At 41.6% G+C, this 50174-nt stretch carries 36 protein-coding genes, 3 tRNA genes and 3 pseudogenes; 31 read left to right on the top strand and 11 right to left on the bottom strand.

What is annotated here, in order from left to right; genetic code table 11:
- Positions 1 to 647 precede the first annotated feature (647 nt).
- Both KPX09_RS00205 and iscX read left to right on the top strand, forming a co-directional pair.
- Positions 648 to 2021, top strand: a complete 1374-nt coding sequence (locus KPX09_RS00205; protein WP_249548397.1) for a P44/Msp2 family outer membrane protein — start codon at positions 648 to 650, stop codon at positions 2019 to 2021.
- A gap of 311 nt (positions 2022 to 2332) precedes the next feature.
- The gene (gene iscX / locus KPX09_RS00200) at positions 2333 to 2530 is read left to right on the top strand and encodes a Fe-S cluster assembly protein IscX (protein ID WP_249548396.1); all 198 of its coding nucleotides are present in this window, start codon (positions 2333 to 2335) and stop codon (positions 2528 to 2530) included.
- 62 nt (positions 2531 to 2592) lie between these two features.
- Here the strand turns inward: iscX and KPX09_RS00195 are convergent, their stop codons facing one another.
- The 4 genes from KPX09_RS00195 to KPX09_RS00180 all read right to left on the bottom strand — a co-directional run bounded on the left by KPX09_RS00195 (position 2593) and on the right by KPX09_RS00180 (position 5383).
- Entirely contained in the window at positions 2593 to 3765 is a 1173-nt protein-coding gene (locus KPX09_RS00195; RefSeq protein ID WP_249548395.1) for a hypothetical protein, read from the bottom strand.
- A 52-nt stretch (positions 3766 to 3817) separates the two neighbouring features.
- Complete coding sequence (locus tag KPX09_RS00190; protein ID WP_249548394.1) at positions 3818 to 4531, bottom strand: GNAT family N-acetyltransferase; 714 nt, start codon at positions 4529 to 4531, stop codon at positions 3818 to 3820.
- A 94-nt stretch (positions 4532 to 4625) separates the two neighbouring features.
- Positions 4626 to 5234: a phosphatidylglycerophosphatase A gene (locus tag KPX09_RS00185; protein WP_249548393.1), complete on the bottom strand. Its 609-nt coding sequence runs from the start codon at positions 5232 to 5234 to the stop codon at positions 4626 to 4628.
- On the bottom strand, positions 5219 to 5383 hold the full coding sequence (locus KPX09_RS00180; RefSeq protein ID WP_249548392.1) for a hypothetical protein: 165 nt from the start codon (positions 5381 to 5383) through the stop codon (positions 5219 to 5221). The genes KPX09_RS00185 and KPX09_RS00180 overlap by 16 nt, the downstream gene beginning before the upstream one ends.
- Before the next feature lie 279 nt (positions 5384 to 5662).
- On the opposite strand from KPX09_RS00180, the gene KPX09_RS00175 reads away from it, so the two are divergent.
- From KPX09_RS00175 to thiE, 12 genes are all read left to right on the top strand, one after another.
- A tRNA-Lys gene (locus KPX09_RS00175) sits at positions 5663 to 5734 on the top strand.
- Positions 5735 to 5879: 145 nt separating this feature from the next.
- Positions 5880 to 5962 (top strand) — tRNA-Leu (locus KPX09_RS00170).
- A 35-nt stretch (positions 5963 to 5997) separates the two neighbouring features.
- Positions 5998 to 7317: a trigger factor gene (gene tig / locus KPX09_RS00165; protein WP_249548391.1), complete on the top strand. Its 1320-nt coding sequence runs from the start codon at positions 5998 to 6000 to the stop codon at positions 7315 to 7317.
- Positions 7318 to 7371: 54 nt separating this feature from the next.
- Entirely contained in the window at positions 7372 to 7965 is a 594-nt protein-coding gene (gene clpP, locus KPX09_RS00160) for an ATP-dependent Clp endopeptidase proteolytic subunit ClpP (RefSeq protein ID WP_249548390.1), read from the top strand.
- An 11-nt stretch (positions 7966 to 7976) separates the two neighbouring features.
- Complete coding sequence (gene clpX / locus KPX09_RS00155; RefSeq protein WP_249548389.1) at positions 7977 to 9224, top strand: ATP-dependent Clp protease ATP-binding subunit ClpX; 1248 nt, start codon at positions 7977 to 7979, stop codon at positions 9222 to 9224.
- Positions 9211 to 11619, top strand: a complete 2409-nt coding sequence (gene lon, locus KPX09_RS00150; RefSeq protein ID WP_249548388.1) for an endopeptidase La — start codon at positions 9211 to 9213, stop codon at positions 11617 to 11619. The genes clpX and lon overlap by 14 nt, the downstream gene beginning before the upstream one ends.
- Before the next feature lie 355 nt (positions 11620 to 11974).
- Positions 11975 to 12047: transfer RNA gene (locus tag KPX09_RS00145), tRNA-Ile, on the top strand.
- A 110-nt stretch (positions 12048 to 12157) separates the two neighbouring features.
- The gene (gene fmt / locus KPX09_RS00140) at positions 12158 to 13063 is read left to right on the top strand and encodes a methionyl-tRNA formyltransferase (protein WP_249548387.1); all 906 of its coding nucleotides are present in this window, start codon (positions 12158 to 12160) and stop codon (positions 13061 to 13063) included.
- Between the two features lie 157 nt (positions 13064 to 13220).
- Positions 13221 to 13349, top strand: a complete 129-nt coding sequence (locus KPX09_RS05525; protein ID WP_275973539.1) for a hypothetical protein — start codon at positions 13221 to 13223, stop codon at positions 13347 to 13349.
- 212 nt (positions 13350 to 13561) lie between these two features.
- Complete coding sequence (locus KPX09_RS00135) at positions 13562 to 14389, top strand: rhodanese-related sulfurtransferase (RefSeq protein WP_249548398.1); 828 nt, start codon at positions 13562 to 13564, stop codon at positions 14387 to 14389.
- Positions 14390 to 14537: 148 nt separating this feature from the next.
- Positions 14538 to 15380 carry a pyruvate, water dikinase regulatory protein gene (locus tag KPX09_RS00130; RefSeq protein ID WP_249548386.1) on the top strand — a complete coding sequence of 281 codons (843 nt, stop codon included), beginning with the start codon at positions 14538 to 14540 and terminating at the stop codon, positions 15378 to 15380.
- 184 nt (positions 15381 to 15564) lie between these two features.
- Positions 15565 to 16596 (top strand): thiamine phosphate synthase, encoded by a 1032-nt coding sequence (thiE, locus tag KPX09_RS00125; protein ID WP_249548385.1) that lies wholly within the window; start codon positions 15565 to 15567, stop codon positions 16594 to 16596.
- 1273 nt (positions 16597 to 17869) lie between these two features.
- Here thiE and KPX09_RS00120 read toward each other — a convergent pair.
- Positions 17870 to 19138 (bottom strand): HlyC/CorC family transporter, encoded by a 1269-nt coding sequence (locus tag KPX09_RS00120; RefSeq protein WP_249548384.1) that lies wholly within the window; start codon positions 19136 to 19138, stop codon positions 17870 to 17872.
- Positions 19139 to 19316: 178 nt separating this feature from the next.
- On the opposite strand from KPX09_RS00120, the gene KPX09_RS00115 reads away from it, so the two are divergent.
- Both KPX09_RS00115 and KPX09_RS00110 read left to right on the top strand, forming a co-directional pair.
- Positions 19317 to 19595, top strand: a complete 279-nt coding sequence (locus KPX09_RS00115; protein ID WP_248886680.1) for a YggT family protein — start codon at positions 19317 to 19319, stop codon at positions 19593 to 19595.
- Positions 19596 to 19648: 53 nt separating this feature from the next.
- Entirely contained in the window at positions 19649 to 22333 is a 2685-nt protein-coding gene (locus tag KPX09_RS00110; protein ID WP_249548383.1) for an FtsK/SpoIIIE family DNA translocase, read from the top strand.
- Positions 22334 to 22771: 438 nt separating this feature from the next.
- Here KPX09_RS00110 and KPX09_RS00105 read toward each other — a convergent pair whose 3' ends face one another.
- Entirely contained in the window at positions 22772 to 23182 is a 411-nt protein-coding gene (locus KPX09_RS00105; protein ID WP_249548382.1) for a hypothetical protein, read from the bottom strand.
- 296 nt (positions 23183 to 23478) lie between these two features.
- Between KPX09_RS00105 and dprA the strand changes: the two genes are divergently transcribed.
- The 4 genes from dprA to KPX09_RS00085 all read left to right on the top strand — a co-directional run bounded on the left by dprA (position 23479) and on the right by KPX09_RS00085 (position 26851).
- Positions 23479 to 24594: a DNA-processing protein DprA gene (gene dprA / locus KPX09_RS00100; RefSeq protein WP_346017213.1), complete on the top strand. Its 1116-nt coding sequence runs from the start codon at positions 23479 to 23481 to the stop codon at positions 24592 to 24594.
- Between the two features lie 395 nt (positions 24595 to 24989).
- Positions 24990 to 25154 carry a hypothetical protein gene (locus tag KPX09_RS00095; protein ID WP_249548380.1) on the top strand — a complete coding sequence of 55 codons (165 nt, stop codon included), beginning with the start codon at positions 24990 to 24992 and terminating at the stop codon, positions 25152 to 25154.
- 713 nt (positions 25155 to 25867) lie between these two features.
- Positions 25868 to 26200: a hypothetical protein gene (locus KPX09_RS00090; RefSeq protein ID WP_346017212.1), complete on the top strand. Its 333-nt coding sequence runs from the start codon at positions 25868 to 25870 to the stop codon at positions 26198 to 26200.
- A gap of 309 nt (positions 26201 to 26509) precedes the next feature.
- A complete protein-coding gene (locus KPX09_RS00085) occupies positions 26510 to 26851 on the top strand; it encodes a P44/Msp2 family outer membrane protein (RefSeq protein WP_410518460.1) in 342 nt (113 codons plus the stop codon).
- Between the two features lie 139 nt (positions 26852 to 26990).
- Here KPX09_RS00085 and mutL read toward each other — a convergent pair whose 3' ends face one another.
- Positions 26991 to 28985 (bottom strand): DNA mismatch repair endonuclease MutL, encoded by a 1995-nt coding sequence (gene mutL / locus KPX09_RS00080; protein ID WP_249548379.1) that lies wholly within the window; start codon positions 28983 to 28985, stop codon positions 26991 to 26993.
- A 189-nt stretch (positions 28986 to 29174) separates the two neighbouring features.
- Here mutL and KPX09_RS00075 point away from each other — a divergent pair, with 189 nt between their 5' ends.
- A complete protein-coding gene (locus KPX09_RS00075) occupies positions 29175 to 29879 on the top strand; it encodes a MotA/TolQ/ExbB proton channel family protein (protein WP_249548378.1) in 705 nt (234 codons plus the stop codon).
- A gap of 313 nt (positions 29880 to 30192) precedes the next feature.
- Positions 30193 to 31005, top strand: coding sequence for a cell envelope integrity protein TolA (locus tag KPX09_RS00070; protein ID WP_249548377.1), 813 nt, complete (start codon positions 30193 to 30195; stop codon positions 31003 to 31005).
- Positions 31006 to 31951: 946 nt separating this feature from the next.
- Here the strand turns inward: KPX09_RS00070 and KPX09_RS00065 are convergent.
- Positions 31952 to 33364, bottom strand: a complete 1413-nt coding sequence (locus tag KPX09_RS00065; RefSeq protein ID WP_249548376.1) for a sensor histidine kinase — start codon at positions 33362 to 33364, stop codon at positions 31952 to 31954.
- 170 nt (positions 33365 to 33534) lie between these two features.
- Here KPX09_RS00065 and KPX09_RS00060 point away from each other — a divergent pair, with 170 nt between their 5' ends.
- The 5 genes and pseudogenes from KPX09_RS00060 to KPX09_RS00040 all read left to right on the top strand — a co-directional run.
- Positions 33535 to 34695, top strand: coding sequence for an aspartate aminotransferase family protein (locus tag KPX09_RS00060; RefSeq protein WP_249548375.1), 1161 nt, complete (start codon positions 33535 to 33537; stop codon positions 34693 to 34695).
- 2139 nt (positions 34696 to 36834) lie between these two features.
- A complete protein-coding gene (locus KPX09_RS00055; protein ID WP_249548374.1) occupies positions 36835 to 37971 on the top strand; it encodes a hypothetical protein in 1137 nt (378 codons plus the stop codon).
- Between the two features lie 504 nt (positions 37972 to 38475).
- Positions 38476 to 38608 (top strand): annotated as a pseudogene (locus tag KPX09_RS00050) (P44/Msp2 family outer membrane protein); the annotation flags it as partial.
- A gap of 713 nt (positions 38609 to 39321) precedes the next feature.
- On the top strand, positions 39322 to 39732 hold the full coding sequence (locus tag KPX09_RS05670) for a hypothetical protein (RefSeq protein ID WP_346017211.1): 411 nt from the start codon (positions 39322 to 39324) through the stop codon (positions 39730 to 39732).
- A gap of 98 nt (positions 39733 to 39830) precedes the next feature.
- Positions 39831 to 39947, top strand: a pseudogene (locus KPX09_RS00040) (P44/Msp2 family outer membrane protein); the annotation flags it as partial.
- A gap of 1009 nt (positions 39948 to 40956) precedes the next feature.
- On the opposite strand, the gene fabF reads toward KPX09_RS00040, so the two are convergent.
- Both fabF and KPX09_RS00030 read right to left on the bottom strand, forming a co-directional pair.
- Positions 40957 to 42228 carry a beta-ketoacyl-ACP synthase II gene (fabF, locus tag KPX09_RS00035; RefSeq protein WP_249548373.1) on the bottom strand — a complete coding sequence of 424 codons (1272 nt, stop codon included), beginning with the start codon at positions 42226 to 42228 and terminating at the stop codon, positions 40957 to 40959.
- A 134-nt stretch (positions 42229 to 42362) separates the two neighbouring features.
- Positions 42363 to 42677, bottom strand: a complete 315-nt coding sequence (locus KPX09_RS00030; RefSeq protein WP_249548372.1) for an acyl carrier protein — start codon at positions 42675 to 42677, stop codon at positions 42363 to 42365.
- An 834-nt stretch (positions 42678 to 43511) separates the two neighbouring features.
- On the opposite strand from KPX09_RS00030, the gene KPX09_RS05665 reads away from it, so the two are divergent.
- Positions 43512 to 46172 carry an ankyrin repeat domain-containing protein gene (locus KPX09_RS05665; RefSeq protein WP_249548371.1) on the top strand — a complete coding sequence of 887 codons (2661 nt, stop codon included), beginning with the start codon at positions 43512 to 43514 and terminating at the stop codon, positions 46170 to 46172.
- A gap of 1659 nt (positions 46173 to 47831) precedes the next feature.
- Here the strand turns inward: KPX09_RS05665 and rpmG are convergent.
- The gene (gene rpmG, locus KPX09_RS00020) at positions 47832 to 48002 is read right to left on the bottom strand and encodes a 50S ribosomal protein L33 (RefSeq protein WP_011451011.1); all 171 of its coding nucleotides are present in this window, start codon (positions 48000 to 48002) and stop codon (positions 47832 to 47834) included.
- Between the two features lie 140 nt (positions 48003 to 48142).
- Here rpmG and KPX09_RS00015 point away from each other — a divergent pair, with 140 nt between their 5' ends.
- The 3 genes and pseudogenes from KPX09_RS00015 to KPX09_RS00005 form a co-directional block, all read left to right on the top strand.
- A complete protein-coding gene (locus KPX09_RS00015) occupies positions 48143 to 48871 on the top strand; it encodes a phosphatidylglycerophosphatase (protein WP_249548370.1) in 729 nt (242 codons plus the stop codon).
- Positions 48872 to 48988: 117 nt separating this feature from the next.
- Positions 48989 to 49510: a disulfide bond formation protein B gene (locus KPX09_RS00010; protein ID WP_249548369.1), complete on the top strand. Its 522-nt coding sequence runs from the start codon at positions 48989 to 48991 to the stop codon at positions 49508 to 49510.
- A gap of 66 nt (positions 49511 to 49576) precedes the next feature.
- Positions 49577 to 50174: pseudogene (locus tag KPX09_RS00005) on the top strand (hypothetical protein); the annotation flags it as partial.

The raw sequence follows: 50174 nt of genomic DNA, 5'->3' as shown, positions 1-50174 counted from the left end.
ATTAAATAGTACAGCGTAGCGCTGGCGGAAAATACTAAAGCTTACATTTAGAATATTACATGCCTTACTATCTATCACTGCTTAAGTTAGCAAAGTCGTAATCACGCGATGTGCAAAAATCATCTCCTATTCAAGATGCAGATCTGTGTACTATCTACACTTGTAACTCCAATCATACTCAAATGCGCCTCTGCGAATTTACACAATCCAATGGATTTCCTGAATTTACATGCTTCCTTTTCACCATTTCTGGTATGTATCACTAAAAAACAGCTTAGTACTTATCCCCCTACGTGTGCAAAAGCATTATGCACGTATCACACGTCGTTCTCACCCAAAGTACAGAACCCAGTAATTTGTAGCTGTGGTAATTTTACTCTCAAATATGCAAGTATGTGGTTTGTATCTCACGTATAAACCCGGCAGGGTAGATATATCGTATTAAGCAGTTATTAATGGCATCCATGCAACTTGTGATATAGGTATATATCTAAGTAGTAAAATGCTCATTTGTGTGTAACCTTTCAACTTATTAGGGATAGCTGCTTATGCGAGAACTTTGATCATGCATAGTTTTCTACTACTGGACTTTGAGCAAAGTATGCGTATTCCAAGGTAATAGCATACAGTAACTCTATGAGATCTTTGTGTATTTCATAAGTATTACCAAACTGGTGAAAGTAGCTATTGTTCTAGTTGATTTGAGTATGGTGTGTATTGCTGCAGTGTTTGCTTTGGGAAATGACATGAAGCACGTTGTTGGTAGAAACTGCGGGGAGTACGTGGAAAACACGATGTTACGCTGTGCTTATAAGCGAGTATTATGTATAGCCTTGGCGATACTATTGATGTTGATTATGGGTGAAGATGCACAGGCGGTGAGTGACAGAGCTGTTGAGCCCAAAAAGTTCTATGTAGCCTTGGATTATGCTCCAGCTTTTAGCAAAGTCAGAGATTTTTACATAAGTGGAGATGAAAGGTCTGCACTTGTAATGCCGTATCTAAAGATTAAGGGGCAGGATGTCAAGGCACAGGGAGGAGGAGTTGACTGGAGTGCACCGAATCCGAGTGTAGAGTTTGAAAGTAATGCTCTTACGTCTTGGGAGGGAAGTCTCGGATATAAGATTAAAGGCGGTAGGATAGAAATTGAAGTTGGGCATGAGAAATTCAGAGCGAGAGTTAGTCATGATTCAGGTAGTGAGATACACGATGCAGCAGTATATGTATTTATGCCACCCAAAGTGTTGCCGTATTTTGTGCTAAGGGATCCTGATGGGAAGTTAAAATCAGAATTATCCAATGTCAGGGAAGAGGAGATATTAGCTTTTGCCAAGGGGCTTGCTACTCAGCGTCCTGATATTAATAAGAAGATTTGTTATAAGGCGAGAATAGGAGGAGAAGCTGCGCATGGAAGCCAGGTAAAAGCTGCGTGTCAGGATAGTGATAAAGGACGAGATATGGGCGGTCTTTATGCCTTTCTAAAAGGGGCTATAAGAGAATTCTCCATTTGGACGTTAGAAGGAACGGGGGGAAGAGTTGCTAACGTTGTAGATATGGTGAATCATATAAGGGGACGACTGACTCCAGAGGAGAAAGAAGCACTTTCAGGAATTCTAGCAATGGCTACAGGATATGGCAGAACTATAGAAACAAACTCCATAACAGTAACCTCTGTAATGGTTAATGCCTGCTATGACCATAATGTTAAGAGGATGCAGGGCATATCAGCGTATGCGTGTATGGGTTTTGGTAGTAATTTAGTAGAGGTGGTAGATAAACATATCACGCATAAATTTGCGTATAGATTAAAGGTGGGGTTTAGCTACCAGATTTTGTCGGGAGTCTCAGCTTTTCTTGGTGGTTTTTACCATCATGTTATAGGAGATGGTGTTTATGATGATCTTCCATTGCGGCATTTAGCTGATGATACTAGTCTAGTGGAACATGCTAAGGACACTGCTATAGCTAGCTTTGATATGGGGTATGTTGGCGGTGAATTAGGCATGAGATTAGCTTTTTGAAATAAGCACAAATACCAGGTGAAAATTCTATAGATCTTTCTCGGAGTTATAATATCCGTCTTTTCTTTTAAGGTGCATCACGTGGCGTATACTGGTAGGGTTTATTATATATTTCCCGAATAGAAGTTTAGACGTGTGAGAGTGCAGCTACTATAGCACCCTCCAGTTTCCTGCCTCTGTAAGCACAACGCACGCTTTCAATGCATTACACAGTCTGTGTTTAAGATCTACCAGCTAAAAAGTAAGGTTTATGTTTTATAGCATAGATAATTATTATATATTCGAGTTGTTTCTGTAAGTGTGTTATGGCTGTGAAGTGGAATGATACTGAAGATATCGTGTGCTTATTAAAAGAGCTATATCCTGAGCAAGATATCTTTGCCCTGAGGTTTACTGAGCTTAGGGATATGGTTATTGCGTTGCCTGGGTTTTCTGATGATGGTGGTTGCAACGAGGGTGTTTTGGAGGCTATACAGATGTGTTGGGCATCTGAAAGGGAGGAAGAGTAGCAACACCGTTCTTTTTTAGTGTAGATGGTTGCTTGCCATGCATTGAGAAAAATTACTCAGGATTAATTCTTAGACTGTTTTAGCTGATTGTGACTGTACAGAAAAAGAAGCTCTTGTCTGTGGTTAGGGACAACTGAAATCTCCAGTACTCCGCTTTTTAGAGTCAGGGTGTCGTGATATGGTTCTGAGAGCTTACCGAAGAGTTCGTACTGCTGCTTTTTAAGTAACTCAAATGCTGTATCGTCTATGAACTTACGACTTTCGTATATTTTTCGTATTATGTCGGAATAAGTGGCACCCTTGTCAGTGCGTAAGTGCTCAAGTTGCCAAAACTTACTGAAGTGGCCATTAAAGAACAGCAATCTACCATCACTTCCGTATATCGCCGCAGCGCAAGGCAAACTGCGTAGGATGTTCTTCTGCATTTGAGTATATCCCTTTATTTCTTCCATCAGCTGCCAGCTCTGAGTTATATCTTGCCCGTATCCAATAAAATCCCCTGTTTCTGTTGATATTTCGGTCAACGAATATAAACGTCTTTCGTTGTCTACTATCATGAAGATCTTCTCCTTAAGAGCAGTATTTTCAGAATCCTTGTGTGTAGCAGGTGCATGTTGTCTGGTAAAGATATCACCGTTCTTATTGTCTTTCATTAATTTGACATAAAATGGATTGTGTATCTCCATATCAGAGCTAGGATTTCTCTTCCAAATGGGATAAGGTAGCGCATTTACCATGTCGCTATAATCGGCTAAACTTCGTGACAGTCTCGCGTTTTCCTTCTTCAAATTCGATATTAGAGACCTTCCACCTGTAACGTTCTGAATCCACAATAAAACCCCCACAATTCTGTCTTGGTCGTCGACGATACTTTGTCCATGACAAAAACAATAGATTTCTGAATCTCTTCCCTTGAGATCTATCGCGAAAGACTTGTTTATTCTCCGTGCTTCGGAGAAGTTTTTTCTTAGTTGATCAGATTCTTCGAAAAAGTTTGCAAGCTCGTTGAAAGAGCAAAAAACGCTATTCAGAAGTATATGTAGGTTAGGAGAAAAACGCTCAACTCTCTTCTTTTCATCCCAGAGATAAAATCCATCACCTAATGACAGTATTAAACTTGCAAGTAGGTTATTGTTATGTTTTAAGTCATTCATGCTTAAACTAGCATAAAAAGAGAAAATAGCAAAAACCGCTAGGAGAAAAACTAAAATATAAGGGGCTATATACGTAAACATTCCCTAACTTTCCTTCACAATCTCTCCATATTCACTTTTACAAGTTCACCTCCTATGCCGCAGGGGAAGGATAAAGGTACAGGTTACCAGTAGCTCTAAAGCCCAGTCTTTCATATAAACTTACTGATTGTGCTACGCACTGAGCTACAGCATGCTCGCACCCAAAGAGTTCTACCGCCATTTGCATTCTGCACTGTACCATCTCGCTTGCAATTCCCATATTTCTATACTCAGGCAATACGCCGTCGCTATACATTCCAACAACATTCTCGTGGACATACATGCCACATAGCCCAACTACTTTGTTAAACAACTTGACTATGAAGAATCTCAGGCGTGACGGTTCTTTTTTTATCATTCCCCTCAACAGTATTATCAGATCATCCGCCTTGCAACAGAAAATTTTTGCTGCCAGATGATCCAACTCTACTAAGGCCTCCTGTGTATCGACGAGATCTAATACGAGATTAGGGTGTTTTCTAACAAAGCTATAGACTTTTGGAATCTTTTTGTAAACCTTCCGGGTGGAAGTAGGATTGAAAAGCCCTAATTTATCCGTAAGACCTCTCCAAGTCTTCATGTATGAATCCATCACCCAGGTTGCGTCGATTCCATCTCTATGCAGATAGTGCAATACTTCTTTTGCTGAACGTTCTGACTCTTCTAAGCTTCCATCCCGACAGAAAACATAATTAAATAAAGAATCGGCACGTCCATTTATCGCCAGCACCAAGTTGCCTACCTCCATTGACGACCATTCAGACATTTTGACCGCATACAACATGTATTCTTTCAGATTCTCTGATGCTAAAGAAGAAAGGTGCATTTAATTATTCCCCCTACTTAACTATACGTGAGTGCTACATCACAACCACGCTCATTACGGCAAGAGTAACCACAGCAGCGGGCATTGCAGCAGCCGTATCATCTAACATTACTCCTAACGCCCCCTTTATGTTCTTGTCAACAAAACAGATAGGCCATGGTTTTACAATATCGAAAACGCGAAATGTGACAAATCCCGTTAATAACATAAACCACAATGACCCGTCAGTAGATCTCAAGCATATAGAGCCACTCTGTACTAAAGCGGCAATGATTACAAAGACCAAGAGCTGCCCACATACCTCATCCACCACGACTTCTTTAGGGTCACTAACCTCTGGATGGCATTTAAGATACTGCGTTACAGCAAATATTCCCAGCACCATAAGAACAGAAAAAAGCACAAAACCCACCGTGAAGCTTGTAATGGCAAAAGGAAAAAACAATAGCGCAGCAGCGCTGCCTACAGTACCAGGAGCTACAGGTGATCTTCCACACCCAAACCACGTGGCTACAATCTCACAACATGCCCGCAAGAGAAACTCCAAATTACATATCAAAAAAGTGCGAGCTGCACCCCAGCCTACACTGCCTATGAAAATTCCTAGGCAGCACAAACTATGGAATACTATCTGAGCAACCACTTATTTACTGGATGACGTTCGCATTCATGCCCACTTCCTGCTCTAACACAAGGACTCCTTATTCTGCGTTCTTCTTTCGAGAACAATCCCCCGCATCCCTGCAGCACAAGTACTACCAGAAACAAAAACAAAACTTTATAGAATCTCATGACGACCACTCCTAAAAAAGCAAAAGCTATAGGCAGAACTCAATGGCTAGTTGAAACAAAGCCAGACGCCAAGACAACCGAGACAAAGCGGTCCGCATTATAAACAAATCAGTTTCATAGTCAAGAAATAAGCCTGATGGTCAAACTTGAGGTACTAGCAATCTCAAGTTTAGGTGCTAGCGATCTTATTATTGACATATCAAATGTATAGTAGTATCAACAGGGGTTGAAACGGCGCGATGCTCAAGTTGTCTAACGGTGATTCGCGTCTGAGGTGGTGGTTCCGTAGCTCAGTGGTAGAGCGCCTGACTCTTAATCAGTGTGTCGCGTGTTCGAATCACGCCGGAACCACTCAGTGCTTTTACTGAGTGTGCTTAGTGGCGGAGGTTGCCTTAAGCGCGGCTGTTTTTTCATAGATTCTGCAGGGTTTTGTTTATTTCGGAACGGAGCCATACTATCTATGTTTTGTGTTTGGCTGTGTGCCTTGGTTGCTTGTGCGGATATGGCGGAATTGGTAGACGTGCTAGGTTTAGGTCCTAGTGAGTTATGCTCGTGGGGGTTCAAGTCCCTCTATCCGCACTCCTGTGTGCTTGGAGTGTAAGAGGAGTGTTTTTATGCAGCAGTTCTATTGTGTCAGAGAGGTTCTCAAGGAGCGGCTAAAGCGTGGGTATGAGTTTGCTGTCAAAAACGAGTACGTAGAAGAAAGGGTAACTGAGAAACTTCAGGGGATTGCGGCTACAGCGCGTATGGATGGTTTTAGGAAGGGTAAAGTTTCTCCGGAATTTGTGCGCAGAATGTATGGGGATAGTATTGCGGGTGAAGTAGTAGCGCAGGTTATTGATGATATTTCTTCTCAGTTTCTGAAGGAGGGTGACTTCGGGGGTATAGTGACTTCCGATGTGGAAATCAAGGCTTATCCTAAGGTTTGTTCGAATAGCGAAAACGATGGGGATTTGGTCTATGAGCTGAGGTTTGAGATAATGCCGGAGGTTCCAGCTATTGATGTTGATAGTATTACTCTGAAGGAGGTTGAGGTAAATATTTCGCAAGAGGATGTTGATGAGTTTTTGGAGGATCTCAAGGCAAACTATCCGAGCTTTGTTGATGTCGATGATGGATCTCGTGGGGCTTCAGACGGTGATCGGGTGACAATAAGTTATCGTAGCACGTTTAAGGGAAAGGCGCTGAGGGGAGGAAGCGCACAGGGATTCACTTTTGTTTTAGGGAAGGGACAATTGCTAGAGCAGTTTGAGAAGCAAATTGTTGGAATGAAGAAGGGTGAATCTAAGGAATTTAACTTGGAGTTTCCCGTCGATTATATGGCTAAGCACTTTGCGGGGAAGGAAGTAGACATGTATGTGACGGTAGAGAAGATTAGTGTAAGGGATAAGATAAGCGACAGGGAGACATTGGCGAGCAAGTGCGGCTTTGGGAATGTAGAAGATATGGTGAAGTTTGCTACGGATGGTCTCAATCGTCGTTTTGCGGATATGGGTAGTGTGGTAGCTCAGAAAGAGCTGCTTGAGTATTTAGATGCGTCATACAGTGTGGATGTTCCTGAATATATCGTTGCTCAGGAGCTTGGTAGGATGCGTCGTGAGCTAAGGGAAGGGGATCTGAATGATACTGAGGCTTTGACTGGGGAAGCCGAGCGGCGTGTAAAGCTTGGTATGTTGCTTATGAAGGTGGCTAATGATGCTGGGGTTGCTGTCGAGGCTAGTGATATTTTGTCTTTTATTAGGGTAAACTACTCTGCTTATGGAAGAAGTATGGAAGATGTGCTGAAGCTTTTTAAGAATAGAGAGGATTTTAGGGAGTACGTGAAGGGAAAAGTCCTTGAAGATAAGGTGGTCAGGTATATAATTTCCAGGGCTAAGAAGGATAAGCAAAGTATGTCTGCGGGGGAGCTTAAATCGCTTTTTGAGGGTATGTAGGTAATAGTTTGAAGCTTGTCTTTAGGTTTGTGTATGGGATTTGAGGGGTAGTCTATGAACTTGGTTCCGATGGTAGTTGAGCAGACTGGTAGGGGCGAGCGGGCGTATGATATCTATTCTAGATTGCTGAAAGAGAGGATTATATTCGTTACGGGGCCTATCGAAGATGAGATGGCAAGTCTCATAGTTGCGCAGTTAGTATTTCTGGAAGCTGAAGATCCTGAGAAGGATATATCAATGTATATAAATTCGCCAGGTGGGGTGGTTACTGCTGGGCTATCTATATATGATACTATGCAGTATATAAAGCCGAATGTTGCTACGCTTTGTTTGGGGCAAGCGGCATCTATGGGGTCTCTTTTGTTGTGTGCGGGGGCGCCAGGGATGCGTTGTGCGCTTCCGAATTCTAGAGTTATGATTCATCAGCCATCTGGTGGTTTTCGTGGACAAGCTACTGATATAGAGATACACGCTAGAGAGATATTGGAGATAAAACGTAGGCTAAATGAAATTTTCGTTCGGCATACTGGTAAATCTTTGGAAGAGATAGAGAGTAGTATGGAGAGGGATAATTTCATGGTAGCCGAAAGGGCGCGGGATTTCGGTATTATAGATAAGGTGATAGAAAAGCGTATTGAGGAAAAGTAGTAGGAAGGTAAATGTCTGAAACGAAGAAAGGCGCTTATAGTTGTTCGTTTTGCGGTAAGTTGCATAGTGAAGTAAAGAAGCTAATAGCCGGTCCTGAGGCGTACATTTGTAATGAGTGTGTTGAATTATGTGGTGGTATATTGCAGGAGGAGAGTCTTCCTGCTAAGCAAGGTAGATTCGATCTAAAGCCACGGGAGATTAAAGAGGTCTTGGACGAGTATGTGATAGGTCAGGAGCATTCGAAGAAGGTTTTGTCTGTTGCTGTATATAATCACTACAAACGTTTGAGGAACTCTGGGGTTATTAGTGAAGTTGAGATATCAAAGTCGAACGTTTTGCTTATAGGTCCTACTGGGTCAGGGAAGACTTTACTTGCGCGGACTTTGGCGAGGGTATTGCAGGTACCGTTCGCTATGGCTGATGCTACTACACTGACGGAAGCTGGATATGTTGGTGAAGATGTGGAGAACATCTTGCTTAAGTTATTGCAGGCGGCAAATTTTAATGTTGAAGCTGCGCAGCGTGGTATAATCTATATAGATGAAGTTGATAAGATATCTAGGAAGTCCGAGAATGCATCGATTACCAGAGATGTATCGGGGGAAGGGGTGCAGCAAGCTCTATTAAAGGTAATAGAGGGAACGGTATCGTCTGTTCCTCCGCAGGGTGGTAGGAAGCATCCTCATCAGGAGTTTATACAAATAAGTACTGATAACATCTTGTTTATTTTTGGTGGTGCGTTTGATGGGCTTGAGAAAATCATAGAGGCTCGTAATCGTGGGAGCTCAATGGGGTTTGAGGCGAACGTGCAAAGTATGGTGAGTCCGACGAAGGATGTTTTATCCTATGCAGAGCCTGAGGATTTGGTTAAATTTGGACTTATTCCGGAGTTTATAGGTAGGATTCCCGTTATTACTTCATTAGGTAAGTTGGACGAGAATACGCTTTTTCGAGTATTAGTGGAGCCGAAGAATTCTTTGGTGAAGCAGTACGCTAAATTATTTGAGATGGATAATTTGGAGTTGAAGTTTGATGAAGATGCGTTGATGGCTATCGCTAGGAAGGCCGTTGATCGTAATACTGGGGCTCGTGGTCTCAGGGCTATAATGGAGTCGTTATTGCTTGACTTTATGTTTGATCCGCAGGGATGTGCGCATGGGGGGGAAGTCTCGGTAAATAAGGAGATGGTGGAGAACTTGGTTCTAGGCAAGAACTGTTTTGAAGATGCTAGGAAGGGGAATCTTTATGGAAGAAAGTAAGGTTGTGTTACTTCCCGTCTTGATGCTGAGGGACACGGTTGTATTCCCTCGGGTTATTGTGCCTCTCTCGGTTGGGCGCGGAAAGTCTGTTAGTGCGCTCGAGTATACTGCGAAGACGGATGGATGTAAGATTCTGCTATTGACGCAGATTGATGGTTCTGTTGACAATCCGGGTAGTGATGATTTGTATACTGTGGGCGTAGTAGCTGATGTAGTACAGTTGTTACGGTTGCCTGATGGTGTATTGAAAGTTTTAATAAAGGGTGAAAGTAGGGCTAAGGTTTTAAATCTAGTAGATGAGGGAGATTTTTTAAGCGCAAGCGTTGAAATTATTGAGGATGATGAAGACGTTGAGATAGATAGTAGGGTCGAGGCGCTAAGAAGGTCGGTTCTGCGTGAGTTTGATGTATGGAACAAGCTTAGTAAGAAGATGCAGTCGGAAGTTGTTGCCTCTACGTATGAGATCAAGAAATTGGGGCATTTGTCTGATGTTGTGGCTTCTCATCTTGCGGTTAGTATAGAAGATAAGCAGAAGGTTATTGAGGAGTTTTGTGTAGTCAAGCGTCTTGACTTGGTCTTCGGCATGATAAAGCTGGAGATAGGGGTTTTGAATGCTCAGAAAAAGATAGATGATAGGGTGCGGTCTCAGGTAGAGGCTACTCATAAAGTGTATTATTTGAATGAGCAATTGAAGGCTATTCAGCGTGAATTGGAGGAGAGTGATGGTTCATGCTGTGATAGTGATTCTGCTAGTGAATTTGAAAAAAGGATAAATGCCACTCCGCTGTCAGAGGAGGCTAGGGAGCGTGCTTTGAGTGATCTGAAGCGCTACAGGAAAATGAATTTAATGTCTCCCGAGGCTAATATTATTTCTGGTTATATGCAATGGTTGCTTGATTTGCCTTGGGGGAGGTTTAAGAGCGGCAAAATAGATATGACCAGCTCTGCGAAGATCCTTGATAACAACCACTTTGGCATGGATAAGGTTAAGGAGAGGGTGCTGGAGTTTTTAGCTGTTTTGAAGAGGGTGAAGAAGCCTAAGGGTTCAGTTTTGTGTTTTGTGGGGCCTCCTGGTGTGGGGAAAACTTCACTGGCTAAGTCTATAGCGGAAGCGACGGGGCGCGAGTTTGTGCGCGTGTCATTAGGTGGTGTTCATGATGAGTCAGAGATACGAGGACACAGGCGTACTTATGTAGGTGCTATGCCTGGGAAGATAATAAAGCAGATGAAGCGTGCTAAGACTTGTAATCCGTTATTCTTGTTAGATGAAATAGATAAAGTGGGGTCGGATTATAGGGGTGATCCGGTTGCGGCTCTATTGGAAGTGTTGGATCCTGAGCACAACAAGCATTTCGTCGATAATTATCTAGAGGTGGAGTTTGACCTTTCGAATGTTATGTTTGTTGCGACTGCAAACAATCTCAATTTTCAGAAGCCTTTGCTGGATAGGATGGAGATAATCCAGCTTTCAGGATATACTGAGGAGGAGAAGCTTCAGATTGCCAAGGTTCATCTTATTCCTGGTTTGCGTAAGGAGCATGGTTTACGAGAGAAGGAGTGGGATATTTCTGCTGAAGCGATTTGTGATTTAATTAGGTTTTACACTAGGGAGAGTGGTGTTAGAGGCTTAAGGAGAGAATTGTCTTCATTGATGCGGGGAGCTGTGAAGGAAATTCTCACTAATAAGGATGTGAAAAGCGTGTTTGTGACGCCTGAGAATGTGGATAAGTATGTAGGTGTGCGCAAGTACGACTATGGCATTAAAGAGAAAAGCAGTATGGTGGGGGTTGTTACAGGGCTTGCATATACGGAGACAGGTGGGGATCTCTTAACCATAGAATCGGTGATGATGCCCGGTAGGGGTGGTATAAAATGCACTGGTAAGCTTGGGGAGGTTATGCAAGAGTCAGTAAAGGCTGCGTATAGCTATGTGCGTTCTCGGTGTTTTGAGTTCGGGATTAAATCTAAGGATTTTCAGAGCAAGGATATACATGTGCATGTTCCTGAGGGAGCGATACCGAAAGATGGTCCATCTGCGGGTATAGCTATGTGCATTTCTATTGTGTCGCTCATGACTGGTATTCCTGTGAAGAACTCGGTGGCAATGACTGGAGAGGTGACTCTTCGGGGTAGGGTGCTGCCTATAGGTGGATTGAAGGAGAAATTGTTGGCTGCAATGCGTGGGGGTGTGACAACTGTTATTCTTCCTATTAAGAATGAAAAGGATTTTGCGGAGCTTCCCGAGAGTGTTAAGCAATCCCTGGAGCTTGTGCTTGTTTCTAGTGTGGGTGAAGTTATAGCCTGCGCGCTAGAGTCACCGGTTGTACCTTTGAGTGAGGATGAGGTATTTGTTAGTCAGATGTCAGGTATTGGTGACTGTTCATTTCTGAATTAAGTTAAGTATCTGCTTAGATTCTGATTGTGTTTCCCTTTTCGTTTCTGGGTGAGGGGTTAGTTAGGATGTGGTACTTTTTCCCGCTGGGTATGGTAGGTGTTTTTGTTAGTTGGAGAATTGGCAGTATGGGTTGGGACTTTAAGAGCTGTTGATAGTGTATTGGTGATAGGTTTTCCTAAATTTTTGTAATATTGCTCAAGGGTATGCGGTAGGTTGCTTGGATTGGCGTGTTCCGCTTGGGGATTCTTGAATTTCAGTGTGGGTACTGCTGTATGCGTTCAAGTTGCTGTTCTGTGTATACTTGTGAGTAAAACTCGTTGTAAATTATTCGTCTGTGTAATACAATGAGGTCTGAGGGGCTGTAGCTCAGTGGTTAGAGCGACTCGCTCATAACGAGTGGGCCGTAGGTTCAAATCCTACCAGCCCCACGCTTTGTCTGGCGTGTTTGTCATGTAGACAGGTTCTTGAATGTGTGGGGGAAGATATCCTTATTAGTCGTTTGGCTGAGTGAGTGGTAGAACGTTTTGTTGGGGGTGCCATGAAGGTGGTGTTTATGGGGTCTTCGGAGTTCTCGCTTCCAGCTTTTGAGGCTCTAGTCGCTGCTGATTCCTATGATGTTGTTGCAGTATATACAAAAGCTCCTAAGCCCGCGGGGCGTGGGTACGCGTTAACGAAGACTCCTGTTCATATTTGTGCTGAAGGGAAGGGTATTCCCGTGAGAAGTCCTGTGTCACTTAGGGCTGAAGGAGAAGAAAGCGTAATGGCTGAGTATGCGCCCGACGTTATAGTGGTGGTTTCGTACGGGCTTATGTTACCTAAGTGGACATTGACTGCGTCTCGAATGGGGTGTGTAAATATACATCCTTCATTACTACCTAGATGGCGTGGAGCTGCGCCTATGCAGTATGCTATTTTATCAGGGGATACGGTCACTGGGGTGACTATTATGCAGATTAATGAATTTATGGATGCGGGAGATGTATATCTTCAGGAAGTTACAGAAATAGGTGAGAAGGAGAATATATTAGATCTTAGTAGAAGGCTTTCTGTAATGGGGAGTAGGATGCTCCTGAAAGTATTGGATAGTATAGAGAGTATTCAACCTATTAAGCAGGATGAATCAGGGGTTACAATTGCTAATAAGTTAGAAGAATTTCGAATAGATTTTGGGGAAGCGGCTGATGTGATATGCCGCAGGATTCGGGCTTTATATCCTAAAATGTATTTTATGCTTGAGGGTTCCAGGGTTAGGGTTTTGGAGGCTGAGAGCTATGAATTTGCAGAGATGAATATAGGGGATGTAATAAATAACGAGCTACACATAAGGTGCGGGGGGAATACAGTATTGGTTCCTCTGGTTGTACAACCAGAGTCGAAAAAGCCATGTGATACTAAGAGCTTTTTGTGTAGGTTTAGAGGTAAGTCTATGCCTATTGTATCGTAAGTTGATGATTATCTTTCAATTCGATAATTTTTCTTGAATCTGTTGTGGGGAGGGGGTGTGTGACTTCTGGTCTCTCTGGTCGTTTAAAGATATTTTAAGCTGTAGAGATCATATGGATCTATGAATTGCAGGGATTATATTAGGTACATGTGCATAGATGTTTTTAGGATCTATGAGGTTTGAAGTATGCGATCAATTGGTCAGGGGCTTGTTTATTGTTCTGGCAAAATCAAAGGTAATGTTGAGTAGCGATGTTACGGGTGTTGTGAAGGGATTGCAGTTTTGAGATATGGTTTATGCTCTGTGTAGAGGGCTAAGAAGTATGGGCGGTTTTGTAAACAGGTTATGGCAGGTTTGTTCTCTTGAGGTTTGACTATATGTACGTGGAATGGGGGTTCTTAGAAATGTGAGTGCGTTGCTATATGGTGAGAAATTGACAATGTTTTTCTTCTAGAATAGCATAGGACCGTAGATAGAAATTTAGATATGCTTATGTCTATGGGCTTTGTGGTGGCGGCTTTTTACCGTTTTGTCCACTTGCATAATTACTATGACATGCGGTCTGTAATACTGGAATTTTGTCAGGAGCATGGCATAAAGGGAACGGTAATATTGGCGGAACAAGGTATAAACGCGACTATTTCTGGAGAGCGTGATGCTATAAATGAGTTTTTCTCTTTTTTAGATTTGGACCATAGATTAGCCGATATGAAATACCATGAAAGCTATTCTAATAGGCTGCCTTTTTCTAAAATGAAGGTACGTTTAAAAAAAGAAGTTGTTAGGCTTGGCATCGACGATTTTGACTGTTCTTCGATAAGGGGGGAATATGTGGAACCTAAAGCGTGGAATGATCTCATAACCAGGCCTGGTATGCATGTTATTGATACCCGGAATGACTATGAGATAAAGTTTGGTAGATTTAAGCACTCTATAAATCCAGGAACTACTTCTTTTAGGGAGTTTCCTGATTGGGCTAGAAAGTGGGCTGAAGGCAAAGACAAGGATGTAGGTGTGGCTATGTACTGCACCGGGGGGATAAGATGCGAGAAATCCACTGCGTTTCTTAAGAGCTTGGGATTTGAGAATGTGTATCACCTTAAGGGGGGCATCTTGAATTATCTGCAGTCTATAAAAGGGGCTGATAGCTTATGGGAGGGGGACTGTTTTGTTTTTGATGAACGTGTTGCAGTAGATAATAACATTGTTCCTAGCGAGGATATTAAGTGTGTAAAGTGTTTTGGAAAGGTAGACGAATCTGATTTGCGTTCGGTTTCTAAGGGACATATTGTGTGCGGTGCTTGTAAATCTGTAGACGTATCGTAAGAGAAGATATAGATTTTAACTGTATTATTTGTGGAATGGTTAGCCTTTTTAGGGTAGGGTGAATTGCACGGGCGTAGAGGGCTTAGCTATGTTAGCACCTATTCAGGTGCATTTTGGTATCTGTCTGGTTTTTAAGTAAGAGTGTTTCATGGGTGAGAAGGCTGTTCTTGATCTTCACCTTGTTTCGGATTCCACGTGTGAGACGGTTGTGTCTGTTGCAAGGGCAGCGGTTGAGCATTTTAAGTCTTTGGAAGTAAACGAGTTTGTTTGGTCTTTGGTTGGCAGCAGGAGTCATGTTGATAGAATAATCTCTAGCATTGATCGCAAGAGAAATAACTTAATAATGTATACTGTGCTTGATGATAGCCTTAGGGAATATCTCAAGAAAAAGGCTGAAGCTCATAATATTAGGTGTATTCCTATACTGTCGCATATCATCAGGGAGATTTCCTGTTACTTAAGCGTTGCCAAGGATCCAAATGCTCATCCGCATCGGCTTAGTGATGAGTATTTTAACAGAATAGAGGCGATAAATTATACTATTGCGCATGATGATGGTCAGAGTCTTTGGGATATTGACGATGCTGATATAATTATAGTAGGGGTTTCAAGAACTTCAAAGTCTCCCACAAGCATCTATCTTGCTTATAGGGGCTATAAAGTAGTAAATATTCCGTTTGTGCATTCTATTATTCTGCCAATAGATTCTGCTGCCCTAGCTGATAAGCTTGTTGTTGGTTTGACTATAGATATAGACCGTTTAATACAGATACGTCGTAATCGTCTTATTTCCATGAAGAATCAGAGCAACTGTAACTATATAAGCTATGAGCAGGTTGAGCAGGAGATAAGCGAAGTCAACAGAATTTGTATGAAGAACAAGTGGCCGCTGATTGATGTGACACAGAAGTCCATAGAAGAGACAGCGGCGACAATAATTCAGTTCTTTAATAGGAAGAATAATAAAATTGGTGGAGACGCATTTTGCTAATCGGGCATACACTACGGAATTTGTTATGTTATTACGGGGCGATGAACCGGTAAGAGCATACTAAGCATGCCTGAATATTATAGGGTAGCTGTACGTACATGTGAAATGCAGACAAAGGTGTTACTTTAGGGTTATGTATCAGGCGTGGTATATAGTATAGTTTTATATGTGTTGCGAGCATGTTATGTACGTAGTTGATGGACGAAAACTAGCATTACATGGCAGAAGATCTATAGGAGAGGCGCTTCGGGACATTTATGCTAGAGAGTTACAGGATGTGTATGCATTAAGCGTTACGCGAACCGGGGGGGTTTGCGTAGATTATTATTTTGATGGCATAGAAGAACTGCAGTTTCAGTATAGATGCGATAAGGATTCAGAAGTAGGCGCATTTGTTGATGCATATCATCATGTTGTTAGTGATGTACGAGCAGGGACACGTTGCATAAACGAGAGAGATCGACACTTGGACTGTCTGGTGCATGCTAGAATACACGCTACAAGAGGGCTTAATGGTCTGAAACCGCTAAATAGTAGAAGTGCCGATATACGAGAGCATTTCCCACATATATATTCTGGTAAGGATGGGACCAGTGAGTTTTGCTTTCAAGGTATGGATGATATTGGTTTTTACCTAATAGTTCCCGATACACATTGGTTTGAATTTGCTGCGAGCTGTGGTGTAAGAACTATGCAGCTTAGGGCAAAGGATAAGCCTGTGAGCGAAGTGGAAAGCATGGTGAAGCTATGCTCTGAAATTGCAACAAGTTATGGTGTAAGATTTATAGTGAATGATTATTGGGAGCTAGCGCTAAAATACAATGCATACGGAATACATCTTGGGCAGGAAGATATAAAAACTGCTGACTTATATAGGATATCATGTTCGGGAATACGGCTAGGAATCAGTACACACTGTTACCATGAGTTTGCACGTGCAAGCTTCTATAAGCCATCATATATTGCACTTGGACCTATATATGACACCACATCTAAGAGCATGCAGTTTCATGCGCAGGGGTTGGAGCTTCTAAAGCAATGGGTGAAGAGCAGTTCTTGCTCGGTGGTGGCTATTGGCGGTATTACGCTCGCTAACATTGATGATGTTGTGCGGTGCAATGCTGGTGGAATAGCTGTTATCTCTGCTGTGACTGAGGCTGCTGATCCAAAAGATGCTATACGTCGATTTCTTGATAAATGTAGTTTGGGTGTGTAAGTCAGGAAAGGGCAGCGTTATCTCTATTTAACAGCCAACATATTATCAGAGAGAAGGGGTGAATGGACTTTTATCAGAGGTAAAGATTGCATGTTTTCAAATACTTTTAAAGAACCCTGGTTTTATTTTTGTATGCGCATAACACAGAGACGAAAGTTTGGGAAATTACGTATTTCACAGAATTGTCTTCTCCTGAAATACTTTCCGTACTGTAAACTGCTACGCAAACATCTTGGGTGCTTTGACTTTCAAATGCGTGATACTGACCTATTAGATAAAGTTTTGTTTTTGCAACTAGCTAATACTTGAGGTTTAATAAGTAGGTTTTCTATAACGGGTTTACAGCGCTTTAATGGTTATATATGTCAGGTTTCTTATAAGCAGAAGCTTCATGAGTGACAGAACAAACATCAGCCAAACGTAATGTATGATCTATTTTAAACAAGCATGTACCTAAAGAAAATGCGGTTTATAACGTCGCGCGTAGTAGCATAGACCTTTCCCTTAACACTGAGAGGCTATTTGTGCATCAGATAGGTATCTTAAGTATCAGGTTTTTTGCTAACAGACGTTTTTTAGGGTAAGCAGTCTGACATAATATCTATGCAAGGAATGGAATTCAGTACGTTGCTATCATTAGACACCATTTTTGAAGTTTTGAGTGCAACTTCACAGCTAAGCTCGCGTATCTTTTTCTTTCTTCGTCAGTCACAGAGTTAGCCTGCTGCTTTTTTACGGGTTTTTGCATGGAACACCATAACGTTCTTGTTCATTAACATTGAGAGATAGACTATGTTTGCATTAGAGATGGGTATTGAAAGTAGCGTTATTTTTTCTCACAGTGAGCATAAGTAGTCTTATACGATAATCTCACGCACTTTTCTTCTTTCAGTTACAGAATTGTCCCGCTTTCTTCACGGGTGCCGGTCTTGTTTGGATGCAGCAGTTAGGCGTTGGAACACCGCACCCCATACAGCTCAAGTGAGATGGTATGGTGTATAAAGAACATGAGAAGGAGTTATAAAGGTGCACGGTAGATAGAGACATTCTATATTTAGCAGGGAAACTAGGTGGTACACATACCAATAATAAATTTTGAATTAGAACGTGTTATTTTTTCTCTGACTACGTAGATGTTCAGTTTTTGGATCCTTAGTATACGGAGTTTTTGTGAGAAGATACACCGTATATAACTGTAGACATTCTATCATAGATTAAGAATGCTAATACACTGATAATTGCGAGAGATGTTTTCTGTGCCTGTGCGTATATTTCAGCCCTGTGGCTGTTGAGCGTCGGAGCTTTTGTGAGAAGTAGTAACGCTTAGCAAGGAAATCGTGTTTCCGTTTTTTTTCAAGATTTTAAACAAAAACCCGTGTAGATGGAACACCTCTCCCTCTTCAGGTATACGCTCTACATCATGCAGAATTAACCCAGCTAAAGTTGAAGCTTCTTCAGGTAAATTCCAGCGAAGTTGCCTATTTACATCCCTAATAGGGGCGCCACCGCCAATGTGAAACTCATTCTCGCTAACAGAGGTAATTAAGCTTTCAGGAACTATGTCGTGCTCATCAGAGATATCTCCGACTATCTCTTCAAGAATATCTTCAAGAGTAACAGCGCCTTGCAAGGTTCCATATTCATCTACCACTAGAGCAAGATGCCTACGTTTGTAGCGAAAATTGTGTAATTGTACACTAAGAGGTGTAGTATCTGGCACGAACCAAGGTTTGTTTATTATGCTATATATATCACTCTTAGTTACGTTATTACTCTTCTCTCGTACAAGATCAGTAACGTCTCTCACATGTATGACTCCGATTATTGATTCTTCACGCTCCTTCCAGATTGGTATCCTACTATGACTGCTTTGAAGAATTTGCTTTATCAAGGCGCTCACATCCTCATCTATATTGAGAGCAAACAAATTTTTCCTATGCGTCATTACTTGAGATATCTCAGTCTCTGCCAAGTCAAGGACACTGCTAAGCATATCTAGATCTTGTTGAAACATTGTCCCCTTACTTTCATGCAGCAATATGAGGTTTCTCATCGCATCTACAGCAGAAATCATCTCCCTTTCTCCTCGCATTCCAAGTATCCTTACTACAAAGTCTACTATGTATCTGATAGAAACTGCTATAGGAGAGAGCAGTAAAAAGCATGCGTGCACAATGACTGAGGTACGCAGTGAGATCTTTTCTGGATTTTGAAGAGCGTACGTCTTAGGGAGCACTTCTGAAAATAACAGAATCAGGCACGTGACAGTGACAGTAGAAACCACTAATCCTTCAGAGCCCAGTAACCCTACTAACCAAGCTGTAGCAACAGAAGACGCAGCTACGTTGGCAACGGTATTTCCGATTAGCAGTGTGCTGATTACAAGTTCCTTCCTGGCAGTAAGAGCATCCACAACTCTAGCTCTCCTATTACCACTTACCACTAACTTGTGAATGAACGAAGGGCTTACAGAAGTAAAAGCTGTTTCCGCTGCAGAAAAGAAAGCGGAAGCGAGCAATGACAAAGCAACAATAACCAACACTAGAAAACGGCATCGATCCTAGGAGCATTCTATATGACAATCGCAGTATCTTCAAGTTGAAATATTAGTTAATTTCCCAATGACTAGCACAGAAACAAAAAAGGCAAATTCCATTTTTAATTAATGTGTATTCTTGTATAATGGTGTGCTCTGCCACAGAAGAGGTGATGGATAAATTATGCATCCGCTAGCTTACCTAATCGATACATTGTTGAGTGCATATAATTTCGCGCTTATCGCATATGTGCTACTGGGGTGGCTAATCGCTATGAGGGTAGTAAATAGGGATAATGAGTTCGTGTATAGGGCGTATGTGGCGTTATCAAGATTATCCAGGCCAGCTATTGCTTTGATTCAGAGGTACATTCCAAGCGTTGCAGGTCTGGATTTGTCACCAATGATACTTTTGATTTCTATCAGCTTTTTTAGGTATGCATTGCGTTACTACTTTGGGTAAGTGGATGGGATATTCGAATGAAGTACATAGCAGGATTATTCCGCTTCTGTTTGGTGCTGTCCTTAGTTGTTTTTCTTGAAGCTTCAGTTATTACGTATAACGCGTGTGACTCTGCATTAAATTCTACAGGATGTATTGGCACTGCTGCTGGAGAGGTAAGCAATTTGATGGGAACGGCAGGAGCGTATCTCGGTGACATTCTCGTGCAACTCTTTGGGATGGCAGGCGTTGTGCCCGGGATTTTAACGTTGGCGTGGTTACAAAAACTGCCTAGATTTGTGCGCAGGATATACATCCCAGCTCTATGTCTCGTTACTGTTAGCATTGCGGGAATACTGGCAAAGTTTTCATTTAAAGCTATAAGCGTGTTTCATTACGGGGGTTTTGTAGGGCAAAAATTTGAAAGTTTTTCTTTAATTACATTGATCTTATTAGCTTCTATAGGCATTTTTAGTTCTATATGGTGGCAAGTGCCTGTATTTTTTGCTAGGATTCTGGCCAAATTTCTATCTCGCTTGAGATTGAGGGTGAGTGCAGGCAGACTTAAAGAAAATAAAAGCAATAATATTTCAGAGATTACTGTGCCGACGAGCCATGTCATGCATGGTGTAAATACTGCCGAGGAGGGGACATCTCGTTATGCATTGAATGTTGTTCAAGATGATGACGTACGGGAGCATATCGCAGTAGAACATGGGCAACATAGAGAGTACGCAGATGAGAAGATCATTAACACGTTTGCTCCTTCTGAGCATTATGGATACGAGGAGAAGTCCCATGGTGTTCCTGAGCAGAAAGATAGTGCCACCGAAGATCAATATGAGGAAGACCAGGATGAGTTTTTTGATGAGGAAGAGGAATTTGATGATTGTGCACTAGATGATTCTTTTGAAGAAGACTGTGAAGATGATGTAGAAGATAGTCCACTTCATGATGAACCTAGGTACGAAACATCCTTAACGCGTTGTGGTGATGGAGACATTGCAGGAGAAGTAGATGAGGATGTTGTTCCTTGTCAAGAAGAATACGACGAGGACGATTGGGATATAGATGATAAAGAAGAGGATGAAAAGTATGAGTTGGAGAACAGTTCCTCTTCTCTCAATGTTTCGGAACCATATGAAGAAGATTATGACCTTGGGAAAGAAGATGATCTAGATGGGGACGATGCTCTAGAAGAAGAGTATGAGGAAGAAGAGGGGTATGAAGAAGATGATGATGCATCGTACAACCAGGAGGAGGTACGAAATTTCACGCTGCCTCATGTAGAGCTATTAGAGAATAGGCGGGAGCATGCGCAGGATGAAGTGGATGTTAGCGCATGTTGTAAAAATGAATCTGAGGAGTTATATGAGGTTCTTAAAGATTTTGGTGTATATGGCAAGATCATAGATGTTCGCTATGGACCAGTAGTGACTCTATACGAATTTGAGCCTTCAGCAGGCACTAAGTCTTCACGAATTATAGGCTTATCAGATGATATAGCGCGGTCTATGAGTGCTTTATCAACCAGGATTTCAGTTGTTCCTGGTAGAAATGTTATGGGCATTGAATTGCCGAATCGCAATAGAAAGATGGTGGTGCTTCGTGATCTGATAGAAAGCAAGGAATATTTGGACCGTGATCTGAAGTTACCGATCATTTTAGGTAAGGGTATAGATGGCGAGCCTGTAGTAGGTGATTTGACGAAAATGCCCCATCTGTTAATCGCAGGCACAACGGGTTCGGGAAAGTCAGTTGGTATAAATACCATGATCCTGTCATTATTGTATAGGCTCACGCCTGATCAGTGTAGAATGATAATGATAGACCCAAAAGTATTGGAGTTGTCAGTTTACGATAATATTCCGCACTTATTGACTCCTGTGGTGACTGAAGCGAAAAAAGCAGTAGCAGTGCTAAAGTGGGTGGTAGCGGAGATGGAAGAACGCTACAGGTTGATGTCGGCAGTAGGTGTGAGGAACATTACGGGGTATAATGAGAAGATTGCTGAGGCGGCATGCTGTGGTGAAGTTTTTAAGCGTACTGTGCAGACGGGTTACGATAAGGATTCAGGAGAACCTATTTTTGAGCAGGAAAAGATCAAAAATATCACTCTTCCATATATTGTAGTTATTGTCGACGAAATGGCAGACTTGATGATAGTTTCCGGCAAGGAGATAGAGTCATCAATTCAGAGATTATCTCAAATGGCTAGGGCTGCAGGCATACACATTATTATGGCGACACAGAGGCCTTCTGTAGATGTTATTACAGGTGTTATTAAGGCTAATTTTCCCACTAGGATAAGCTTTTCTGTAACTTCGCGAGTTGATAGCAGAACAATTTTGGGAGAACAAGGTGCGGAGCAACTGCTCGGGATGGGGGATATGCTATACATGGTTGCAGGGGGTAAAATACGTCGCATTCACGGTGCTTTTGTTAGTGATAATGAAGTTCAAGACGTTGTTAATCATTTGCGTATGCAGTGCAAGCCCAGATATGTAGAAGGTATCGCTAGGGTCTTAGATAGCAGTGTAGGGGATGAAATATCTACAGAAAATTTCGATTGCAAGGATGATGCTTTGTATGAAAAAGCAGTTTCGGTTGTGCTAAGAGATAGAAAGACGTCGGTTAGTTATGTGCAGCGACAATTGCGCATCGGGTATAACAGAGCTGCGAATATAGTAGAAAGAATGGAGCGTGAAGGCATAATAACTGAGGTAGGGCACCTAGGCAAAAGAGAAATAGTGGATTAGTATGAACATCTAGTCTAAAAATGGTAGACTATATTCACTCAGTCTAAGCCCATAATATGCTGCATTCTAGCCCACTAAAGCATAGGGTTTGGGTATTGTGTGTGCTATAATAAGAGCTAGAGAGGGTTTACTATTACGCTGTGGTCGCATGAATTTTGCAGGCAGTCTTACAGGAGAGTATTTCTGCTGATTTTCATTAGCATTTTAGAAGAGTAAAGTCTTGTATATCCTCGTTAAGGGAGAGATAGAGTGTGCCGGATTGCACCGTGTTTATATGAGTGGACATAAACATAGTGTTGTAGGGTAAGCTTTGCAATTATTCTGCTGATTGCTATTGTTTGGGCTTAGAAGCCCTTGTGTACTACTTTGTGGGTGGGGGTAGTTAGCACTTGTTTGAGTAATTCCTTCGGATTCGGTGGTGTAAATGCGTCTCTGATCTTAGTCAGGTTTAAGCCCGGCTGGAAGATAGCACTCCACGGTCATAGAGGATGAATTGCCAGAGGGGGTGTCTTTGCCGGATATCTTGCCTTTCTCAAGGTCTTTACGATGCTTCGATAAAGCTGCGTAGGAATCTAAGAGAAGCACCATAGCGAGCAGCGCGTACATCGCAAAATAAGCAAGCGTTACGCGGTGTACTATAGAGGGTTTTATAGCATAGCGGATAACTGCCATTGTAAAAAACGTAGAGAAAGTTTCTGTAACCATCATCAGAAACGACGCCACTAGGAAAACTGAATCTGGTACATAGGGTTCGCCGGTACTTTCAGATTCTTTTTCTTTATCTTTTCTAAGTTGTTCCACTCCAGCTATCAGCGGGCTCTCCTCTTCTTCATCTAATGACTCTACCAAAACGTTATTTTTGGCATAAATGTCCTCACCTTCTCCTAATACTTTCTTTATCAGATCTACATCTACCCACTTTACGTATAAGCTCCTGTATTAGCTGAGTGCTAGCCTGGCTTATATGGGGCATTGTGAAAACTGTTTATATGCTTATATATTGATTATGCAATCTCTGTGGATTTACTCGCCACGTTAATGGTGATTCTCGCTTGTGTATACTTTAGAGTGTGCATTATTCATGTCAGAACACTTGCTTATTTCAAATCATAGTATAGATTTAAGCAATTTATCTATAGGCTACCATGAACGATGCCTCAATAACCGAAAAAAGCACATTGATTGATTGTCTGAGATTAGCTCGAACACCCGGAGTAGGGCCTGTAATGTTCAGGAAGCTTTTAGAGCTGTATAAAAGCCCTGGAAAGGTGTTAGAGGCTTTGCATGAGGGCGCATGCAAGGATATAGCAACTGTTTGCTCAGTATATGATGCTGAGAAGGAAATTGAATTTTGTAGGCGCATTGGCGCAAGAATAATCGACATATTCGACAAGCAATACCCGAAAATGCTCTCCAATGTATTTGATCCCCCGCCCGTCATCACTGTATTGGGTAACGAAGAACTGCTCCAAAGTACACGCACCGTGGCTGTAGTGGGGAGCCGAGATGCGTCGGCTAATAGCATTAGGCTAGCGTACGAGTTATCTCTCGAGCTTTCCCAAATGAATTTCGTTACAGTATCGGGATTAGCCCGAGGTGTTGATAGCGCTGTACACAGCGTTGCGTATCATGGCAAACCAACGATAGCAGTTATAGCAAATGGAATAAATGTCATATATCCGAGGGAGAACGCAAAACTATATAAGTCAATTGTTCGTGAAGGTGGGTTATTAATTTCTGAACTACCATTTTCTGCTATTCCTAAAGCAAGTTTGTTTCCTCAGCGCAATCGCATAATTTCTGGGTTATCTCTATGTGTTGTCGTCGTGGAAGCATCTAAGAAGTCTGGATCTCTAATCACAGCAAATTTTGCTCTTTCACAAGGTCGAGAAGTGTTTGCTGTACCGGGGTCACCTTTGGACAGCAGGTGTGCAGGTAGCAATGATTTAATAAAGCAAGGTGCCTATTTAATTGAGTCTGCCACAGATATTATAAGTGTTCTTGGTTTCTCCGGCATTACGGGGACGGAGCACGCATTACGTAATACTCAAAAACGCACCTCAAAAAATACTACCACGACTCCTGTACAAGATCTTATCCTAAAAAATCTCAGTATTTCGCCAACAAACATTGATGATCTTGTTATCTGCTGTAACCTGGATGTAAGCGTGCTCTTGGCAGCTTTGTTAGAGCTAGAACTTGCTGGTAAGGTAGAAAGACTTCCGGGAAACAGATTCGCACTAATCGCGACATCCTCCTAAGTATTGTGAGCTCACTACCATGTCAAAAACACGGATAAATTTACAGTAATGGTAACTACGGAAAAGAGAAGAGTTATGTTCTCTATGAAGTGGATACACAGATATGTAAATGACAAGTACGTATCGCGGGCACATAGTATTATCACTATGCAGGGACGTATCTTGTTTTTCTTCTCTGTCTTACAAGACATCATTACTCACACCTGCCGCAATTCTAGAAAAACACATCATATGTGTAACCATGTAGCTGTTTTGGGTTAGAAAACCCTATAAAAGGCGTTAGAACCAAGCAGTATCGAGTGATTTTCTTGTAGTATATATGTTCAAGAAGTTGTTGGAACTGTATCAAAGCCCTGGAAAGGTGTTAGAGGCTTGATGCGAGGGTGTATACTAAGATGCTCAGAATAGGAGAGCACGATTTTATTCGTGCAGCCATAAGAGTCATTTTTGCGGTATTGGTGGCTATTACACGGATGTTAATGATCGATTCCATTAAGATCGTAAGAGGCACGTGCTCTGCGCGACAAGTCAACTCAGCATATCCTATAAGTCAAGATTAGAGTACTATATTAATGGAGTCTACACCATAGATTACACCGAAGTGGGATTTGTAAAGACCTATTATACCATACAAAAACAAAAATAAACCCCCTTATTAAATTATCAATATACTCTTTTTAGCCTATTGATGACCAATTACACGCAATGCAGGTTAAATTGCCTTACTAAACTTAGGGTGCTCTGTATTTTCTAAATATTCTTTATTATTTTATGCAAGTCTCCATACGCACTACTTTGAGCTCTGTTACTCGGTAGCAGGTTTATATCTAGGGTTTTCTGATCAAGCTATCCACGGATTTATTATTAGATATAAGAGTTATGAATTGCTAGATATACCAATAGCCTATGCAATAAATCTTATTATTAAACAAGACTAAGGGTATTAGAGATAGTGGTAGTAAGGAAGATGAAGCATATACAGTATATCTACTAGCTAAGGAGTTGTAGTGTCTCACGTTTACAAATGAGTTTAATATGCGAGGAGACTAAGTAACTACGCTCCTCCGAGTATCTAAAAGCAGTCTCTAGGTATGTTTTGTCTCGTAATCTTTCGATTTCATATCTGGTTTATGTATAGGGTGCTCTTATTAGATAAGGTAAGGACATTGTTCACTTTGCTAAGGCTGTTGAAATCTCTCATCCTATCATCGATGGCAAGGTTTGTAGTGGAAGTCATGCGGCGATAAACTCGGGTAAGGGTAAAAAGTACGCTGTGAATCCGACAAAGAGCAGCGATGAGGAGACAGCTCAGTGCAGTGGTTTAGGTAGTGCGAGCGCGACGGGACCTAAATCTCTTAGTGGTTTTGTTAACGCTGTGAAAGTAGGTGAGGGGAAAAACTGGCCTACGGGTCAGGCTGGAGCGACGAGCGGTGGGCCAAAGATAGGTTCTCCTAATAGTAATGCCACGGCCGTAGCTAAAGACCTAGTAAAGAATCTCACTCCCGAAGAAAAAACCATAGTGGCTGGGTTACTAGCTAAAACTATTGAAGGGGGTGAGGTTGTTGAGATTAGGGCGGTTTCTTCTATTCAGGCCATGGTGAATTGAGGCCCTAAGGGATAGAGCTAAGGGAGTTCTTGGTGAGCTATTATTAGGTCTCTATCTTAGGGTTTCGTATGAAACAATATCTCAACTCGACGGGAAGAAGACACATCAGAGGTATTGAAGTAAGAAACGCTGTAGATGCGGTACTTCTTCATAGCTTAAGAAAATAGCTTACAAGAATAACTGTCGTCACGTAGTGCTATAAATCCTGAAGTGATTTATGTTACCTAACATTCCGTTACGGGCTTCAAAGTCTCTATACACACTCATCAGGAACTATATTATCAGGGAAAGGTTTATATCTAGAACCTCATTATACAACTATGGATAAAAAGTCTGGGGGTTGTTGAGGGGCACATCACTCCTAAGCTTGCTTATAGATCAAAGGTTGGTTTGAGTTATCAGCTTTCTCCTGAAACTTGGCTTTTGCTGTGGTTGCTACCATTACATTTCCAAGAGGATATGGTGTCCACCGTGTGTACATGCTTCTTTGGTACCCTAAACAGTCTTCACAGTGTCGATTCTCTTACACTGACCATAATAACATCTCCATACTGCTTAACAACATGGTACAAACCACCACCAGGACTCAGCACTTTTCTGTTATCTAGTATGTCTCTCTGCTTTACGTATGCACCGATCTTTTCCTTATGAGCACGATCACACTTAAATATGTTATTTGACTGTCATGACATGACCCTGATTTACCCACACAAAAACTCATCACCAGTAGTTGTTCTACCAACGCATCAAAAGCAACCGTATATCACTTTTGTACCAGGTATGCAGTTCTTTACGTACGTTCAAACAACTTGTCTATTTCTGACAATTTAAGCTTCACATACGTAGGCCTACCGTGGTTACACTGACCAGAATGCGGAGTACTCTCCATGTGCCTAAGTAGGCTATTCATTTCCTCTAATTTCATAATCCTACCACTTCTTATGGAGCTATAGCACGCAACTGTACCGCAAATATGGCTTAGCTTACCTTTCACAAAAAGTTCATCTCCTTTTGTCATTATGCTTTCTAATATCTTAGAAATTAGCGCCTTAGCATTGACCACACCAAAGATAGCAGGGACTTCCCTCACTACCACCGTAAGGTCACCCATAGGCTCTACTATAAGTCCCAAATCTCTTAATTTTTCCCGATACTCAGTCAGCAATTCTAGCTCGTACTCGTTTCCAAGCTCTATAAACTCTGGCATCAGCAGAACTTGTCTTTTAATTCCCTCTTGTTCTGTGACCTTCTTTATATACTCACATACAAGCCTTTCATGAGCAGCATGCTGATCAACTATTATGACGTAATCTCCTGCTCTAGAGATGATATATCTCTCAAATAGTTGGCACACCGCATAACCCAAAGGCGGTTCTTCCAACATACACCCCTGCTCCATCTTGCTTTCTGTAGCAGAAGATGATCTTGCTGAAAAACTTTTTGTCTGCACCGGACTCTTTGTATTATGATGGTGAGTGTGATCAGAACAAAACCCGGTATCATATGTGCTTTTTGCATCATCAACGTGACTACTGCCAAACGGCATCGGTATGTTATGATTTAACACCTCTGGTTGCAGTTGCATAGTTGAAGATGCTTCTGTATCCCCTGAGAAAAACTTTCCGTAGGTCTTTTCAATACTATCCATAGCAAAATGATCATGTCCTTCCGTAGAAGCTGCGGCAGGTGAAAACCTGGCATACACATTGCTAGACAAAGCCTCACCTAATGCATCAATCACTGCCTTATATACAAGACGCTTATCCTGAAACCTCACCTCCATTTTGCTAGGATGCACATTAACATCAATGTAAGCAGGCATAATATCCAGAGCTAAAACAACAACAGGATGCCTATCCTTTGGTATTAACCCATGATAAGCAAACTTCACCGCCCCAAGCAGTAAAGTACTGTAAATTGGCCGACCATTAACGAAAGTGTGTACCATCCCCGGCTTAGACTTATTAAACGTCGGCAGACCTATGTGCCCGTATACTCTTACGTGGTCTACAGAGTGATTTATCTCCAGTGATTGTTCACAGAAAACTTCACCAAACGCTCTCATTTCCTTCAATCTCTCGATAAGACTTTCCTGCGCTGAGTATTTAAAGATCTGGCGTTCAACTATGGTAAGAGAAAACGCTATGGTATAGTTGATCATGGCCAGCCTGTTGAGCAAATCCACAATATTTTGCATCTCAGCTTTTTCTGTCCGTAAAAACTTCAGCCTCGTAGGAGTCGCAAAAAACAAGTCTCTCACTTCCACATGTGTACCACAAGACAAAACCCCTGGGGCTAAATCCCTGGTTTTTTCTCCTCCTTCGAATGTGATAGACCAGGCTCTCTCTGCATCTACATGCTTCGAAACCATCTTCACCCTGGCTACCGATGCAACTGCTGTAAGACCTTCACCCCTGAAGCCCATGGTTTTTACATTTGCAAGGTCTCCATCAATGAGCTTAGATGTAGCGTGACCGATAAATGCTCTTTCCATTTCTTCGCATGCGATCCCGCAACCATCATCACTTACAGAAATTAAGTTGCGACCTCCTTTGTCAACATGCACATTTATGGTTTTGGCTCCCGCATCTATAGAATTCTCTACCAGCTCCTTTACCACGCTCGCTGGACAATCTATTACCTCACCTGCGGCAATTTTATTGATCGTCTGCGCACTCAAAACTACTATTGGCACAATATTACCACATAATAACAATTTTACGGTTGCCGCAAAGCTGCTGATGAACAACATCATGCCTTCAGTGCTTATGTTGAAAGCACTCACAGCATTACCACTATAGATCAACCACATCTATACGTTGTAGGCTCCTATACCATGCATAATGGTTCATGCCACTCTATACACAATTCTGCTAACTTGTGTTTGGGACACCCTAATTTATTATTAGGGCTTTTGTTATTGACCACAAGGAATTAAAGGTATAGAGATTGACAGTAATTCGGTGGCTTTTTTATGGAAGAGATAGCTGAATCGGCAGTGCACATCCAGAACGGAGTTTCGGCATTTGGTGTATTCGCCGAAGCTAGTATCGTGGTACGTTTAGTTATGCTCGTGTTGCTTGCTTTTTCCTTAGTATCGTGGGCCATAATCTTTAAAAAGTGTTTCGTTCTCAACAGACATAAGCGGGAGCTGCACGATGTTGAAGCTGTCTTCAATTCCCGTGGTACCGCTTTGGGTATAAGAGAAATTGTAGAATGCGGTAGCGGTGTTGTCGCTAGAATATTGCAGCATGGGATAAAACACGCACAACAGCTTCGCAACAAAAAAGAGGGGTTTCACAGGGCCATTAATTCTGAACTCACTAGAGAAGTCGATAAGCTGGAAGAACAACTAGGTCCTCTCTCTGCGATTGGATCTTCTGCTCCTTATATTGGGCTCCTTGGTACCCTTTGGAAGGTAATAGAGAGCTTTAAAGCAGTCTCTATTGCTGAATCGCAACAAATAGGATCTGTATTATACCCTTATATGGCAGAGGCTTTATATACGTTGGCCCTTGGGCTGTTAGTGGCAATTCCTGCCCAACTATTTTACAATGGCTTTACGGCTTATGTGACTAAGTTATCGCATAGACTAGGTAATTTGGTTTACGAACTGGGTGCATTCATAACAAACGAAGAATGTGCTTCTGATTCCTCTTTTGAGAGCAAAGATAGCTGAAGTTATTGTGTTATGCGAAGGGTAGGATGTATTTTTTCATATTTTTCTTAATATTGTTAAATATATTACAAACAATCGATGTACGGGAAGTACATCTTCTGTGCCCTGTTGTCTTGACCACTTCATAAAACAGTACTATGTACTTATACGGTTAGTTTTCAACTGGTCAGTTTGATATTTTCTGCATCTACTATAATAACCTTCGGTGTAAAGTCATGGTCTAGCTCACTTCTTCTTGTTATTGTTGTTTGTTGTAAGTTGCTCATGCTTGTATAGGAGAGAGATGGTGTCTCGATTAATGTGGAGGCGGCCTGTGTTGTCCGTCAGGGGTGGCATACGTAGAGCGCTAGGAAAGAATATTCATATAATATCCTCGTTGCTTGTGCATTTGGTGATGGGGGTTTTTCTGATTGTGCGCACCTCATCACCTGAGTCATACAGGGTCTCTACCGCTTCCTGTTGTCCAAACAGCAGTGATATTGCAATCAAATCACAACTTCAAACTAAAGGTGTAGATTATGTAGCACCTTCTGAGTCACAAGTTGCTACTTTAGTGAATAGTACTGAGGACATACAGCGCGCAGGACTCTATGCCAAACCAGGTATTCAACCACCAAGTCAAAGCAGTAAGAAACCCGCAAGAATGTCTTTGGCAAGGTCTGATATCACCGTTAATACCTTGGCATCTCAGGAAGAGTTAATGGTAGTGCAACCCGTGTATGAATACGAGCAGCAACCTGGGGCGAGATATACCAATCCGCATAAAAAGGGGTTATTTGGGTATTCTAAGTCTATATTCCAAAACGTTCTTAAGAATCATGTTCCTGAGGAGGTGGTAGACTCCTTATCAGAACAGTTTGCAAAGTGTTGGACTATGCCTGCTGGCATAGATGATGATAATAGTGCAGTAGTGAAAATCAAGTTGGCTCTAGACCCTAGTGGTAAAGTCACCGCTGCTACTATTTCTGATACCAATCTATATGATCATGATCCACTTTACCGAGCTCTTGCAGATAGCGCCCTTCGTGCAGTACATAAGTGCAACCCTATAACAGAGCTACGAGGAACTGACTATAGTATCTGGAATGAAATTGTGTTGACTTTCAATCCCCAGCAAATTTCTTAGGTATTAGCGTATCTCTAGATATTCTAAAGTAACGGGTTCTGCATTGGTGCAGGGCTAGAATGTAGAAGGTTATCGGCAGTAAAAGTAACCTTGGCGGTTACTTTTAGGCATTAGATAAAAGAAGTACCAAATCTCATGAGATAGCTAATACTTGAATACCAGTTAAGCAAGTTCTGAAGTCTTAGTTTAGAAACTACTGCCTTATCTGTAACTACGTTCTATTCCCACTGTTACGAGCTTGCTGTGATACTCAACACTGTGTGCAGGCTAGTGAACACCTCTAACAAGTCCAGAAACAAAAAACCAAATCTTAGTGAGCGGGACCTACCTTTAAATAATACGTGACGTGTGTATTGAAAATCCTAATCGAGAAACACACATTACTTCTTTGACCCCGTAAATACAGGCTAAAATAAATATATTACGCTTCAACCCTCAACATATAAACACGTTCTAAGAACGATAGATACCACGTTTTCAAGTTGACGTAATATACATGAGACACCACACTACAGATTCATACACTATAAGGAGTATTGTATTGTAATACTTGGGTGGACATATTCTTGGTGTTTTATCTGAAAATCCCCTATGAGCTCATTGAATGCATCCTCATTCCTATCTTGAAATACCCGTACAGGTATCATGTGTAAAGTGCTGCAATAAACACTTACGCTTATTACAGTTCCCAAGGCTTTGCACTGCATCTACAGGCACCCCACATGCTGTACAAAACAGAGTATGAATCATAAATGGCTTTAACAGCCATGATTCAGTAGAGAACCACTAGTATAAATGCTATAAACTGCACATACTCCACAATACACAGTTTCTGCACATTATCGCTGCTATCTGGAAATAAAGCAGGAGAATACTACTCAATATTTGGGTACCGAAGCTTCTATTCTTCCTTATCGCTTATAGGCTGTAAACCGTATACCAAAAATTAAAAGGCCTTTTCGCTCTCATGTCTTTCTTCAACGCATGGAAATGAGAGAGTTACAACTGTTCCAAGATTTGCTTCACCTTTAATACTGAAAGTACCATTCATCAGCTCTACCAACTTTTTACTCAGTGGCAAACCCAATCCTGTTCCTTCATATTTGCGAGAATGTGTGCTATCCGCCTGCCCAAATACTGACATTACTTTGTACAGATCCTGTTGTGCAATACCTATGCCATTGTCACATATTTCTATTACCACTTCTCCCTGCTTTTTCTCAACAGACAACCTTACAAACCCTTTCTCTGGCGTGAATTTAATGGAATTAGTTAGTATATTGAGTATAACCTGCTTCATTCTTCTTGCATCAACCATCAGCACTATTTGTGATTCTGGCATATCACGCTTTAGTTCAACCTTGGCTTCCTGAGCCTTGGGTAACATCATGTTAAAACAGGAATCCACTATCTTACGCAGATCGCATTTTACGGGCTCTACACTGAGTTTATTTGCTTCTGCCTTAGAAAAATCCAATATGTCGTTTATTAGACTTAATAAGTGTACACCAGCATGGTTTATCTCCTTGATATACTCCTTGTACTGCGCATTCCAAAGTGGTCCCAGAGACTCTCTCTGAACTATTTCTGAAAAACCTATAATGGAGTTTAGAGGAGTACGTAACTCGTGACTGACATTCGCAAGAAATTGTGATTTACTGACGCTCTCTTTTTCTGCGTTTTCCTTCTTTTCTTGCAACTCAAGGTTTGCATCGTACTGGCTATTAAGCAACTTTACATTTTTTCTGTATACGACAAGAGTCAACACTACGCAGATTGCTACAGCAATCCCTACTAGTATTACAAATACAAAATTAGAGTTAGAAAAGAAAACCGCCATCTCGCTGCAGTCCCTTGTGACTCGCAGAAATACTATGGGCTCTCCTGATTCATCCATAAGGGGAAACACGGAAGAGTATATGCCATACGCGCTCGTTCCATGCACGATTTCCCCCTTGGAAAGAAGAGAAAGCTCTTCAGGAGATAGCACAATACTTTTATCACTGACTTCCGTATCCATATCATCACTCACGGTGAACATGACATTCCCGTTAGCGTTATATAAAACCAACTCAACGCCTTTAAGCATATGGAGGGCATGCATGAACTCTGCCTGCATTTTAATTATGAGATTGATATGATAGGGGTTAGTACCAACATGAACAGGTGCTCCACGCAACAATACTATGTATTTTCTTAAAATCAAATGCTCAAATACATTATTCAGTTCTGTGTTTATTGTTATAGCTGCTTTACTTAGCGTTCTGTCAGATACATATGCATAAGTAAACCACATTGACCCAACAAACAGTATAACCAATGTCGCCCTTATCAGAAATCTGAAGACCAATCTAAGCATAGATACACCGCTCTCGAACTGTCCTAAAAATATATAGCATACTCTCAGAGCATCAATCCTTAATGATCATTTGGCTTCCAAGGTACTTTTCTGTTGACCTATTTGAAATAGAGGAGTTATCCTAAGCGTTGACCAGTCAGTATTATGGGATAGTTGTGGTTTGCGGCTTTATGATTCCTTTCTACAAACCGTTCGACATCAGTTTCGTTCGGGGAGAAGGGGTGTACTTATATGATAGTAGCAAGAAGCGTTATATAGACTTCGGTTCAGGAAGGGCTACGAGCGCACTTGGCCACTGCCATCCAGCTATGGTACAGGCATTGTGTGAGCAATCCAAAGCGCTATGGCATGTGTCTAACATGTATCGAATTCAGGAAGCTGAAAGCTTGGCTGCAGAACTTGTAAGCTTAAGTTTCGCCGATATGGCATTTTTCGTGAATTCTGGTGCAGAAGCTGTTGAGTGCGGATTTAAGGTTGCTCGGTCATACCAAAATGGTATAGGACGTCCTGAAAGGTATAAAGTACTGACATTGAGGCGTGCGTTCCATGGAAGAACTTATGCAACGTGCTCTGCTAGTGAGCCAACAGGTTTTCTTCCCCTTTTATACCCGTATGTCGATTGGTTTGTAAGCGTTACTCCGTCCATAGATGCTATACGTAATGAGGTAGAAAAAGGAAACATAGGTGCCATACTGGTAGAACCAGTGCAGGGCGAAGGTGGCATCCATGTGCTGAGCGGTGAATTGTTGAGAGATTTGAGAGCATTATGTGACCAACACGACATATTGCTATTCTTTGACTGTGTACAATGTGGCTCCGGGAGAACAGGAAAATTCTTTGCTTATGAGCATTTTTCCGTAACTCCAGACATATGCTCGCTTGCAAAGGGTTTAGGGGGTGGGTTCCCTATAGGTGGATGCCTCATAACGAAAAAAGCAGGGCAATTTGTTACTGAACGCATGCATGGCTCAACTTGTGGTGGTAATCCTTTGGCTACTGCTGTTGCTCGCGCGATCGTTCGTGAAGTAGCAAAGCCAGGATTTTTGGCAAACGTGGAACAAAATGGGGCTTATTTCATCGAGCAGCTAAGCCGCATGGCTACGAGGTTTCCTATAATTAAGAATGTTAGAGGAATAGGCCTCCTAATCGGCGTAGAAATTAATGATACAGCAAGTGCTTGCAGCATTGCTGAGCAACTTATATCCCATGGTGTACTAATTGCCCCAGCATCTGGAAATGTGCTACGAATGGTTCCTCCATTAATCGTCACGAGGCAAGAGATAGACGAGTTCTTACAGATACTCGAGGGCTTTCTGCGCTCATTTAGTTAGTGAGACTTAGGATGCATGCTTGTGGTTGTGTGTAAGGGATTTTTAGTTAGTCTGCTTTACGCGATAGGTTGAATGGAGTGGCTGGACAACTTGATATCCTACGGTGTTCTGGTCGCTCCGCTGATGTCTGGCGACGTACTACGAATGGTTCCCTCATTAATCGTCTCAAGGCAAGATATAGATGAGTTTTTACAGATATTCGAAGGCTTTCTGCACTCATTCGGTTAGTCAAACTTAGTGCTGTATGCCTGCAGTTGTGATGTAAGGGATTTTAGTTCGTTTGTTCTGCACAATAGGCGGGTTTAGGGTAGCTGTATACTGACGTCACGTAGTGCTTAAGGTTTGTTATAGTAAGTTTTCTAATCAGAATTTTGTATGTACCGTTGTGTCACTTTCAACTCATCGCCGAAGCGACCTAAAGTAAGATAAATACTTTAAATTTCACAGTTATGAAACAATACGATACGTAGTCATAACAGTTGTGTACTATTCCTTATTATTATTGAGGGCATACACTATCCGCAAGTTCATTAGTTTTGGTAATACCATAACACAGAAGCTCTTTTAATCAGGTTTCTTATCTCCAATTCGTGTGCACAGCGAGCTTGGCATGTAGAAAACTCCTTGGGCATAGAAAGTAACTGCTGTTCTAAGATTTTCTATCTCGTCTTCCGGCTGTAGTCCCACCAGTGAAGAGTATTCGACGCCTTGCATTTCTCTGAACCTGGTCCAGTAGCATTTATTCTCTGATCAGGCCCTCGCACTTTCACTCTCTCGACATGTAATCTTGTAAATACTGCCCGAAGCACAACATCGACAACTTGCTGTTCGCTAACTTTTTCTCTAGTTCTAAGATAGGTCTAATTAACCTCTTATAGAAGCACAAAGCTTCGCTATCAACTCACTAAGTAACTTTTCTCTCACTTACTAGCTTGGTTTTACAGAGGTAGTGTTTCGAATGCATATGCACTTTCTTCGTAACTTCGTGATAGATTGAATACCCTAAATGAAAACAATGTTCTGCTATTTTGTCGCATTTCTTTCCCCAAGATTAAATAGTAAACAGCACTTACCTACTATAGGTTGAAGAGCATACAAATTTTATGAGACTTCCATTTCATAATACGTAATGAATTTGAGCGTCTTCATCAGACTGTAGTAGCTCTTCCAATTGCTACTACCTTACGAGAACCTATGTGTTTTTGCCACAGTAATGCGCATCATTTTAGGAAAGCTGCAACATGGCATTTTCAATATGCAGTTTGTATACAGACGTCCAGACATAGTACTAAGGATGATGGGTATATTGATAAATACCTCATCCATACGAAGGCAACACACTCAGCAATCTCTGCATACCATTTTCACGCTTCGAATACCCTTTCCAAAACACAGGTCTTGCAACACGCTATACCTTTTTATAATAAATGCAGCAACCAGCGCACATACCGAACTCATCCTTCTTTCATAAGATTCAGTAGTATTTCCGCACTACGACTCAATGGCAAAATCTTCTCATGACTGCCAGGAGCTCTTCCCACACGAGCCTTCCTATTGCGATTTTTGCACATAATCTACGTAGTTCTTATACCAACCAAGACCTCACAGCCTCATCCTTCTAAAGCCTTAATTTTCCCTACTATTCAATACCTAATACAGCACTAAGCTCGGGTAAGAGCACAAGTTACTAATACTGTTTGCCCTTCTACATACATAATTTGCAGCATTACACTAATGGTGCTCAGTATACGCATTGTCTGCAAAAACTTTGCATTAGTATATTTCACTATGCGTTCTTATATAACGATGCATATGCCATTTTATCATAAATTACACGACCTCCACATTACTCGAGCTAAGCACATTGTACATAAAAGCAGCTCCGCGAAAAGTGACTAAAAACCTTAGTAAGCATAATTTTATTTACGTTTATGCAACCCATTTTATATTAGAAAAATGTACAGTCACAGTTGCACAACTCACATTAAACCAGATAATGATGATTGCATGCATAGCAGTATTTAGCTCTTCTATAGCCTATATTAAATTTTTCGCATATATAAGATTACTATTTTTAGTTGACCTCGCACAAAGTGAACAATACCATTAGAAGTTCTTTTGTAATCAAAGCTGGTGGGTATGGTAAAGAAAGTATTAGGAGAAGGTGAGGACATTTATACCAAAAATAACGTTTTGGTAGAGTCATTAGATGAAGAAGAGGAGAGCCCGCTGATAGCTGGAGTGGAACAACTTAGGAAAGATAAAGAAAAAGAATCTGAAAGTACCGGCGAACCCTATGTACCAGATTCAGTTTTCCTAGTGGCGTCGTTTCTGATGATGGTTACAGAAACTTTCTCTACGTTTTTTACAATGGCAGTTATCCGCTATGCTATAAAACCCTCTATAGTACACCGCGTAACGCTTGCTTATTTTGCGATGTACGCGCTGCTCGCTATGGTGCTTCTCTTAGATTCCTACGCAGCTTTATCGAAGCATCGTAAAGACCTTGAGAAAGGCAAGATATCCGGCAAGGAGTATAACATAGGGTACTGGAAGGAGACTACCACAATAGCATCAAGTGTGTTCTGTATACTGCTGTGTGTATTATCTCTCGTCATGGAAGTTGGGGTTGAAAGCAAGGCTATACAGATGGTTGCTCTTGTAGTCTCTATACTGGCTCCCTTGCTCGGTGCAATATCGGCTTCCATCCGGGCATATGAGGTAATGCGTTACCAAAAGCAAAAGCAAAAGATAGAATTCGAAGGCGGGGATAAGGAAGCATCAAATACCGGTGTGTGTGTGAAGTCACTTGTCTTCTTAACAATAGCGTTGTTTGAATTCTGCCATTGTATATGTCATCTCTATGAAGCATATCTTCTAGTGGGACAAACGAACAAGCTGTTCTACATAACAGATATGGCTTTGCTGACGACACAAGCAGCTCTAGCGATTGCGTTCGCTATCTTCTACTTTTACGAAAAGGTTGTAGGTGAGGAAAAGGATGGTCCATTCGTGGGGCAGCAAGGAAATGTAAGACCTGACGATAAGGGAGAAGGTGCACGCGGTTTAAACGGTAATGTCGTGGCGGAAGACATCGGTGGCGCAGAGAAAGGTTGTTGTGCTGATGGTACCACCAATGGATATGCTGGGCTTTTTCTGGAACATACGGATGATGGTGAACCTAGCACGGTATTGCAACGCACCCAGGGAAATACTTGGTTTGTTATGCAACCGGAATTTAGCGGTCAGCGACATACACAACAACGAACAGCTTAGTGTACCTTTGTTGCTGCTGCTTTGTGTGTAGTGCAATGTAGAGAATAAAGAGAGAGGATGCTTTTCTCACCGCGCTTCCTCTCTCTTCCCAATGTAGTGATGTTACTCAGCTTCCGTGCCATATTGACTGTCATATCTTTATTTAACATCTGTTCACCCCATCTAGCGCATAACATATAAATCTCGAAGCTCTGTATAATTAAAAGATAGCGACCTACGTATGTTACAGCAGTGCTATGCTATTTTAAGTTTTGTTGGGAGCTAAAGCATATTTATAAGGTATGGGATATGATAAACCACAGACAATAGCATTAAAGTGTTTATATGGTAGGCGGTAATTTCAAGCAGGATGTTCTCTACATAAAAAGCAACACAAATGGTTTCTGCTTTAAAGTTTGCACTGCGCTGGATCAGGGATGTCGAAACTGTGAGAGGGTGCTACATATATAAAGATGAAGAGCTTACACGCCATAACACAAGCATACAGAGAGTCACGGGAAATTATCTATAGTGGCAGGGCTACTAGCTAAAACTATTGAAGGGTGCGAGGTTGTTGATATATAGGGCAGTTTTTGCTACTTCGGTTATGGTCAATACTTGTTATGATATTTTTAGTGAAGGTTTAGGCGTTGTTCCTTTATTTAAAGAATGAGGGAGATTAAGTGTTGAGTGAGTGCATTACACAAACCACCTTTGACTCTGAATACCCTAGTTAAGTAACTAGGCAAAATTAGTGTCCTGGATCACTTATACTAAGCTGACTATGATCCAGTTATTACCCGATATTGAGCAGGTCCGTATAATGGTTTTATACGGTTTTACCTAACACAAAATTATACACTATATCTAGGAATCTCTGCAGAAACTTTACAAAGGTTAGATCTGCTTCCAGAGAAATCTAGTCTGTTACCAATGCATATGGTCAAGCTATCTTGCAGTTTCTGGAGACGCTGGCGGGTATGCCTGTGTCTAGGTATAAATAAGAGTATACACAGTAACTCTTATTATTAAAAACAAGACTAAGGGTATAAGGGATAGTGGAAAAGATGAAGCATATACAGTATATCTACTAGCTAAGGAGAGCTAGCTTGTGATATAGTTACTGATCAGACTGACAAGCTTGCTGCTACTCTTGCCACGACCTCCGGTAAGGACATTGTCCACTTTGCTAAGGCTGTTGAGATTTCTCATCCTAACATTGTTAAGCAGGTTTGTAGTAAACAGCATACTGAGCTAGGTTCAGACGCATCCAATGTAACAACGTATGCTGCAGCGCCGGCGAGGACTCAGGCTAATACAGCACAGTGCAGTGGTTTTAAAGGTTCTGGACCGTCGGGCGGGCATGGAGCTTTGAGTAAGTTTGTAGACCTTACCAAAATAGAGGAAGATAAAAACTGGCCTACAGGGCAGACTGGGCATAGCAGTACGGGTCTTATAGTTGGAGCCCAGAATAGTAACGCCAAAGCCATAGCCAAAGACCTAGTAAAGGAACTCACTCCTGAAGAAAAAACCATAGTAGCAGGATTACTTGCTAAAACTATTGAAGGGGGCGAGGTTGTTGAGATTTCTCACTCTAGCATCTATGACAAGGTTTGTGTGACGAAGAAGAAAGTGAGTGGCGGTAGTACGTACGGAAAATATGCTTCGATCACGAACAACACGAATACTGGCAGCAGTGAAAAAGGCGAGGTAGCTGTTTGTGGAGCACAGGCAAAGGGAAGCAGTGGGAATAGCAATGGTGTTACCGATGCGGAAGTATAAGGAATTTTGCATCTAAAACACTAGGAGATAAAGTAGTAATTAGCCTACATCAACAGCAGTGAAACTGCTACCAGAAGGAACCCGGGGCATGTACTAACAACACCACAGCCGTAGCTAAAGACCTAGTAAAGGAACTCACCCCTGAAGAAAAAACCATAGTAGCTAGGTTACTAGCTAAAACTATTGTAGGGGGCGAGGTTGTTGAGATTAGAGCTGGACCTTCACCTGGAGACCTATCATCAGGCTATACGGAAATCCATTATATGATGTAAGGATGGTTGTTGAGATCAGGGCGGTTTCTTCTACTCATGCCATTATGAATTTGAAGTTATAGGGTTGTTCAAGATAGAGAGTGCGTTCTAGAGTGTCATACTATGGCTTGTGTATTTACATTGAGTTTATTGGGTACTAGATTTATATCCAGGATAAGCTATCTAGGACCTCATCATTTTTTCTTTCATTAGAAAAAGCCATTCGGCTCTATGATCAGTAAATAGTCAGAGTCCAGAATAATAAAAGTTCTCACGTACAGTATATGCAATAATGCAACATAGCTTCGGCAAAAATTATCAAAGCATAAAGTACAAGTATCACACTTACACTCCTGACTAACTTTCCCTCTGCTGCAAAGTCATAATCAGGCTACAGCTTATGTAGGTAAATGCGGCAAATAGTGCCTCCTTCTCAAGTTACAGATCTGCTACACCGTAACTCCAATCATACTCAAACGGGGGGTAAAAGCGAATTCTTGCAAACAAAGCCCCAACCCTATCCTAGGCATCAGGATTACTACACCTCAGGACACTACTTATGGCAATTCATCCTCTATGACCGTGGAGTGCTATCTTCCAGTCGGGCTTAAACCTGACTAAGATCAGAGACGCATTTACACCACCGAATCCGAAGGAATTACTCAAACAAGTGCTAACTACCCCCACCCACAAAGTAGTACACAAGGGCTTCTAAGCCCAAACAATAGCAATCAGCAGAATAATTGCAAAGCTTACCCTACAACACTATGTTTATGTCCACTCATATAAACACGGTGCAATCCGGCACACTCTATCTCTCCCTTAACGAGGATATAACCAGCAGCAAACCTTACATATCCCTACAAGTAAACCCTGTTTCTCTACTATATATATTATCACAGGGCTTGATCTTAGGTTGCTACTTCAGACCATTTATCTTCCGTGATAAGAAGGTATAACGTTCCAGCTGGTCTTAAATTTGACTAAAGATCAGAGATGCATTGACACCCCCGAACCCGAAGGAATTACTCAATACACGAGAAACCTTACGCTCTTCAGCCACTAACGGCACCAAGTTCACGTTACTATCTTCAGTAGAGTTGTGCAGATTCAGAGTGGGTGGCAATATACCATGTTGTAATGCTAGTATAGAAAATATTGCTTCTACGCTACCAGCCGCACCTAAAAGATGCCCTATCGACGATTTCGTCGAAGATATAGCTACTTTATAGGCATGATCCTGGAACACATTCTTTATCGCAACAATCTCCACACTATCGCCAGTAATAGTTGAAGTACCATGGGCATTTATGTAATCAACCTCACTAGGTGAAATATTAGCTGTCCTGAGAGCCATTTCCATAGCGCGCATTCCGCCTTCACCTTTTGGATGTGGCGCTGTTACATGATATGCATCAGCTGTCAAGCCATAACCGGTTAGCTCCGCATATATTCTAGCTCCGCGCCTTTTCGCGTATTCGTAGTCTTCCAACACCACTACACCAGCGCCTTCACCCATGACGAACCCATCTCTATCCTTGTCCCAGGGCCTCGAAGCAACTTGAGGAGTATCATTAAATTTCGTTGACAATGCCTTTATCACGCTAAATCCAGCTATTCCTGATCTGCACAACGCACTCTCTGAACCGCCAGCTACTACTATATCACATACACCACTCTCGATCACACGTGCTGCCTCTGCAATTGCTACAGCACCAGTAGCACAAGCTCCCACGACCGCATTGCAATACCCCTTCAGCCCATATCGCATGGATACATGACTAGGAAGCAAGTTTATGAGACTTCCCGGAACAAAAAACGGGCTAATCCTTCTGGGGCCGCGAGCATTAAGTGCAGTTACATTTCTCTCAATGTTAGGCAATCCCCCTATGCCAGAACCAAGCAACACACCGAATTTCTCAGGGTCAAAATTACTTTCTAGAGCACCAGAATCTTCCAAAGCGATACTAGATGCGGCAATACCAAACAAGATAAAGAGATCAATTTTTTTTACTTCTTTTTCCTCTAACCAAGTCTCTGGATCAAATACATAATCATCAGATTCTCCTTTGAGCAATACTTGCCCTCCGATTTTGCACTCCAAATCGCTCACGTCATAGCGACTAACTACCTGCCTTATTCCAGATTCTCCCCTAACTAATCTATCCCAAACTGATGAGATCACAACACCTAAAGGCGTGACCAAACCCATGCCGGTCACCACAACCCTCTTTCGCTCGGCCATCTCTAAATACCCTAACTACACTAACCAACCCCGAGCTATCTACTAGGCACAAAAACCACACCACACACCGCAGCCTTTGTAGCAATCATAGCGCGGATTACTATTTTTCGCACTAACAAAAAAACTGACTATTATCAAGCATCACTAGACTTACTTGCTATGTAGCGACAAATGTCATCAACAGTTTCTAGCTTTTGTGCTTCTTCATCTGATATTTCTAGGGAAAACCTTTCTTCCAGCGACATGATCAGATCAACAAAATCCAAGCTATCGAGATTAAAATCTTTTGCTAAGTTTGTAGTGCCAGAAAGAATCTGCTTTTGTTCATCGTTTAATTTCAGACACCCGATCACCGACTCCATAACCTGTGCTTTTATTTCCTCTGACACAGCAACTCCTTCTCCAGGATTCAAGCTATTAGAGCTCCCATGAGCTTCACCACCTTCCATATTCACCCACAACTAATAAAGAAAAAAAACCACTGCCCGTATCAGAACAGTGAAGTTCTAGAATATACCCATAAAAATAAGGAAATCAAATATAGAATTGCCTACCTATAACAGAAACACATAGCGTATTTACACCACATAGTGTCATACGCTTGTATAAGATGTATATAGTACGCAGAAAATGTACTGCAGTTTCGCTGTATATAGAGTGGGCTCCCACAATAGGTACGCTTGTTTTACCTTATTATTACTCTTTAGAATAGCAAGCAGACTCGATAAGGATGCGCCATAGCCTGTTTTAGGTGTATATCGAAATTTTACTGCTACTCCCTGTGCCCAGATATATATATCATTCACTTAGCATAAATTATAATGTTGTATTTATGCATTACTTCTTAAATAAGTAGTTGTATTATTACCGCTAAAAGAAAATTAGCGCGTAGAAATTATACGTTGCAAAATTCAACCTGGCTATGCCATCCCATATCTCCATTCTTTACTTAGTATGTTAATCTTGCGAGCTATACGTTATCATACCTGAAGATAAAGTGCTCCGCTCTAGTAACGGTTTTACATAAAAAGATGAGTATATTTTAGAGTAAACTTTCATGTAGGGACTACTGCAAAGCTGCTGGTATTATTCTATTTCTGATATATCAGCATACTAGACTAAGTTTTTTCTATAGATTTCAGAAGTATCTCATTATATTAAAGACATTACTCCTATATTAACTTAGTACTTGCATTAAATCCCTTAATAACACCTAATGCTTGTGTTAAACCATATTTCCTGAAAACATGGCTGTCTAAATCACAAATTCAATGGAGACACAGGTGCATGGGCTTTCGCAGGCGCAGCAGCAGGTTCTCGATGCTTTTGTACGTAGATTAAATGCGTCTCAGAGATGTATTGACGTGCTAAATGAAATAGTACGTGCGTGTAAGGAAGCAGAGGGTTTTGCATCTCTAAAGCTGTGGGTATTACAGAATAAATCTCGCAATAGTGTGTTTTTTAGCAGCACTCAAGAAGGGCTGCAGGAGATAAATGCATCCCGTAGAGATCTTATAGTATTACATGAATGTAGCGTTATGCATATTCCCCTGCTGATAGGGAATGCGATGCTGGCTGACGAAGTTTGCGACCTGTGCGACTTCATTGCCAGTAAAGGTGGGGATGTAAATGCTAATGCGTCTCAGAAAATACCGACTCAGGGTAAAGAAGGCGCGAATGGGCTTTGGAATATAGTTTGTGAACAAGGTAATAAGACCCCCATTTTTTATGCAATAGACAAGAAGTGCGTACAGATGGTCAGGAAGCTGCTTGACCTGGGTGCGAATTGCGCTGCAGTTATGTATAATGCCTACAGCAGGAGTGAGAGAATTACTCCTGTAATATATGCCATGTCGGAAGCTCTCAAGCTCTACGAGAGGGAAGATGGTTTTTTTGCAGTTATCGACTTGCTACTAGCTAAGGTTGGGGTAGACGCTTTTCTGGAAACAATAAAAGAGGACAAGGCCTCTAGGGACGTGGTAACAGGCTTTGTGTCTCTTGTAGGGCTAGATCTGGAAATATATCCAGGTGAGCCTATGGAAGCAGTCAAGGGTGAACATCTCAACATAATTGAACTGTTACTAAAATGCACGCGGATGTTCGAAGAAGAGCTATCCAGTGTAAAGCGCAGCCAAGGATACAAAAACATGTTTTCCGGGAGGCTTTTCGGAAAAAGAGGTGCCTCGGCAAAGGCCATACCGTTAGGCAGCTTACCACTGTCTACGCGGTTTCGTCGGTATGTCGAGTCTCTACCTGAGATGTCATGTTCTTCTTTTGTGGGAAAGAATGTAATATTTTCTACAGATATTGGAGCATTAGAGTCTCAGATCCTAGCGCTAGCGGCTTATTCAAGTCAAGTAGGAGTGATGAAATGGTTGCTAGAGCATGAGGTAATAGATGTAAATAAAGCCAACGGGTACGGGTTTACTGCGTTGCATTTTGCCGCTTCTGTTAATTGTGTTCCTGCAGTGGAAATGTTGCTAGATGCTGGTGCGGATATGGAAGCTAAGAGGGCTCCGTATCCCACTGCTGCACACATCGCAGCCTTGAATGAGTCTTTAGATGTGCTGGTGTGTATGCACAGAAAATGTCCTCAAGCTTTGTTGTGTGTTGATGCTGATGGGCAAGATATTCTTCATTATGCAGCAAGCTCTGCAAACGATAATACAGGAGTAGTGCAGTTTATATTGGAGAATGTTAAGGGTATTAATCCTGATGCACCAGCGGACATAGAGAAGGGTCGACAATTACTTATTAATAGCTTTTCTAGGGAAATTGCTAAGAGAAAAAGAGATAGAGTAACCTCGAAAGATCTAACGAATATTGTTGAGTATGTAGGAGAAAGAGGTTCTGAGGCGTGTGGAAGTACTGCGCTATACATTGCAGTGGAATCTAAGAACCTGAACATCTCAAAATATTTAATTGAGCAAGTGGGATGCAATCCTAATATCAAGGGGCCAAGTGGATGCACCGCATTAAATCTACGTACTGCAGCCGGCACTTTGCTACACATGGCTGTGCGAGCAAAAGATCTAAGCTTTGTAAAAAAATTGCTTACTTATAAAGATCTTGATCTTAGCATAAGGCATCATGGAAATACGGCAATGGACCTGGCTATTATCAACAGAGATAGGACGATGATAGCTACTCTACTAGAGGATCCCCGACAAAGTCTTGCCACAGAGCTTGGGTATAGGAAGGTGCCATATTCGAAAATTTTGTCCTCTAAGGGGTTACTGGACTATAGGGGCAAGAAGATCCTCATAAGTAGAGTGAACGGAGGCGTATCTAGTAGCAATACTATGCTTGCTGCAAGTGGTATATTTTGCATTTTTACAATTGTATTCATAGCGTTAACGATAGGTTTAAACTCTGTGCTACAGTGTTGTGGAGTAAATTCTACAATGTCGCTGGAAAGCCGAGCTTTGGTTGCGTTAGCAGGTATTATTTTGCTACTAGTTGCATATGTCGTATATGTTGGCATACGCATTTCAAAAGAAGACGATAAGCGCAATAATGCAAGGTTTTATCTTTCAACTTCGCACGTAAAGCGCTCCAAACCCAGGAGATATATGTCAGATAGTTCTGGTAGTAGGTATTCTTCAGATGGTGTTTGTGGAGCAGGGTCAAGTACTAGTGGAGGCACTATACTTAATGATCAGGAAAGTTTAGATGAGTATCTAGCAGATGATAGTAGTCCCTCGCACCGCGAAAGAGGATGCCGAAGACATAAGGCCTTTAGACGCGGAGAAGAAAACAGAACAGGTTTAGGTAGAGAGAACGCAGCATATGGTATTGATCTTGGAGGTGATGTAGTTTGCTCATCTTCCAATAGTGAATCTACTGCACCAAGTAGCGCAATCGTTTATTGCGGTGTTCATGATGGAATAAAACCTGTGTATGTTAGAGCACCGTCTTCATTGTCTAGTTCCGTTATAAAATAAAGCTTTTATCTTTGTGTCGAATGTAGAGTTGATTTTACAGTTTGCTGCGCTAGGCAAATACTAGAGTATATTACTTCGATAGCATCGATAGTCTTTTCCGTTACTAGCAAGACCCTTCTTTACAGCTTCTACAGTGCATATGAGAATTCATATGTAGTGTGTTTTGAATCTTTCTACAGTTTACATAATGTGCTCATGGGTATTCTTTGTAAAAAGATGAACTGTAACCTGATGTTCTCTAGGGAAGGTGAAGCTCTTGCAGCAGATTCTGGATAATAAATTCCGAAAGTCTCCTGCTATGCGTGCAAGTAAGGTTTTTGTATTGGTTCTACAGGCAGCATAAATCCATAACCTAAAGATGGAGCAATATCTGGCAGAAAAACTTACAGCATACCACATTATAAATTCCCTTTGTAAAACACACCTGTAATAGTATGAATCCATAACCTGAAATAGTGAGGCGACATTCATGAGAACATTTCAGTTAGGCCCCAGCTTTTATCGCTACACATACGTAAATAGCAGCGTTCTTAGCGTACACCATTGAAACCTTAGTCATTTAACAGTAACCTGGATAGTACGCAAATGGCACAGTAACTTTGGTATATCATTGATAGTAGAGGTGCCTTTTGTAGCTAAGATTTACCCAACATCGTTTCTTTCGATGTAGGCTTGAGGTGTTTGTTCTGCTGCTCGTCAAAACTCCTTAAATTTATGTATGAGATTTCTTCGCAGGCTTCTGGTCCGCAAATTGGCATGGATAGTTATGAACAATTATAAAGTTTTATATATGCAGCGCTCATATGAGAAATTTGTAATTTCTGTTTTCTTAAACTCTATATGCTTAATGAAGTTATAAGCTTGGGTAGGTATGTACGTTTGTTATCCCCCTGCATGCAACCAGAACTTGGTTAAGTGAACTCAAGCAACATGTACTCTGCGCGAAGCAGTTCAAGATGTATATCGCGTTATAGATACAAAGTTATATCATCGCAAGGTTATCAAAGAGCAACAAGATTAAGAGTAAACATATGCACATGTTTCACCAGAGCATCCATGAATATAAGCGCATCTTCAAGCTCACGTGCTGTGACATACCCCACGCTTACAGACTGCTCATTATACTGTAGTTTTGTGCAGGATCTGGGTTTGTGCAGGATCTGGGATATCTATAACTTTCAAAAAATTCCCTTTACAGAACCTGTATGTTCTGCCCGAAAAACCCGTCGTCATTGAGTAGTCTATGTTTTCCTCTACACAAGCACAAGATAGCCACCAAAGAGAACAGCGCCACCATGAAAAGAAAAAAGAACAAAACCTAAAACCATACCAGATGAAGTAGAAGCCCGACGTCAAATCATCAAACGCCACACTTCCCTAATAAGGACTAGACACAAAACACCTACCTAACCACAACATCCAAGAAGATCAGAGAAGCACAACAAACAACTATACGGCTTTAAGCCACCTCAGTGACAACAAACCCCTCTACACGCCCATAGCACCAAACACACCACAGAGCAGAGACACATAATCCAGCTCCCCAGGCAAACAGCTACTCCCGACAGAAAACACGACAAACCCCCACATCTGAACTCTACAGAAAAAAATTCAGCACAGGAACCGCGCAGTTTTCGAAATCCAAGCACGCAACCAGAGCTATCTAAGCTTTTCTTCCTTGAATAGTACGTGCTTCCTCGCTACAGGGTCGTACTTACGGAAAGACAACTTCTGCACCAACTTTTTAGGATCACGCTTCTTGACGTAAAAATAGCCCGTACCTTCGCTGCTTACCAGCTTTACCAACAAGGTAGCACCTTTCTTAGCCACTTAGAAGTACCAAATACCAAATGCGAAGATCTTACTTGTTTGAATGCTATAGGTCAAGCGGTTTAGTAAAAACGATTGACATACTATGTGGAGTAGGTATTTAGGACTCGGTTCCTTTAATCTTGCGAAGTAGCTATGGTATGTTGAAATCCCTATTTAAGCTTTTTATGAAGCTCGTTGGCGCGGTTGTACCAGTGAGATTGGTTAGTACTTTTCTAGGTATGGGTCATCTTCCTGCTTGGCAAGAACATTGGACTTCATTGGCGGTTTTGGTGATGGTGCATGCCTTGTGCTATATAATGCACGGTTCTCCGCCTATGCTTGCTAATGCTGCGTTTACTAGTGGGTTGGTGATAGCGCCGTTCTTCCTTCAAGTATCTGCGGGTTTACTGGTTTTAGGTGTAGTTTCCATATTTATACAGAATAATGATCAAGGGTGTGGTTTAGGTAGTGGAGACACAACAGTTATACAGTTAGCGTTTGGCCAATTGCTTACTGTAGCGCTCGCTATGCCTGCAGCAGTTGCGTTATACGAAAGTGTTATCAGTTTGTACGACAGGGTATGCATGGGGATATTTAGTTGCCCCTTATGGGTGAACTACTTTATGCACCTTTTAGTATTCTTTGTAATACCCTTTTTATTCTTTAATGTTATGATCGTCATCAAACCATGGCCTGTGTCTATGTTGCAGCTTAGGTATAGCACCTGCATGTCGATAATGGCTGAAGGTTTGGTTCTAGCATCTTATTCTACAGTTGTCATGTATGTGCTTGCATTCATATCTGCTGGGTTACAGGTCACTAGTGCCGCAAAATACATGAAAGCGGTGATATACTTTGCTACAGCAGGGCCTAGAACGCTTTTTTAAAGTTAAAAAGTATCTTCCCTGACTGTGTTTGGTGGAGGAATATCTTGTAGCGTAGCTTATTAGCGGAGAGGAGATGATAACTAATGCTGGAGTTACTCCGTTCCGTGCTCTGTTGTTATGAAGGACATATTTGGAGTGCATATGAAGAAGTGTGGAGCTTTGTTCTTTATAGGTAGTGTAGCTGCCTTGGCAGTTGCATATGTTGCTCAGGTGTTTTTTGGGTTGGTGCCGTGTAAACTTTGTCTGTATGAGCGTATACCATATTTTATAGCCCTGATTCCATCAGTTATAATGCTGTTTAAAAACTTCAAGGGTATATTTTTTGTGGTGGTTATATGCTACGTAGCAGGTATTGTTGTGTCGATATATCACGCAGGTTTGGAGTATGGGTGGTTCACAGATTTCTTGCATTGTGCAGGGGATGTAGGTTTAGGTACGAGCCTTGAAGATATAAAGGCTAACTTGCTAAGCAAGGAGGAAGTAGTTTCGTGTAAGGTGCCTAGCTTCGTATTTATGGGTATATCTCTTTCGGGGTGGAATGCCGTGTATGCAGTTTCTATCTTAGTCTATGCTTTTGTACTGCGTGTTGGATATATTCGCGATCAGCGCAGCACAAGTGTGTTATATAGAGACAGTTGAGGATCTATGCTCTAGCATAACAATAACGTGTGCTGGTTTTGCATTTGGAGGTTCTGCAGGGGCGTTATGGATGGCGAGGGGTTTAGTAGGGGGCTATTTGTATCTTATGATCAATTATTTAGTACAGCGTACGAATGCTCGTGGTATTTGAGAGGCTATTTAAGGCATGTGAACAGCTATACGGTTGCTGCAGCATATCAGTCTGTATATCCGATGTTTTACACTGCTGGATTTGCCTATAGAAAGACTAAGAGGACATTAACAAGCACCGCATTTTGGTTGTATATTTTCGTAGTATTAGCAGTAATATTAACACTTCTTTACTTGCGTATATTCGAGTTATTTGGATTTTCTCTACACAGACCACAAGACCTAATAAAGATAGGCATTATTACATTGGTGCTTGTATTGGCACTTGAGTTGGGGTTCTGGGTGATGGCACTCATTTCGTTTCCACTACACTATGTTGTAGCAGCGCATCTTCTATTAGGGCTGTGCAGAAGTGTCAAATTTGTCAGAAGATGTATACAGCAAATTTTTAAGATTATAGGTAAAACTATAGGAAGGTGTCTAGCGGAAATTTGTGCAGTAATGGCAGCTATAATACCTGTCGTGCTAGCATGCGTACTGGCATTATACTCAGCCGTATTAGCAATTCCCAGCT

Source organism: Anaplasma phagocytophilum (genome assembly GCF_023476575.1).
GTDB classification, from domain to species: Bacteria; Pseudomonadota; Alphaproteobacteria; order Rickettsiales; family Anaplasmataceae; genus Anaplasma; species Anaplasma phagocytophilum_A.
The sequence above is the reverse complement of the archived record's forward strand: the minus strand, read 5'-3'. Positions and strand labels throughout refer to the sequence as shown.

What these genes read in the sequence shown, in the direction of transcription:
- KPX09_RS00095 (WP_249548380.1), top strand. Translation starts at nt 24,990, where the DNA reads ATGCTCAGAATAGGAGAGCACGATTTTATTCGTGCAGCCATAAGAGTC.
- KPX09_RS00055 (WP_249548374.1), top strand. Translation starts at nt 36,835, where the DNA reads ATGGTAAAGAAAGTATTAGGAGAAGGTGAGGACATTTATACCAAAAAT.
- fmt (WP_249548387.1), top strand. Translation starts at nt 12,158, where the DNA reads ATGAAGGTGGTGTTTATGGGGTCTTCGGAGTTCTCGCTTCCAGCTTTT.
- KPX09_RS00195 (WP_249548395.1), bottom strand. Translation starts at nt 3,765, where the DNA reads ATGTTTACGTATATAGCCCCTTATATTTTAGTTTTTCTCCTAGCGGTT.
- fabF (WP_249548373.1), bottom strand. Translation starts at nt 42,228, where the DNA reads ATGGCCGAGCGAAAGAGGGTTGTGGTGACCGGCATGGGTTTGGTCACG.
- KPX09_RS00130 (WP_249548386.1), top strand. Translation starts at nt 14,538, where the DNA reads ATGGGTGAGAAGGCTGTTCTTGATCTTCACCTTGTTTCGGATTCCACG.
- clpX (WP_249548389.1), top strand. Translation starts at nt 7,977, where the DNA reads ATGTCTGAAACGAAGAAAGGCGCTTATAGTTGTTCGTTTTGCGGTAAG.
- KPX09_RS00075 (WP_249548378.1), top strand. Translation starts at nt 29,175, where the DNA reads ATGGAAGAGATAGCTGAATCGGCAGTGCACATCCAGAACGGAGTTTCG.
- KPX09_RS00010 (WP_249548369.1), top strand. Translation starts at nt 48,989, where the DNA reads ATGAAGGACATATTTGGAGTGCATATGAAGAAGTGTGGAGCTTTGTTC.
- thiE (WP_249548385.1), top strand. Translation starts at nt 15,565, where the DNA reads ATGTACGTAGTTGATGGACGAAAACTAGCATTACATGGCAGAAGATCT.
- KPX09_RS00190 (WP_249548394.1), bottom strand. Translation starts at nt 4,531, where the DNA reads ATGTCTGAATGGTCGTCAATGGAGGTAGGCAACTTGGTGCTGGCGATA.
- KPX09_RS00135 (WP_249548398.1), top strand. Translation starts at nt 13,562, where the DNA reads ATGGGCTTTGTGGTGGCGGCTTTTTACCGTTTTGTCCACTTGCATAAT.
- KPX09_RS00180 (WP_249548392.1), bottom strand. Translation starts at nt 5,383, where the DNA reads ATGAGATTCTATAAAGTTTTGTTTTTGTTTCTGGTAGTACTTGTGCTG.
- clpP (WP_249548390.1), top strand. Translation starts at nt 7,372, where the DNA reads ATGAACTTGGTTCCGATGGTAGTTGAGCAGACTGGTAGGGGCGAGCGG.
- KPX09_RS00065 (WP_249548376.1), bottom strand. Translation starts at nt 33,364, where the DNA reads ATGCTTAGATTGGTCTTCAGATTTCTGATAAGGGCGACATTGGTTATA.
- KPX09_RS00060 (WP_249548375.1), top strand. Translation starts at nt 33,535, where the DNA reads ATGATTCCTTTCTACAAACCGTTCGACATCAGTTTCGTTCGGGGAGAA.
- lon (WP_249548388.1), top strand. Translation starts at nt 9,211, where the DNA reads ATGGAAGAAAGTAAGGTTGTGTTACTTCCCGTCTTGATGCTGAGGGAC.
- KPX09_RS00115 (WP_248886680.1), top strand. Translation starts at nt 19,317, where the DNA reads ATGCATCCGCTAGCTTACCTAATCGATACATTGTTGAGTGCATATAAT.
- KPX09_RS00030 (WP_249548372.1), bottom strand. Translation starts at nt 42,677, where the DNA reads ATGGAAGGTGGTGAAGCTCATGGGAGCTCTAATAGCTTGAATCCTGGA.
- KPX09_RS00015 (WP_249548370.1), top strand. Translation starts at nt 48,143, where the DNA reads ATGTTGAAATCCCTATTTAAGCTTTTTATGAAGCTCGTTGGCGCGGTT.
- KPX09_RS05525 (WP_275973539.1), top strand. Translation starts at nt 13,221, where the DNA reads ATGTTTTTAGGATCTATGAGGTTTGAAGTATGCGATCAATTGGTCAGG.
- tig (WP_249548391.1), top strand. Translation starts at nt 5,998, where the DNA reads ATGCAGCAGTTCTATTGTGTCAGAGAGGTTCTCAAGGAGCGGCTAAAG.
- dprA (WP_346017213.1), top strand. Translation starts at nt 23,479, where the DNA reads ATGAACGATGCCTCAATAACCGAAAAAAGCACATTGATTGATTGTCTG.